Below are 46,759 nucleotides of genomic sequence, written 5' to 3'. Positions count from 1 at the left end.
TTTGGCTTGAAATTCTACAATAACCAATAACTTTTTTAGGTTTAATAACTTTATTTATGCCAAGAATTTGATCGAGTTGCTCATCTGAATAGTATCTAAAACCTGATAGTGCTACATAAGCAGGTTTTAAAATATTCTATTTATCCCAATTCCTTAAAGTTTGTTCAGTTTTGCCTATTAATTTAGCAAATTCACCAATACTATAATATTTCATTTAAATCACCTCTCTATATACAATAATGCTATAAATTCTATAAATTGTATGTAGAGATTTATAAATTTTTATAAAATTTATTTAGCTGTTTCATCCCCCTTTTTTGTTAAGATTACCTATAATGTATGTTTACCAAAATTAATTAACATATACTTAAATTTATACTTTTTTAAGCCATATTTTACTTGAATTTATGTATTTTAAATGTTATAATAACCTGTGTTGAAGTTGAACTCATTCGCAGATTCCCCACAATCTGTAATTTTCATAATATAAACGAAAAGGAGAGAAAGTAATGGCAAACATTAAATCAGCTATAAAAAGAATCAAGACAACTGAAAGAAGAACTCTTAGAAATAAGATGGTAAAGTCAGCTGTTAAAACAGCAATAAAGAAGTTTGAAGCTGCTGTAAATAGTGGCAATTATGAAGAAGCAAAGGTTTTACTTGCTGAGACATCACATATCATTGATAAGGCTGCAGCAAAGGGTATTATACATAAAAATGCTGCATCAAGAAGAAAGTCAACAATTGCAAAGAAACTAAATAGCATAGCTGTTAAGTAGTAAAAAACACCCAATATGGGTGTTTTTATTTGCACAAATTCACTATCAGAAGTTCCAACGCTAAATCATTAGATATTCTGTTTGTCTTAATACTATAATCAACATCAAGGCACATTCTAAGTGCATTCTTAATATCTTGAATACTGTAAATGTTACATTGTCTGATTAAATTTTGAATCATAAAATCCTTCAGCTTTAATCCGCTTTTTATTTCGTTAATATTTAATTTTTCCACCAGTGCCAATTTCGTTTGTAATAATAGCCTATACTGTCTGATAATCATTGCTAGAATTTTTAAATGTTCTTCCTTTTGAAATAATAAATTGTTAAGTATTGTTAAGGCATTGTCAGCGTCTTTTTTTGCAATACAATCTACCATCTTAAAAACGTTGCTTTCCAAGGTTCTAGTCACTATAGAATCAATATGTTCTTTTGTAATAACATCTTCATCCATAGCATAACACACTAGCTTTTGGATTTCCATTTCCAGACTCTCCAATGAACTGCCAGTTTCTGAAAGTAAATAAATTAACTCAGATTTATTGATTAACTTTCCATATCTACCTAACATATCAATAACAAATTTATTTAATTCGTCCCCTCTTAGCTGATTGAATTCAATTATATAACCTATATTTTTTATAACGTTCAGATATTTATTCTTGATATCAACATCATCTTCAAGTGTAATCAATAATATTATTCCTTTAGGTATATTTTTACAGTATTCTATTAGATTTTCACCAATAGCCATTAAAGCATTGTTTGAAATATTTTGTATATATATAATTTTTTTATCAGACAAGAACGGTAGAGTCTCACATGAATTAATAATTTCATTAAAATTGACATTAGCTCCTTCAAAATATGATACGTTTAATTCCGGAAAATTTTTTATCTTATTCAAAATAATATCTACTGCTTTCTTTACTAGGTGCTTTTCCTGTCCACCAATAACACACACACCTTCAAATTCTTCTTCCTTTACAATTTTAACAAACTCTTTAAAATTTCTAATCTCCATTTTATCACCTGTAAGTTTTTATTTTTGAAAAATCAACTTCTTATTTATACCATCTGTTATTACCATTATATTACCATTAATATCAGTCCTGAAAACGTCAATATTATTCATTTTTAGTGTATTAATAACCTTATCTGATGGATGTCCAAAATTATTTTTACCTACGCTTATTATAGCAGTTTCTATATGTGACTGTTCAATCATTTTTTCATTTAGTGAACCAACTGAGCCATGATGAGGCACTTTGTATAAATCATAATTACCTTCTAAACCTTCCAGATCATCCTTTTCTGCATCTCCTGTCAGCAACATGTTAAAATCTTTATAAATTAATTCAATAATCAAACATGTTTCATTTTTATCATTATCTATTTTTTCATTCTTATTTGGATACAATATTTTTAAAACTATATCTCCAATTTTAATCCTATCACCTTTAGATACTTCAGTAAATAAATAATCACCTGGGTAATCGTTATTAAATGAAATACTATTTTTTACATTCATTTGTGTAAATACATCCTTCAATCCCCCACAATGATCCTTGTGGAAATGCGTTATAATAAGTAAGTCTATTGTTTTATATCCTCTTCTTTTTATATATGGTATAACCTTTTCTCTGGCAGCACTATATTCCTTATATTCCGGTCCAGTATCTATTAAAATACTTTTATGATCAGGAGTTTCAATAAAAATACTATCTCCCTGACCTACGTTGATAAAATGAATTAACAATTTATTCTGGATAGGAATAACTGAAGCAATTATAAAAAAAACAAAAATAAAATTCAAATATAACTTTTTTATCTTCATTCTACTAAAGTTTATATAATTAAAATTAATAAATAGAAATAAATAATACAAAATGATAAATATCTTATTAGTCTGCCCTATGTAAACATTGAAATCAAATTTAGCTATAAACTTAATGAAATTCATAAAAATAAATCCCAAAAAACATGTAGGGAAAAATACATAGTTTAGTCCCAGTAATAAATATATAATTGATGAAATAAATCCAGCAACAGTTAATAATGCCACTAAAGGTCCAATTAGTATATTTATTAATATTGAAAGAGGGTTAAAAAAACCTTTATTCCATATTATTATAGGTAGAGTCATTAAAAAAGCCCCTAGACTTACACTGATTTCGCTGCTGAAATACTTTATTTTTTTTGACACAACATCGTTAATATCATCCTTCAATAGTATTATTCCATATGTCGCCGTAAAGGACAATAAAAATCCTAGATTGTATAAATAGAATGAATTTAATATTAGCATTATTAAACCTGCTAAAGTAATGCCATTCACAACATCATATGGTCTCCTTATCATTTTAGCAAAGGTCACAATACTAATAATTAGAAATGCTCTAAATATTGATGCTTCAAACCCTCCAATGACTGTATAAAAAAAGCATGTAATTATAACTACAAAATATCTTAATCTTGCACTAAGTTTTCTAGTAATAATATTTACAAACATATATACTATGCCAATATTAAATCCTGAAATCGCAAGTATATGTGATATTCCAAGATTTTGAAAGTTATTTAAATCCTCTAAGGATATATCTTTTATATAACCGGTTAATAATCCACAAAGGAATGAGCCTCCAATTTTATCAATAGATAGTAATGAATTAATTATTTTGTATTTAATCCTTATTGGTATTACAATTATGTTGAATCTTTCTAACTTTTCAATCTCAGATGAAGAAATTGTAATATATGCATCAATATTTTTTGAATTCATCATTTTTTTATTATAATTATTTTTTTCATTTACATTTCCCTTGAATTTTACATAATCACCTGGGGTAACATCAAGTTCTTTATAATAAGATGCTATTATACGATAGCCATTAGAAAAATTCTTTAAAATAAAGGTATTATCATATTTTTCTATAACATAACCTTGATACACATTGCTAGACAACAAAACCCTGTATCGTTCTTCAAAACTCTTTGTATGAAAATTTGCAGTTAGAAATCCCAGTGAAAAAAATAAGCAACAGAATATTATAAATACCCACTGTTTTCTCAGGAACATAATCAAAAATAGTGCAGTTATAGCTGCACCTAATAAGTATATGTTTATTTTATTGAACAATAAAATTCCAAATATAAAAAATACGGTTATCTTAATCAGAATATTTTTCATATTCTTTTTTCATTTTCCCTTGTTATATTGAGATAATCAGGAGTCTTTCTAATATCACTGTGTGTATTGCCCATGTAATGCAAATTTGCTGTAATATTTACTACATGACCATTAGAATTATGTTTTATGTCTACGTCACTTACCCTGCCATCATCTTGACGGTAGGCTAAATAATTTCCCAGAATTTCGTAGGCTGCATCAGATGTTATACTTTCATATGCTGAAAAATAATCTGATTCCGGCATTTGAATTGTAACCTTGTACAATCCGTCTTGCTGAATTCTATTTTCTCTTATGTTGTTAAACATAAAATCACCTCATATATATTCTTGCCACATTTAATATATTTAATCATAAAAACACACCCTTATTAAGGTGTGTTTTTTATTTATTTTTTATTTATTTTTTTATTGACTTTACTATTTCAACTATTAACAAAGGTATTAATGAGCATAAAGCTACAATCAATATTTCATTTAAATTCAGTATTCTCACCTTAAAAATTTGTCTTGTAAAAGGTGTCGCAATAACTATAAATTGTATCAGCAAGGATATTAATACAGCCTTATTCAAATATTTGTTTGTAAATAACCCATTTTTAACAACCGATGCCTTTTCAAGTCTTACATTGTATGCATGGACTAATTGGGATAAACTCAGTGTAAAAAATGCCATGGACCTAGCATCTTCTATTCCCATCTTTAAACCATACCAATAAGCAACTAACGTAACTCCACCTACTAAAATACCTTGAAGTAATATTTTTAATCCTAACCCATCTGCAAAAAGACTCTCATCAGGTTTTCTTGGCTTTCTTTTCATTACACCCTTCTCAGCAGGTTCCATTCCTAAGGCCAAAGCTGGAAGACTATCTGTTACAAGATTAACCCAAAGTATGTGTATAGGCAATAGTGGTTGAGGTAAATTAAACACAATAGCAATAAACAATGCTACAATCTCACCAATATTACATGACAATAAATAGTGTATAGACTTCTTTATATTTGAAAATATCGTTCTTCCTTCTTCAACTGCTGATACTATTGTTGCAAAATTATCATCTGTCAATATTATATCAGCAGCACCTTTAGCAACATCAGTACCTGTTATTCCCATTGCACATCCTATATTTGAAGTTTTTAAAGCAGGTGCATCATTTACACCATCACCAGTCATAGCCACAATTTGATTATTTTCTTTCCATGCTTCAACAATTCTAACTTTATGTTCAGGCGAAACCCTTGCATAAACTGAGTAATTTTTAACATTTTGAACTAATTCTTCCTGTGTCATTTTTTCTACTTCATTCCCTGTGATAGCTTCTTCTTCACTATTTAAGATTCCTAGTTCTTTAGCTATTGCCACAGCTGTAGTTTTATGATCACCAGTAATCATAACAGGTTTAATTCCAGCCGTTTTACATATTTCTACAGCTTCCTTTGCTTCTTCCCTCGGTGGATCAATCATTCCCATAAGTCCAACAAAAATTAAATCCTTTTCAGCACTTTCCCTTTCAATCTTTTCTATATTCTTATATCCTAAAGCTAAAACTCTTAATGCACTTGAAGCCATTTCTTCGTTTACTTGTTTTATTTTTTCAACGTCTGAATCAGTGATTTCTCTTACCATATCTTTATCTTGTATATATTTACAACATGACAATAATATGTCAGGCGCTCCCTTGGTGTTAACTGAAAATCCATTTACTTGTTTATTGAATGTTGTCATCAGTTTTCTATCTGAGTCAAAAGGTATTTCATCAACTCTTATAAATTCTTTATCAAGTTTTCTTTTATCAACCCCATGTAATAATGCAACATCAACTAATGCAGTTTCAGTTGGATCTCCTATTGTTTTGTAACTATTGTTCTCTTCCACAATTTCTGTATCGTTACATAGATTAGATACATGAAGAACTTTGTCAATATCCTTTAAATCATCACTAAAACCGTTAATTGTGTAAATTTTTTTGACAGTCATTTTATTTTGTGTAAGTGTACCTGTTTTATCAGAGCAAATAACAGTTGCACAACCTAAAGTTTCTACAGCTGGCAATTTTCTTATGATTGCATTTCTTTTTATCATCTTTTGAACACCCACTGCTAAAACTATTGTAACAACAGCAGGCAGACCTTCAGGTATTGCAGCTACAGCAAGTGATACAGAAGTCATAAACATTTCAAATACAGGTCTTCCTTCAAAAATACCTATCCCAAACATCAATGCACAAATAGCCAGTGCTGCTATTCCTAGCCATTTTCCGACTTCCTCTAACTTTTTCTGTAGTGGTGTACTTTCTTCTTCAACCTTTGATATCATATCTGCAATTTTTCCAATTTCAGTGTTCATACCTGTTGCAACAACTACACCTTTGCCTCTTCCATATGTAACCATAGATGACATAAATGCTAAATTCACCCTATCCCCTAAAGGAATATTTGTATCTTCGATAATTACATCCTTTTTGTCAACTGGAACTGATTCTCCAGTCAAGGAAGATTCCTCTATTTTAAGATTAGATGTTTCAATTAATCTTAAATCCGCAGGAACATACTTCCCAGCTTCAAGAATAACGATATCTCCAGGAACGAGTTCTCTAGAAGGAATCTCTAAAACATTTCCATCTCTGATTACCTTTGCCAAAGGAGCAGCCATCTTTTTTAAAGCCTTTAAAGACTCTTCTGCTTTATTTTCCTGTACTACCCCAAGAACTGCATTTAATAATATTACCATTAAAATGATAGCCGAATCAGCAACTTCACCAAGTATTCCAGATATAACAGCTGCTGCGATTAAAATTATAACCAGTACATCTTTAAATTGTTCTATAAATTTTTGCAATGTACTTTTTCCTTTTTCTTCTTTAAATTCATTAAAACCAAATTCATTGATTCTTTTTTCTGCCTCCGATTTGCTAATTCCAGTTTCCTGTGTCTTAAGCTTATCAAAGATCTCTTTTTTTGATAGTGAATGGTAATTATTCATTTAAATCACTCCCCATATTATTATTTCACATAAAAAAGACCTTTATCCATGTACCACATAGATAAAGGTCTTACTCACAAGGTTTCCTTGCTAATCAACCGGGCAAAGGCCGTATTGACGATTGATTAATACATAAAGTAGAGCTACTCCCCTTCATTATTTATAATTTTATCATCTTTTTTTGACAAGTCAATATTTTCTTCTAACTCATTAACCTCAATTCCAAAATTCTTCGTTGATACATTAAACTTTTTTATAATAAAAGGTAAAATGGACAAAAGGATTAAAAACAATACTGATAGTATAAACTGTTTAGAATAGATATTGTCAAGGGAACTACCAAAGTAACTGTAAACAAAAGTACCCGGTATTATTCCTAAAAAAGTACCAACTATATATTCCCATATTTTTATATTTGATAAACCGCAGATATAACTTACAACATCACAGGGTAAAATCGGAATAACCCTCATTAAAAAAGTTACAATAAACCCTTTTTCTTCACACTTTTTATCAATTTTTTTAATTTTTCCATTTAGTAATCCTTCAATCCAATCCCTTCCCCAATATCTAGCCATGTAATATGCAATGATTGAACCAATTGTTCCACCTACAACTGTATAAACTGTACCTAAAATTGTACCAAATAAGATTCCCCCCAACACAGAGAATAAACCTATAGGTAACAACAGTATAGGCCTTATTGTACACAATATTAAAAAGATAAATGGTGCTGCTTTCCCATAAGAAGAAACTAACCTTTTAACATTTTTTAAATCGTAAAGTCTAAAATAAAATACAATAATAATTACAAATACTATAAAACCAATTATGGAAATAAATTTTTTAGTATTATATCCCTTATTTATCATTATTTTTCACCAGATTATATTTTTTTAATTTGATTCAGGAAAATTATTTTATTTTTTGTTATTTCGGTGAAAGTCTCCTTATCTATTTTCCCATTGGCTAACAATTCCTCAGCAATAGCTAAAAATTTTTCCACTAGACTTACAATTTCATCATTATAAATCATGGAATCCCCACCCATCTAATAGATTTATAAATTAATTTTAAAATAATCCATTATCTTAAAGTACCATCTCTTTAATAAAAAAACTGACTTATAATCTTTAATTGCATATAACTGGTTTTCTTTTACTACTTCATCTTTACTATTGGTTATTATAACCTTACCTATAATATCACCTTTTTTAATATTATAATTCAAATTTTCATTCATTACAGCATTTATTTTAAATATTTCATTTTTTTTAGCTAACACATACAAATCTTTTTTACAGATTCCTTGTATATTCTTTTCCTTATAATACTTATTTTCAAAATCAAACTTTTTGTCTTTCTTAACTATTATGTTATTAAAAAAGTTTTGTTCTCCAAAATTTAATAAATCTAAGCTATCTTTTACCCTGAAGTAATCAGAACTTGAGCCTAAAACAACTGATATAAGCCTGAAAGGATAACCATTTCCATTTTTACTTAACAAATCTTCTGTTGCAACAAGACAATAACCAGCTAATGATGTATGTCCTGTTTTTAAACCATCAACACCTGTCTTTTTTCCCAAAGCTCCATTTGTATTGTAGAGGACTTTATTTTTTATCACTACACTTTTTTTTGAAGTTGTATTCAATATTTCTGGATATTTTTTTATTATATTTTTTGCAAGTTCTGAAATATCCCTTGCTGAAGATGTGTTATAAATATTGTTTTCTTTACCCTCTGTCAAGCCGGTAACATTATAAAACTGAGTTTTTGTAAGTCCTAATTCTTTTGCCTTTAAATTCATGTTGTATATAAAATCAGTCCCATCCTTCTCAACAATGATTCTAATTTCCTCTGCACTATCATTTGCTGAGATAATCAATAACGAGTCAATTAATTCCTTAACTGTTATTGTGTCATTTTTCTTTAAACCTAATTTTGATGCAGATTCAGGTACTTTTATATTGTTGTCTTTAATAAAAATCGCATTGCTATCGCTTATATTTAGTTTTTCAAGATATTCTTTAAAAACTAAATAAGTCATTAACTTTGTAATAGATGCCAATGGCAGCTTTGCATCTGAATTTTTTTCATAGAGAACTCTACCAGTATTAGCCTCTATTAAAATTGCAGCTTTACAATTTAGATTTAAATCTTCTTTGTAATTTACAGTCTTCGAATCTGCATAAACTATATTTGTGTTGATAAAACTAAACACTAATAATACTAATATACATATTTTCTTTTTCATGCAACCACTCCCTATGATATTAACATATTTTTACATATTTTACAATATATTTAATTATGATAATTTACATTTTTTAATTTTAAACAAAAAACCTCTAAACATTACAATACATTTTAATGTAATTGTAAGTTTAAAGGTTATTTTAAACTTAGTGGCGGGAGTATGTGGGAATCGAACCCACCCGTCGTGTTATTAGCACGGCAGAGCAGTTTTGAAGACTGTCAGGCACACCAGCACCTATCTACCCCCATAACAAAGTTATAATAACATAAAAATAATAACTTTGCAATCTTTATCTAACCATTATATTCATTCAATATTCTTACGTCTCCAACTCTTTTCGTTATCCTTTTGGTATCAAAAAACTCTAAAAGCATTACAGCATATTTTCTGCTTATACTTAAATCATCTCTGAATTGAGCTACACTTATATTCCCATTTTTTTGTATATAATCTATCACTCTGGTTTCTGCTTCATTTAAATAACTTGTTTTAATATATATATCATCACTTATTTCTATAACTTCTCCAATATCAACCAAATAGTTCAATATCTGATTAGCTTCTTTTCCTTCTATTTTTAAATTCATTAAATAATCCCCCACTTTAGGAGGTTGAAATCTAAATTTATCTAATTCACATAATATCTTATTCTTTATCTCAGTTTGTTTTTCATTTAAAGATATATAAAAATCTTTTAAAAAAATATAATTACCTTTTACGTTAAGGATATTCTCATTTAACTTACAAATAATTTCATCCAAAATTTTTTGTTTAATGTTTTTATCAAAAACTTTAATTTTAAAATCTTCCTTTGGCATCCCTAAACTTAAGGGATTTTGCTTATGGAACTTATCTAAGGTTTCATAAGCTTTTTTACTTATACTATTAAAATAATCTCTATGTATAAATAATTCACTTTCTTTTGAGTTAATTTTAACTATTTTTTCTGAGTCTACCAATTTGTCAATTATTTCATCAAAACTATCAATACCATCTATATGTTTTTTAATATCTTCTCTGCTTAAAAACTCAGAACTGTTATTTAGAATTAATCTCTCTATGATGTCTTCACCACTACCTGTTTCTTTTAAATGTAATTCCTCTATTACCTTTCTGTCAAATGATTTATGTTTCAACGGATTTGCATCTAAAATCCTTCCTCCGCCAATGGTAACAATGGGCGAATAACTTCTAATTATAAATTTATCGCCATACTTTGCTGCAATAGGATATTCTAATCGTAGTTGTACTAATGCTGATTCACCTGCATCTACAAACTCCTTATCCAAAATTACTACTCTTGCTAAAACTTCACTTGTACCATGATATAACCTTACCCTATCTCTATTTTTTAAAGCTTTTGGTGCATCCTCTAAATACTTTAATCTACAATCAATCATAAGACTGTTACTAATATTATCAATGCTAGATAACACATCTCCTCTTTTTACATCTGAAACCTTAACATTTAACAAATTAATTGCAACTCTTTGCCCTGCTTCAGCCGATTTAACATTTTCACCATGAACTTGAATATTCCTGATTCTGGTTTTTATTCTGCTTGTAAATATCTCACATTGCTCTCCTAAATTCAGTCTTCCTTCTATTAGAGTTCCTGTAATTACAGTTCCAAATCCATTTACACCAAACACCCTATCAATTGGTACTCTAAATTTTGAACTTATATTTCTTTTTCTTACTTTTCTAGTTTGCTCATCAAGGATTGAAATCAATTCATTTATCCCATTTCCAGTTCTTGAGGAGACATTTACTATAGGCGCATCCTTTAAAAAGCTGTTCTTCAAAGCATTTTTTATTTCGTTATTTATAATTGTTAACCATTCTTCATCTACCAAATCAGTTTTTGTAACTACAACAATTCCCTTATCAATATCAAGTAATTCTAATATATTAAGATGCTCTCTGGTCTGAGGCATTATCCCTTCGTCTGCAGCTATAACCAAAAGTACTATATCTATACCACTTACACCTGCTAACATGTTTTTTATAAATTTCTCATGCCCTGGAACATCTACTATTCCAGCTCTCCTACCCGATGGCAAATCAAAGTATGTGAATCCAAGATTTATTGTTATTCCCCTTTCCTTCTCTTCCTTTAATGTGTCTGTTTCTCTTCCTGTTAAAGATTTTATTAATGTTGTTTTACCATGATCTATATGTCCAGCTGTTCCTATTATTATGTGCTGCATTATTTATCACTCCCAAATATTTTAACCAATGAATCCCTGATAATAGAAAGCTCATCATCAAATATTGTTCTTAAATCAAATACCAATTTATCTTTATTAATTCTAGTTATTATAGGTATTTCCATCATCCTGAGGGATTTTTCAACATCCTGAACCTTGTTCTCTAACGGTTTCAATTGTACTGTATATGTCTCTAAATTTTCAAGTGGCATTGCACCCCCACCAACCTGTGAAAAATCTTCTTTAACTTCAACCAAAACATAAGACTGTAGCGAATTTTTTAAAAGCCGTGCTAACTTATTTGCTCTTTTCTTTATTTCATCAGCTTTTGTATTCAACATGTTAAGCACAGGAATTTCTTTTAATGCTTTTTCTTCATCAATGTAAAGTTTAAAAGTTGCCTCAAGAGCAGCTAAGGTCATCTTATCAATTCTCAAAGCCCTATTCAATTGATTTTTTTTCATCATTTCAACATATTTCTTCTTACCTATGATTATTCCAGCTTGTGGTCCACCTAGTAATTTATCGCCACTAAATGTAACTACATCTATACCTCTTTTTATACTTTCCTGAACAGTAGGTTCATATGATAACCCATACTTTGACAAATCAATTAATACACCACTTCCTATATCCTCTACTACCGGTAATGAGTACTTTTTTCCTAATTCCACAAGTTTATCAATAGCAACTTCTTCTGTAAAACCAAGGATTTTATAGTTGCTTTGATGAACCTTTAAAATTACCCCAGTATTTTCGTTTATAGCACTTTCATAATCACTAAAATTTGTTCTGTTAGTCGTTCCAACTTCTCTTAATTTTGCACCACTTTGTTCCATTACAGCTGGTACCCTGAATGAGCCACCAATTTCAACAAGCTGACCTCTTGAAACAATTGCTTCTCTATCTTTACTTAGGGTTGATAAAACAAGTAGAACTGCAGCCGCATTGTTATTTACAACCAATGCTGCTTCTGCCCCGGTAATTTTGCATATTAAATCCTCTACATGACTATATCTTGAACCTCTATTACCACTTTCCAAATCAAATTCTAAATTACTGTATCTAGTAGAAGTTTTTATTACTTCATCCATCACTTTTTTAGATAAAACAGCTCTTCCTAAATTAGTATGAAGAACTGTCCCTGTTGCATTAATAACCCTTTTTAAGTTCATTGAGTTTTTATATTTTATTTTACTTATAATTCTATATACGATTTCATCATAATCAATGTAATCAATTGTTCCCTCTAATATGCCTTTTCTAAAAGAATCTAATACCTCTCTGATTGAATCAACTACAGATTTTCTACTAATATCTTTAATTTCTAATATTCTACTATCATTCAATACTACATCTACTTTAGGAAGATATAATAACAATTCCTTTTTATCATTCATATCCTTCATCTCATTTCCCATTTTTTATTTAATATAAAGATATTTTTCTCCTTTTTCTTGAACATAGCCAATAATATTAGCTTCAATACCATTTTCTTTTAACTTATATATAAATTTATTCCCTTCCTTTTCACTGATAGAATATAAAAGTCCCCCTGATGTCTGTGGATCCATCAAAATATCCAACATATAATCCTCTAAGTTATTAAAATCATACTTCCCTTCAAGATATTCTTTATTCTTATAAGTTCCAGCTGGAATAATACCCATTTTAGCTAAATCGTCCACACCATCAAAATACTTTATTTTATCCCTTTCAATTACAATTGAAACTTTACTTCCTTCTGCCATTTCTAATGCATGGCCCATTAATCCAAAACCTGTTATGTCTGTACATGCGTTTATATTAAAATCTAACGCTACTTCATATGCATACTTATTCAGTGTAGTCATACTCCTAACAGCCATTTCAATTTGACTTTTCTCTGCAATTTCACCTTTGATTGCCGTATTTATAATTCCAGTCCCAAGGGGTTTAGTTAGTATTAATATATCCCCTGGTTTAGCATTTGAATTTTTTAATACTTTATCAGGATGTACAAGTCCCGTTACAGATAATCCATATTTAGGCTCTTTATCATCTATAGTGTGCCCCCCAACAATTGTTGCTCCTGCTTCCCTGACCTTATCAGCTCCACCTTTCAAAATATCACCAAGAATTTTAAAATCTAAACAAGTTGGAAAGCATACAATATTCAATGCTAATATTGGACTACCCCCCATTGCATAGATATCACTTAATGAATTAGTTGCTGCAATTTGCCCAAACAAATAAGGATCGTCAACTATCGGAGTAAAAAAATCCAATGTTTGTATGATTGCTAGGTCGTTGTTTATTTTATATACAGCTGCATCATCAGAGGTATCTATTCCCACTATTAAATTTTTATCATGAAATTTTGGTAATTGACACAAAACTTGTGCCAGTGCCTTTGGGCTAACTTTAGCTGCTCAACCAGCTGCATTAGTCAAATTTGTAAGTTTAATCTCCATTACTATTGCCCCCTTCCTAAATAACATTGTATATTATACTATAGCTTTTATTCAATGCTAATTCACTGTAATTTTATCCTTAATATTTTCAAACATCTTATCCCCAATACCACTGACTTTCTTAATATCTTCAATTTTACTAAATAAACCATTTTTCTCCCTAAAGTCTATTATCCTTTGTGCTAAGGCCTCTCCTATTCTTGGGAGAGATTTTAGCTGTTCTTTGTTTGCCGTATTAATATTTATTTTTTCTTCTGACAAAGGCTTTATCTGTATGCCCTGTGATATATTACTTACGTTTGTATTATTTTTTGAAGGTATTCTAATAAAATCTTCGTCTTTGAGTCTTGCAGCTAAATTAATTAATGTTGTATCTGCATTTTGAGTAAACCCATCTGATAATTGAACTAATTTTGCCAAACGTTCTCCTTTTTTCAATGTATAAACACCTGGTTTTTTAATTTCTCCACAAATATAAACTGTTATTGTTTCACTTTCATCGATAGAATTAACGTCTTTTCTGTTAACCTCATTTTTTTCAATTACTACAGCTTCTAATGAATTTCTTTTGTTTTTATAAAAATTAAAAGAAATTATAAAAACTATTATCACTGAAAAAACACATAATCCAATTTTCTCTCTTTTTGACAAATCCATCAAATCACCTCTGAAAAATTATTTACATTTTGTACCATTTTTAAACTTCCTCAATTGAAAAGATTTTTATGATTTGCTATAATTAAAAAAGCATAAAACAAGGAGGCATTTATGAAAAAATATTTAATTATATTCATGATAATAATATTTATTTCTTTATATCCACATAAATCCTATGCAGATGAAATACCAGTCATATCCGGTGAAGGTGCGATAGTAATGGATTTGAACTCATCAGAAATTTTATATCAGAAAAATATGAATACTCCTTATGCACCAGCAAGTACAACAAAAATAATGACTGCATTGTTAACCCTGGAAAAATGTAATCTTAATGATAAAGTTATTGTTGGTAAAAAGCCTCCCTTTGAGGATGGCAGTAAAATTTACTTGTTTGAAGGTGAAGAGATTACCGTAAAGGATTTATTATATGCATTACTTTTGAATTCTGCTAATGATGCAGCTTTGGCCCTTGCTGAGCATATCAGTGGTTCAAAGGAGGCTTTTGCATTATTGATGAATCAGCGTGCTAAAGATTTAGGGTGCAAAAATACCAATTTTGTAAATCCTAATGGCTTATATGAAGAAAACCATTATACAACAGCATATGATTTATCATTGATTACTAAAGAAGCTTTAAAAAACAAAATTTTTAATGAAATAATTAAAACACAGTCCTATGTTATACAACCAACTAATAAACAATCTGAAAAAAGATATCTTCACAACCAAAACAGATTAATTTTTAATCCTCGTTATAAATATTCTGGTGCAGATGGTGTGAAAACTGGTTATACTACTAAATCTAAACATACCTTTGTTGGATCTGCAACCCAAGGAGATAGAAGAATTGTTGTTGTAATATTATATAGTAAAGAGAAAGTCTGGTCAGATGTAAAAAAACTTATGGATTATGGCTTTAAAAATTATGAAAATATTAAACTAATTTCTAAAGATGAGGTTCTAACAAATTTATCAATTTCTAATGAAAATGTCCCTGTAATTTCATCTGAAGATCTGTTTGTAACATTTCCAACAGGAAAAAAGCCAGTTATAAATAAACAATTAACACTTAACAATAATCTTAATAGTATAAAAAAAGGTTCAATTGTAGGATATGTTCACATTACAGTAAACAACGAAAAAGATTTTAAAGTACCATTAATAGCTTCAACGGATGCAAATTATCCTGAAAGCTTATTTACTAAATCCTCATCGGTAACAAAGAATATGCTTATTCGCTATAAATGGAAATTTATTGTTTTCGTTATTCTTTTCCTTTTTTTAATACGTGGCCTACTCATAAAATTTAAACGTTATTATAAAATCTTAGATAGATAGGTTACACAATTTTGCTAAAAATAAAAAGCAGGCAATCCTGCTTTTTATTTTTAGCAAATACTTTTCTTTTTATCTTTACTCTTATTTTGCATCTGGAATGATAGCTATTGCTTCGATTTCAACATAAGCATCTCTTGGAAGTTTACCAGCTTGGAAGCATGATCTTGCTGGCATTTTTTCTTTAAAATATTCTCCATAAACTTCATTAACATCAGCAAAATCGTTTATATCTTTTAATAATACTATAGTTTTTACTACATTATCCATGCTTGTTCCAGCTTCTTCAAGTATTGCCTTTAAATTTTCCAATGACTGTCTTGCAGCTGCTTTTGCATTGTCATTTACTAATTCACCTGTTGCTGGATTTAAAGGAATTTGACCTGAAGTATATACCATGTTACCTACCTTTATTGCTTGTGAGTATGGTCCTATTGCAGCAGGTGCATTTTTTGTACTTACAACGATTTTTTCCATATGTATGTATGCCTCCTTATGTTTATGTAATTGTGCAATATAAATCGCACATCTTTATTATATCCATTATTTATTATTATTGCAATTAATCTATTAAATTTACTCATCCATAATTAAATAGTAATAATCTCTGCGTCTGCCCATAGTCTTTCTATTTCATAAAATTCCCTATCTTCATTTAGAAATACATGGACAACCACTGTTCCAAAATCTATTAATATCCATCTACCTGTACTATAGCCTTCCTTATGTAAAAGGCTATAACCCTCATCCTTCATTTTATCTTCAATTTCATCAGCTATAGCCTTTACCTGCGTAGTTGAATTACCACTACAAACAACAAAATAATCAGCTATAGGTGATAATTCTTTAATATTTAATATTTTTATATCACTGGCTTTTTTGCTAGAGGCAGCTGATGATATGCAATAAGCCATTTTTGAAGAGTTTTTCAAATAAATACCTCCTAACTTACAATGAAATCTTTGTTATACAGTAATAAGATTTATTTTACACTATCTTTTCCAAGGATTACAACTACATTGGCATTATTATCATTATTTTTTTCTTCTTTTACTACATTGCCAAAGTTATATCCTCATAAATATGTTTACCTATACCATTATGTGAATAATCGTTAATAGTTGTAGTTTCAAGAGTTTTTTTATAGTTGCCAATTTTTATAACATTATAACCTTTCTTGGTTAATAAATCTTTATACCTTTTAGCAAGTCCATTAACATTCGTTGAATTTAATATTATCACTCTTACATCATTTCTATTAAAATTTTGTGATACTTGTACGGTTTCATCTTCAATGAACTTATTAACATATTCACTGTTTTTTTCCTTATCCCATATGTAATATGAAACTCCGTTAATATACCTAGGCTCTCCATCTAATATCCTTTTTTCAATATTAGAAGCACCAATATTTTTTAATTTTAGTGCCAATTTAAACATAGTTTTTGAGTCCATATCAGTTTTTACATAATTAGATACTGTGCTTATTAACTTTGGCAGTCTTAATATACCAGCAGGTGATTTTGCTTTTTCAAAAACCTTTAAAAGAAATTCTTGTTGTGTGGCTATTCTCCCTAAATCCCCCATGGCATAGCCGCCGCCGTTATTATTCTTTCTCCATCTCACATATTCCTCAGCTTTTTTACCATCTAAATGTACTATTTGTCCCTTTTTAAAATGAATACTGATATCCCTTGCATCATAATTCATATCACGTTGAATAGTTACATCTACACCTCCTACCGCGTCTATACATTTTCTAAAAGCTGCGTAATCAATTTTTGCGTAATAGTCAATGTTAACACCTAACATTTTTTCAATAGTTTCTATAGCAAGCTGAGTTCCTCCTCTAAGATTTGCAGCATTAATTTTCTCCATTTTTCCCAATATACTGACTCTGGTATCTCGTGGAATTGATAGCATGTATATTTTTTCTTTACTTGGATTGTATCGAATTAACATAATAGTGTCAGATCTTTTAGGACTTTTGCCAGTTGTATCTTCATAGTTGCCTGCATCAACACCTAATAATAAAACATTTATAGGTTTACTTATATCAACTTGTTTTGATTTATCTACTCCTTCATTTACCCTTTTTAATATTGTAAATGCATAACCAAAAGTACATGCTGAAACTAAAAGTATGATAACCATTATAATTTTAAAGACTTTCCAACCTTTTTTTTTCATTTATATTTCACCTTCCATTAAAAGACTGTTCCTGAACTCAATAGTCAATGGATGTAATAAAAAATCCTTTTTTAAAATATATTCAATTGTTGTATTACACGCTAAAATCAGTGCTTTATTTAAGTTTATTTTTGATAATTCACGAATTTTTTCAATCCCTGGAAAATCCCTGCCTTTTTCTATAACATCTGCAAGATAAACAATTTTTTCTAATGTTGTCATGTTTCTTCTTCCAGTAGTATGGAAGCAAATTGCATTTAATATTTCCTCATCTTTTATTTTGAAAACTTGTTCACAATATTTTGCACCAACACTTCCATGCAGAAGTTGCGGAAAATTCAATTGTATTTCGTCAACTTCAAGTCCATATTCCATAGCCATATCAATTAGTTCTGGGTCCGTCAAATTCTTAACGCAGTCATGTGCTATAGCCGCAATTCTACATTTGCTTACATCAGCTCCATATATCTTTGCTAATTCAACAGCAGCTTCCTCAACATTCAATGAATGTTGAAATCTTGATGGTTTTAATAATTTTTTTATACTTTCTCTTATATATTCATATTCCTTCACTAAATTCACCTCTGTACAATCCATGATCATAAATATAATCAATTACATTATCAGGAACTAAATATTTTATACTCTTTTTCTCTGCAATCCTTCGCCTTATCATTGTTGATGATATTTCAATGCTAGGAATTTTTATCATTTCAAAATTTCCCAAAGATAAAATACTGTTTTCTTGTATTATCTCTTCAAAATGATTTTCGAGTCCGCCTCTATTTACAACTACAAAATCAGCTAACTTAAAAACTTCCTTAATGTTCTTCCATGTTACCATATCTTTTAGAGCATCAAAGCCCACAATAAATTTAATATTTTTAAAGTCATATATATTTTTTAATTGTATTAGAGTATCATATGTATAACTTTTTCCGAATCTATTGACTTCAATGTCACTGATTTCAAAATATTTATTTCCATCGATAGCTAATTTAACCATATTAAATCTATGTTCTGATGTTACCATATCATTAAAATCTTTGTGTGGTGGATTTCCTGATGGCATAAAAATTATTTTCCTTAAATTTAAAGATTGTTGAACTTCCTGGGCAAGAATTAAGTGTCCTAAATGAATAGGATTAAAAGTCCCTCCAAAAATTGCTATATTATCCATCAAATCATCCTTTACTTTTATTTTCTTTAATATTATAGCAAAATATATAGATAAAAATAAGCCCTATTATTTATTAAATAATAGGACCAAATTTTTATCTTGGCAATTGAATTCTTGGATTCTTCTTTGATTTTTTATATATTACGAATTTATTACCTATAACTTGAATTGGCTCAGCATCAATCCTGCTACAAATTTCATCACAGGCTTCCCTTGCATCGTATTCAGAATTTCTTAATACATTAACCTTAATTATTTCTTTTGCTTCTAATGCTTCTTCTATCTGATTCAAAAAACCTTCCTCTATCCCATTCTTTCCTAATTGAAAAATTGCATCCAAATTAGTTCCTATACTCCTTAAATATGCTCTTTGCTTACCTGATAACATAGTACACCTCTATTCTACGAATTCAAATTCAAAGTCATTCATTCTTACAATATCCCCATCTTTAATTCCATGTTTCTTTAATTCATCAATAATACCTTTATTAGTAAGTACTTTATGGAAATACTTTAGGGATTCGCTATTATAAATATCCACCTTAAGCAGTAATCGATCTACGAATGAACCACTAACTACATAAACACCACTGTCTTCCCTGTAAATTTCATATTCAAATTTTCTTTCTTCTGGAATAAACATTTCATATTCCTCTTCTTCAACTGGTATCGTATCTAAAATACCGCCTGCATATAGCATTAATTCTCTTAAACCTTGATTTGTTGCAGCAGAAATTCTAAATACTTTAATTCCTTTTTTATCCAAATATTCTTTCAGTAACAAGAAGTTTTCCTCTGCTCCTGGAATATCTAGTTTGTTTGCTGCAACAATTTGTGGTTTATCAGCTAATTTCTTACTGTACTTTACCAATTCATTATTAATCATTTCAAAGTCATCTATTGGGTTTCTTCCCTCTATACCTGATACATCAATCACATGAATTAATAGTCTTGTTCTTTCAACATGCCTTAAAAAATCAATGCCTAATCCAACTCCCTCATGCGCTCCTTCAATTAAACCAGGAATATCCGCTAAAACAAAACTTCTTCCGCCTTTATTTTCCACCACACCTAAATTAGGTGTTAAAGTTGTAAAATGATAATTTGCTATTTTAGGCTTAGCTCCAGTTACCATAGATAAAATGGTTGATTTTCCTACATTGGGAAATCCTATTAAACCCACATCTGCAATCAATTTCAGTTCTAAGGTAACCCACCTTTCTTCTCCTGGTATACCTGGTTGTGCAAAATCTGGAACTTGTCTTGTGGGTGTTGCAAACCTAGCATTACCCTTTCCACCTTTTCCTCCTTTTGCAACAACTACCCTTTGTCCTGGATGAGTTAAATCAGCGATAACTTTATCTGTTTCGGCATCTTTAACTAAAGTTCCAGCTGGAACCTTTATTATCAGATCCTGACCATCTTTACCATACATATTTTGAGAACCACCATTTTGTCCATTCTCTGCAATATGCTTCTTCTTATATTTAAAATCTAACAACGTACTCATGTTTGAATCTACAACAAATATTACATCCCCACCTTTTCCTGCATCTCCACCATCAGGCCCTCCAGTAGGTACATATTTCTCTCTCCTGAAGGACACAGCACCATGTCCTCCGTCTCCCGCTTTAATATAAATCTTAGCCACATCAATAAACATTATATCACCCACTTTTACAAGTTTAATTTATTTGCCAAATAATAAGCATATCATCTCCATTGTTATACAAATTGACACTGTTTCCATAAATATTATCTTCAAGAATATTTTCTACAGTTCCTTTAAATTTATTTAAGGAAATTAAATTTAATAATGAATCTGTACTTGCAAATTTTATAATTAATTTTTCATTTTCCTCATAAATTTCTATGTTTAATTCTTTATTTTTCAACTTTCCAATCTCTTTATCTGTGTACTTTTCAATTACATTGATAATTTCTTTCAATTTATCCATACCTGTGGATATATATTTTTTAGGTATTTCTTCTAATTCACTGTAGAAATTGACATTGATATTTTTTTTCTCATTTCTTATTATAAAATCTTGCAACGCTAAAGCTAAAGCTGGATACTCTAAATTATGTAACGCACTTAACACCATAAGTTTCTTATTGATTTCCCTTAAATACTCCATTGCTTCTTGAGGTTTGTTTAATTGCAAATAACCATATATAACTTGGAGAAAATTCATAAAATCATGTCTCTGCATTCTTAACTGCTCAACAACATAACTCAAATACTCCTCTTTAAATTCCAAACATTCACACCTCTCCCTCTTAAGTATAAATATAGATAAAAGACAATTTTATCAATAAAAAACACCCATAAGGGCGTTTTTTCATTATTGTGCTATATCTTGTGGATAAACACTAACCTTCTTTTTATCTCTTCCTAATCTTTCAAATCTAACTATACCATCTATAGTAGCAAATAAAGTATCATCTTTACCTATTCCAACATTTTCACCTGGGTGAATCTTTGTACCTCTTTGTCTTACAAGTATATTTCCTGCAAGAACAAATTGCCCATCAGCTCTCTTGGCACCAAGTCTTTTGGATTCACTATCTCTACCGTTCTTGGAACTACCGACACCTTTCTTATGAGCCATTAATTACACCTCCTCTTAAAGGGTATTTATCAATTAAGCTTCGATCTTTTCGATCTTTATTTGAGTATATGGTTGACGGTGGCCTTGTTTTCTTCTATAGTCTTTCTTTTTCTTAAACTTGAAAACTATAATCTTCTTTGCCTTTCCGTGTTTCACAACTCTTGCAACAACTTTAGCTCCCTCAACTACTGGTGAACCAATCGTTAATTTGCCATCCTTTGAAACAGCAAGCACATCGTTAAGTTCAACTTCTGAATCAACTTCTGCTGCTAACTTTTCAACAAATAGGATGTCACCTTCTTGAACTTTGTATTGTTTTCCTCCTGTTGCTATGATTGCGTACATGCAAACACCTCCTCATACCAGTCTCGCCGTAGGACCAGGCACACCAAAAGTGTTTTCAGCCCGCCCCGAGCGGTCTACAAAAGACATAATATCATAAATCCAAAGTTTTTGTCAACTTATTATTACTCTTAATTTTAAAAATAATTTCATCAGCATCAGAATTAAAAGAAAAATCTATAATTTCTCCAAAAATCCTTTTATCTTCAAATTCAACTTTAACAAAATCTTTCTTAGTATCTAAACTTGCAATGCGATAATTACGTACAACGTTTGATTTTTTAACTATGACATTAATATCATAGTTATCTTTCATACCTTGTATAAAAAATTGATATTTGCTTAGAAATTCTTCATAGGTCTCAGGAGAAATTTCTATATTAAATTCCCTTATATTATAAAATTTACTTCTTTTAACACATTCATTCTCAATTAATTTTAAAATATATGCCGTAGTTAATCTCTGTCTATCAGTTTTTTTATATATGAAACCAGCAAGACTTTGTCCTTTTTTAGCTCTGGACATTTCTAAAAGTCCAAGACTTGTGAAGCCATAGATATCATTTTTAATTTTATCCTCTTTAAATCTCATTTTAATTTCTTCTAAAACTTTTTCTTTGTGTTTTTCATCCATCATATTGATAAAATCGATAATTATAATCCCTGAATAATTTCTAAGTGTTACAGCATTATATATTTCATCTATTGCCTCAATATTTGTTTTTAAAATAGTTTCATCGATATTAGAGCCACAAATATAATTCCCACTGTTAACATCTATTACAACACAAGCCTCTGTTTCATCAATAACTAAAAATCCACCAGACGTAAGTGTTATTTTATCATTTAATGAATTCATAATGGTTTTTTCAATTTTATCAAAAATATTGATGTCATAAATAACAGATTTTGTCTTGTCAACCTTTTCTGTTTTTTTTCCTGAAATTTCTTGTTTAATGTATTCACATACATCATGCCTGTTAACATATATTCGCTCCACATCAGATTTTATTATTTCCCTTAAAACGTAACTATAAAAATCCTTAGAGTTAAATATCATCAAAGGAGGTTTAATAAATTGTATATTGTTTTTTATCTTATTCCAAAAATTTCTTAATTCTTCAATTTCATTTTCAATCATTTCTGTACTTTCATGGAAGGCTTCTGTTCTTAATATCACACCGAATTCATTTCGTAACATTATTTTGACTTCTTTTTTTAATTCTTCTGTTTTTGAAGTCTTTTCAATTTTATTTGATATAAATATTCCCTTTTCAAAAGGAAGTAATACAACAGTCTTTCCAGGTATGCTGATATTGGTTGTGACTTTTGGCCCCTTCTCTTTAACTCCCTCTCTTACAACCTGAACCAAAATCCCCTGTCCTCTTTTTATGTTTTTGTTATCAAGGCATTCATTTAAATCTAATATTGCATTCTTAGAAGTGCCAATATTTATAAAAGCTGCATTTAAAGCTGGAACAATATTTTCTACCCTTCCAAAATAAATATTTCCTGTTATATTATAGTTGTCATTGTTTTCTATAATCAAGTCAGTTACTCTACCATCATTAATTACCAATGCTCTGTTTTGGGTAATTCCTGCATCTATGTATACTTCTTTCATCATATCACTTCCTTGAAAATAAGGAAATTAAATCAATATAATTATTATTTTTTATTCCATAAAGCTCTTCACGTACTATATCAGCATAGCCAAAAATCTTCCCCTCTGATAACTCCTTTACCAAATCTGATATCACTTCAGCTCCAACATTAGCTCTGCTACCTGTTTTTAGTAAAAATTTGAATTCCACGTAATCCTTTGATATATTAACAACCTTGATATCATCGATTAACGGTCTTATATTCACTAATTTTTCCCCTGATTTTGTTTTTTTAGTTCTCTCTATAACCTCCATTGATAAGATTTTATTTATTAATGCTAAAACTTCATTTGGCTTTGCACAATGATTTAATATGACGTTATATGATGCTGCTTCAACAACTGCCATTGAAGCTGGCATTCTTTCATTTATAATAACAACATCTGTTATTTCAATTCCCTCAGGAAGAGAAGAATTTAAACCTTCCTTTATGTTTTTTGTGTTTTGATAATCATTGATTTCTATATCTGCATATTCAGCTTTGCTACCTACTCCTAATGACAATGGAGCAGCTATAGAAATGCTTGCATGAGGGTTAAAACCTTTTGAATAAGAAATTGGAATATCTGCCCTTCTAAATGCTCTGTGTAAGGTTCTCATTGTATCAAGGTGTGATATAAATCTTGCTGCTTTAAGTTTAGTGAACTTTATCAATATTCGCTCCATTGAAACATTCCCCTCCTTGTAAGTATGATGTTATTCCACAACCCGTACATCCTAATCTACAATCTCTCGTTAAAGCTTCCATTTTTGCCTTTTCATATTCCCTGATTAAGTACTCTTTTGAAACACCAATATCAATAAAGTCCCATGGAAGTATTTCATCTAGTTCTCGTTTTCTGTAAACATAAAATTCAGGATTTATGTTACATTCTTTAAATGCCTCCATCCATTCCTGAAACTTAAACATCTCCTGCCATCCATCAAACCTGCAACCTTTTTCCCATGCCCTTATCAAAACTTTTCCCAGTTTTCTGTCTCCTCGAGAAAATACACCTTCTAAAAAACTCACAGGTGACTCATGCCAGCTATATGAAATGTTTCTGTTTTTTATCAATGACTTTAGATGTTTTTGTTTTTCTACTAATAAGTCAATCCTATTTTGTTCTTCCCATTGAAATGGAGTAAAAGGCTTTGGTACAAAGGAGGATGTACTTACTGTTATATTTAGTCCTTTTTTTCTCTTTTCTTTTGGCACTGAATAATATGCATCAACTACTTTCTCAGACAACTCTGCTATTCCTTCCACATCTTCCATTGTCTCAAATGGTAATCCAATCATAAAATATAGTTTTATTTTGCTCCAACCTGACATAAATGCACTTGTTACAGAATTAATCAAATCCTCTTCAGTAACACCTTTATTTATAACATCCCTCATCCTTTGGGATCCTGCCTCAGGTGCAAATGTTAAACCAGTTTTTCTAACCTTCTGTATCTCATTGATTAAATCAACAGAAAAAGAATCTATTCTCAAAGATGGAAGTGATACTCCTACCTTTTTGTCCTCATATTTCTCCATTAATTTCCTTACTAGATTGTTAATATCTGAGTAATCACAAATACTTAAAGAGGTAAGGGATATCTCATCATAACCAGTGTTTTTGAGTAAATTTTCAGCAAGTTTTAACAAGGTCTCTGTTTTTCTTTCTCTTACTGGTCTATATATCATTCCTGCCTGACAGAATCGACATCCCCTAGTACATCCTCTGAAGGTTTCTAATACTACTCTGTCATGTACTATTTCTGTAAGGGGTACTATTAATTTATCTGGATACACACTTTCGTCTAAATTCTTTACAATGCGTTTCGTTATTTTTTTTGGATAATGATTTTTTTGGGGTATTCTTTCTTTTATTGTACCATCATTGTTATATGTGACTTCATAAAAAGCAGGTACGTAAACTCCTTCAATTTGTGATACTTTTTCTAAAAACTCATTTCTCTTGCCATTATTATCTTTCCATTCTTTGTATGTATCTAAAATTTCCTGAATAACTTCTTCAGCTTCTCCTAAAACAAAAAAGTCTGCAATTTCTGCCAAAGGTTCAGGATTATATGCACATGGCCCCCCGAACATAACAAAAGGATACCCTTCTCTTTCACATGATAATAAAGGTATACCTGCTAGATTTAACATATTCAAAATATTTGTATAGCTCATCTCATATTGCAAAGTAAACCCAACCAAATCAAATTTTTTCACTTCACTCTTTGTTTCAAGGGTAAATAAAGGAATATTGTTTTTTCTCATAAGGTCTTCCATATCAATCCATGGTGCAAAAACTCTCTCACAATAGGAATCTTCCCTTTGGTTTATAATATGATACAATATTTTAATTCCAAGATGTGACATACCTACTTCGTAGACATCTGGAAAGCACATGGCAAATCTTATTGAAACATCATTTGGATTCTTTTTCACCTCATTAAACTCTCCTCCAGTATATCTTGCAGGTTTTGTAACTTTACTTAACAGTTCATTTGTAACTCGAACCATCTCTATTCCTCCCGTATCTCAATCTTTTGAAGACATTCTGATAAAGTCAGGTTTCCATATTTAAAATATATTGAAATTAACTGCTTTTCACTGATTTTATTTATTATTCTATCCTCATCCCTAAAATAAATTACATGATATTTATTAAAACAAAAAAACCTTATTATATCAAGAATTTTTGAATTTTTTTCATAGAATTTGTTTTTTTCTTTAAAAATATCTTTTTTCTTTAAAAGTACAGACTTGAAAAGCAAGTCATCTATTATATACAACTTAATGTCCCTCTGATTACAATATCCTTTATAAATGAAATAGAAACCTAATAAAACAAATAGCATTGATTTATAATGCTGCTGAATATGAAATGCTTCAAAAAGTATTATACATCCAAAAATAAATCCAATCAAATTTGTTATAGTATATCCCCAAAAATAATTGAAATAAAACTTTAAAATAATTTTAAGTATACGACCTCCATCCAAAAAATTGGCTGGCAACATGTTGAAAATAAATAAAACTAAATTAGCCCTCCATATAAACTTAAAATAAGGAACATTTTTTGAAATACATAAAAATATGCAATAAATTAATAAATTAATTAATGGGCCAGACAAAGTAATTATAAAATCATCTAAAGGTTTAATATATTTTTGTTTGAATCTTACAGATAACCCAAAAGGGTATATCTTAATACTTCTGATAGAATATCCTAAGCAAACTCCTACCAAACAATGTGAGATTTCATGTAAAGAAATTGATATCATATATATCAATAATTCATAGTTATGAAAAAATAAATAAGTTAAGATAATCATCAAAAAATATAGAAGTATTTTTAACTTTTCTAACATTATTTCCTCTGCTAAATATTACTATATTTATAATCAAGAGGATTGACTATTTTTTCACCCTCTAGAAGCTTAAATTTCAGGACATACACTTTTTTATTATTAATATCAACAGAACCTAATTCACCTATTATCAAACCCTCATCTAAAGAATCACCAATATTTACATTAGTCTTAGTTAAATTTGCGTAAACTGACTTGTAAGTGTCATTATGCTTCACAACAACAACCCAGTTTAAATCTTTATCCTGATACTTATACTCAACAGTTCCACTTGAGATACACTTTACCTTCGAATCTATATTACTTTGAATTTCAAGCCAATCAACATAATTTTCATTGACTTGTGTATCTGAAATACCTGTTTTTTGATTATCTTGAATTGTACCTTCTATGGGCATAAAATTGAAATGAAATTCTACAGAATCTTCATCCTTATTAATTTCGTTATTTACAACATCCTTTATTTTAGGTATCAAATTATTGAATACATCCTTGGTTTCTTCAGTATAATCTGAATAAAAAACTTTTTGTACATATCCACTAATTTTCTCACCTACACTATTTTTTGTGTATTTTATTAACAACAATAATAAGAGTATCAATAAAACGCTGAGTAATCTTATAGATGTTTTTTCTAGGAATTTATTCCTATGTATGTTATTTTTATTTTTTGCCTGATAATACATTTACCCACCCCCATATTAAATTTATATACTATTATATTAAATAAAATTATTCATAATTCGTTATAAAATAAAAAAAGCAGCCGAAGCTGCTTTTTAATCTAATACCTCCATTAATAAATCTGCTGTTCCTATATTTGTTGCTAAAGGTACATCATGAACATCACATAATCTCAATAATGCAGTTATATCTGGTTCATGAGGCTGCGCAGTTAATGGATCCCTTAAAAAAATAACCATATCCATTTTTCCGCATGCTATCTTTGATCCAATTTGTTGGTCCCCACCTAAAGGACCTGATAAAAATCTAAATACTTCAAGGCCTGAGGCTTCCGATATTCTCATTCCTGTGGTACCTGTGGCAAATAACTCATGTTTGCTAAGCTTATCCCTGTGTTTTAATACAAATCGAACCATATCATCTTTTTTCTTATCGTGGGCTATTAATGCAATTCTCATAATTATGTCTCCTTAAAAATTAATTTTCTTTCTCCTTGCTCCTACATTCAATATTAATGAAATCGATACAACTGTTGTTAAAAGTGAACTTCCTCCATAACTTATAAATGGAAGTGGTATTCCTGTAATAGGCATCAGCCCAATGTCCATTCCAATATTTTGAAGAACCTGGAATGTTATCATTGTTATTATACCTATAGTTAAATATTTACCAAATTTATCCTTAGATGTGCTGGCAATATTTATACTTTTCAAAATGATATTCAGAAAAAGAACTAGTAATACCACGGCACCTAAAAAACCCCACTCTTCAGCAAAAACACAGAAAATAAAGTCAGTATGTGACTCTGGAATAAAATTTCCTGACGACTGTATGCCGTTAAATAAGCCCATACCAAAGAATTTTCCTGAACCAATAGCTGTTTTTGCTACATAGGCATTATATCCTGAACCTAATCTATCTAATTCCGGTCTAAAAAACACTAATATTCTATCCTTTTGATAGCTTTTTAAAATACCCAATTCCCATACAGCAATAACCGATGTAGCCAGGGAAACAATTCCACCATATATTATACGTTTGTCTAACCCTGCTGTGAACAACATACCAAATATAGTAACTGCAAATATTAGATTTGTTCCTAAATCAGGTTGGAGTTGTATTAAAGCCATAGGTAAAATGGCAACAAAGGCTAACTTTCCAAGATTTTTTAAATTATTTATATTCTCCATATCTTCAAGCAGTTTTGAAATTGTTATAATAGTTGCTATTTTTGCCAGTTCTGATGGCTGACCTCCAAATGGACCAATACCTAACCAGGCTTTGGCACCATTTCTTTCTGAACCAATTAATAAAACTAAAATCAATAGTATTATAGAACTTATATAAAGGATTTTATAATATCCACCGATGGAGTTGTAATCTATATTCAGAATAACAACTCCAACACAAATAGATACTAAAAACCATACAGCTTGTGAAATAACATACCTGGGTGTTCCTCCTAAATATACTCTTGTTGCACTACTTATAGTCAAAAGTCCTATAAAAACTAATAGAAAAATACTAATTATTATGCTATAATCTAGATTCTTAAAAATTTTCTTATCCAAAATCATTATGCTTACACCTCATAATTTTTAATCATGTTGATTATAGCATAAATTAGTCTGTTTTAAAATAACGAAAGATAAGAATTAAATCCTTATCTTCCAATCTCCTTCATTTTTTTAATTGGAATATTTGCAACCAAAGCAGGAACATCCTCTCCCTGTTTCCCTGAACGGGTTAATTTTATTTCAAGTCCTTTTTCATCAATTTCAGCATAATCGGATATTATTTTAATGATATCTCCCTTGACCATCTCAAGAAACTGAGGTGATACATTTGCCCTGTCGTGTATTAAAATCAATTTAAGTCGTTCCTTTGCTAAATCCTTTGAGGGAGGTTCCTTTGAAAATATCTTGAACAAATCCATTATAATCTACCTCCTATTTTTTGAAAAAAATTTTCTTCAACGATGCAAAAAAACCTTGTTCTTCATCATCTAAGTTTATAAATGGAACTTCTTCTCCTAAAATTCGCTTAGCAATATTTCTATATGCTTGTCCTGCCTTTGATGAATCATAAGTAACTGCTGGTTCACCTCTGTTAGTCGATATAACTATTTTCTCATCATCTGGAACAATCCCTAACAATTTTATAGCTAATATATCTGTCATATCATCTATGTTTAGCATTTCTCCTTTTTTTGTCATGTCATATTTAATTCTATTTATAATTAATTGATGATCCTCAAGGCCTTTAGCTTCTAGTTTTCCTATTATTCTATCTGCATCCCTTACAGCTGAAACCTCAGGTGTCGTAACAACTATAGCTTTATCTGCACCAGCAACAGCATTCTCAAAACCATGTTCTATACCAGCTGGGCAATCTATTATTATAAAATCAAAATCCTTCTTTAAATTTTCGATTAACTCTAACATTTGCTCTGGAGTTACAGCAGTCTTATCCTTAGTCTGAGCTGTTGGCAGTAAAAATAAATTATCAAAACGTTTGTCTTTTATCAATGCTTGTTTTAATCTGCAGGTTCCCTCAACAACATCAACTAGGTTATAAACAATTCTATTTTCAAGACCTAAATGAAGATCTAAATTTCTCAAACCTGTATCAGCATCAACAACCACTACTTTTTTATTTTGCATGGCTAGAGCAGTACCTATATTGGCTGTTGTTGTTGTTTTTCCTACTCCACCTTTACCTGACGTTATAACAATTGAAATACCCATACAATTTTACCTCCAATTTAAAAATATTTATTTGGCAGATAAGGCTCAATTACTATTAAATTATCCTTTATTTTTGCAATTTCCGGTGTCTTTGGTTTACCTTTATAATCATCTGGTGATCTAGAAATAATATCTGCTATCCTAAGTTGTGATGGTTGAAGCATATAGGAACAAACGATAGCTCTTTTATTTCCATTGCTTCCTGCATGTGCCACACCTCTTAAAACTCCCATTACGATAATATTTCCTGTTGCTATTACCTCAGCACCTGAATTGACATCTCCAATTATCACTACATTGCCATTGAAGCAAATCTTTTGACCAGATCTTACAGTATTTTTTATGAACTTTGTTCTTCCTTCATAAATTCCTGTAAATATTTTTTCATTTTTTTCAACTTTTATTTCGTGATTACCATATAGCAAATCTATATTGTATTCTTTTCTTAGTGTCATTTGCAGATCAGCATAATTCTCATTAGTTAACCTGCTTTGATTATCAACAATAGTCAACTTGCTACCAGAGAAAAAATCCCTTGCCCTATCGATTCTTGACGAAAGCTCACGCTTTATCTCTTCATATGTTCCAGAATTTACAAAAACCGTTAATCCATCTTTATTACCCTTAATTGTAATTGTATTCATCGTGAACCTCCAGATGTACCTTATAATCTATTTATTCTTCAAATATTCATTTTTTCCTTCTGTATTTTTAATAATTTTTTAAGTTCATTTATATTTTAACATACAATAAATATTATAGAACAGACATAATTCTCATTTACTTTTAAAAAAATGGCTGTCCCATTAGCAACTAAAACGCTAATTTGACAGCCATTTTTCATCGGTTATTATTCTGAATTTTGTTAACTTGATTCTGTTGGTTTAAACTATCATCTTGGACTTTTTGCTCTTTATAAGCGCCAACTTTAAAATATGCATCATAAATTGCTTTTGCTACTGGTGCTACAGAGTTACCATGGCCAGCATTATATCCTACAACAGCTACGGCTATTTGTGGTTTATCTAATGGAGCAAAACCAACATACCATCCATAGGCACTTCTTCCATAGGATTCTTGAAACTTACTTACTTCAGCACTTCCTGTTTTGCCACCTGTTAAAATTTCATAATTCCTAAATACCCATGCAGCTGTTCCTCCCTCAGATGTAACCTTAGCCATCCCTTCTATAACAGCTTTTACATTTTGTTCTTTTAGTGCTAACTTATCCAAAATTTCTGGTTGTATATCCTTCTTTACTGTTCCATCAGGATTTAATACTTGCTTAATTAAATGCACCTTATACCTGTTACCACCATTTACTAATGTGGCAATATAATTTGCTAATTGTAAAGGTGTAAGCTCAGTTGCTCCCTGTCCTATTGATGCATTCAATACTTCTCCTATGCTCTTTGCCTCACTGTTAAACCTGTTAATTTCTAATTCAATCTTTTTCTGAGTTCTCTCGTTGGTTATATTAAGTTCATTTAATTTTTGTTTATCAAAACGACCTTCCAACATCATATTTTTTATGGCAATATATTCTTCTGATCCTTCTGTAAAGGTATATCCGCCATATTTTACATTTCCAATTATAACGTTTAAAATTCTTTCTCTCATTACGCTGTTAATTCTTGTTCGTTTATATTTTGTAGCAGTACTTGCAGAGCCTGCCCTCTCCTCAATTTCTATACCAGATTTAGGAGATTCACCTGTAATTGGATCTCTTGCTAAACCAAATTTAACTGCCCATTTTTGAAATTTTTCACTACCTAGTCTTTTCCCAACTTCAAAGAAAAAATAATTACAAGATACCTGTAAGGCCTTTGCTACATCTGTTGGTCCATGGGTTTGATGTCTTTCATTCCATACCCAACATGCACCATTGAACCCATTAACACCTCTATAAACACCATAATCATAAATTATTGTTGAAGGTGTTATTACGCCTTCTTCCAATCCTGCTATAGCTGTTAATGGTTTAAAGGTTGAACCTGGAGGTCCTTGCCCCATTGTTGCGTAATTCAAAGTAGGTAAAGGTATTAAGTTGGCTTTATCCTGGCTTACATCTGGATAGATAATATTTGACATTTCAGGGGTTATTGAACCTGTTTCAGCAAATATGTTTGGATCAAAACCTGGGTAACTTACCATGGCTATGACTTCACCTGTGTTTACGTCAATAGCTATTGCAGCACCAGCATTAGCATTTTTTAAAGGTTTTCCTCCTATCTCTCCACTTCTGATTTTAGCTAAAGTTTCAGCCATTGCCTTTTCAGCTGCCAATTGAACATCCATATTGATTGTAGTAATTACAGTGTCTCCAGGAATAGGATCAAGTGTTGCATTTTCACCGATAACTTTGCCAAATTTATTAACCCTTACATACCTGACTCCTGGTTCACCTCTCAGACTTATATTTAACTCTTTATTGTTTTCAAGAACTTTCTCCAAACCAAGTTTCCCAATTAACTCTCTATTAATATCATACCCCAAACTGTTATATGTTTGTGATTCTTCATCTGATATTCTTCCTAAATGACCAATAAAAGCTGAACCTACATTGCCATAGGGATAAACCCTCATTGGCGCAACCTCACATTGAATACCTGGTAATTCAAGAATTTTTGACTGTACTGCAAAAGCAGTTTTTCGATTTACATTCTTAGCAATATAAATAGTTTTATATTGTGAATATGCCTGTTCCTTGATAGATAACCTTAAAGCTATAACTTTTAAAGCCTCATCAATATTCATATTATACCTTAAAGTCTTTTTTCCAGAACTGTCTTTGGATAAAAGTTCATATTTTTCAGCTAAATAGTAGAAAGAATCCTTTGCAGTAAATGATTCTTCAATTTTATTTCTTTCTTTAAAACTTTTTTCCCATATCTTTTTAATTCTTTCACTCTTTATTTTAAAATAAAAAATGAACTGGTTATTTTCCACAGCGATTGGCAATGATTGAGTATTAATTTTTTTCCCATCATTGTTCTTGTTAATTATTCTTATTGTCTCCAGCAAAACAGGGTTAATTTCATCATTTTTTATTTTAGAATCAAGGTTCGATATGACAATATTAAAAGTCTGTGTACTAGTTGCGATTTTTTTGCCATTTCTATCTAATATGTCTCCCCTTGGAGCAAGTTCAACAATCGGTTTTTCACCCTTATCTTCGGCAATGCTCCTCATTTCATCTCCATTAACTATCTGGATATAAAAAAGTCGAGAAACAAGAAGCACAAATATGAAAATAACTGCCGATGTAAAGGCTACAATCCTAACGTCTCTTTTTTTCATTTATTTGTACTCTCTCCTTTTTTTAAAATTCCAATCTTGCTGCATAACATTTAATGTACTGATTTTTTTTATAAATTTATACACAAATATACTTATGACAGAATTATATAAGGCTTCTATTGGTTGAATCCCATACATTTGAACTTTAAAAGAAAAATTGTATGCAGCTATATAGAAAAATGAATAATACAATAGTCCTTTAAAGATTGTTGCTATAAATGTAAAGAGCATAGGAATTACAATAGCATCTTTATATATTTTTTTCTCTATTTTACCAACTAAAAAAGCAGTTATTATATAAATTATTGTATTTACTCCAAATAAATAAGGAAAAAAGCAATCCTTTATCAAACCACAAAAAAGTGCAACAAATAAACTTTCAATATCATCCCTTATTAAAGAATTGCAAATAATATAAACATAGATAACATCAGCACTTACACTTAAAAAAGTTAAGCTTGAAAAAAAAGCCTGCTGTATAATAATTACTAAAAACGAAATGATAAAAATTAAACTTAATTTTTTCAAAAGAATTTCTCCTTTATTTTAAAATTACCATAACCTTTTGAACTTTTGATAAATCTACATATGGTTTAATAATCGCTACTTTTTCTAAATTTGATTTCCCTTCTTCAATTTTCTGCACCTTACCAATCAAAATATTGGGGACTGTAAAATCACTCTCATCTACTATAATATCTGAAGTGACAACCACATCATCTAATTTTGCCTTAGTATCCTCAGGTAGAAAATTCATTTTGCACAGTTTTTCTGTTCCATTACTACTACTGAAGCCATTAATTAGTCCATCTTCTCCAGTTGATGAAATCCTTGCTGGCAAATTAATTTTATCATCAAAGATTGTTAAAACCTTTGATGATGTCTTATTAACCTCAAGAATTCTACCAACTAATCCTTGTCCTGTCACAACATATTGACCTTTTTTTACTCCATCAACACTTCCTACGTCTATAAGAATTATTTGGAACCAATTTTCACCAACACGCCCAATTACGTTGGCACCAATACTTTTCAAGTTTATGTTGCTGTTTTTGAACCTTATTAATTCGGACAGCTCTGAATTTTCTCTTTTTAGTTTATCATAATCAACTATTTTTTCATTGAGCATTTCAATTTCTTTTTTTAGCTCTATATTCTCTTTCCTTGTATTTGTTATGGATGCAATGAAATAATATATATTACTTATTCTTTGTCCGGCGATATAAGCATATTTTTGTGCAGGAGTTACTATGGTTGTAATCATATTTTGAAAAAGACCGGTATTCCCATTTCTATTAGCAGTAACACCAACAAATATCGTAAATGCAAGACAAAGAACAAGTACTATTGTTAGTAACTTGTTCTTTAAGAAATCCATCTAGCTCCCTCTTTCTATCTAGACTTTGGTGATAAACCTAATCCTCTTCCTGAGCTTAATCTATCAATATTGTCTAAAGATTTTCCTGCTCCTATAGCAACACAATCAAGTGGATTTTCAGCAATATGAACAGGCATATGTGTCTCCTTATTTATCAATTTATCTAAACCATGAAGCATTGCTCCACCACCAGTTAGCATTATTCCCTTATCCATAATATCTGCAGCCAATTCTGGTGGAGTTTTTTCTAAAGTAGATTTAATTGCATCTATAATAGCTGTTATAGGTTCTTTAAGAGCTTCCCTTATTTCAGAAGAAGATATAGTTATAACCTTTGGTAAACCTGATATTAAATCTCTTCCCTTTATGTCCATAGTTCTTTCTTCTTCTTCTGGAAAAGCTGAGCCTATTTCCATTTTTATTTGTTCTGCTGTTCTTTCACCTATCATAAGACTATATTCTTTCTTAATGTAAGTAACTATTGAATGATCTAATTCATCCCCTGCAATTCTTAATGACTTACTTGTTACTATACCACCTAGAGATATAATTGCAACTTCGGTAGTACCTCCACCAATATCTACAACCATACTTCCTGTTGGTTCATTTACCGGCAACCCTGCTCCAACTGCTGCTGCCATTGGCTCTTCCATAAGATAAACCTCTCTCGCTCCAGCTTGTTTTGTTGCCTCTTCAATAGCTCTTCTCTCAACTTCTGTTACACCTGAAGGAAAACAAACAACTATTCTTGGTCTAACAAAAGCACTATTGTTTGTTACTTTCTTAATGAACATTTTTAGCATGTTTTGTGTTACATCGAAATCTGCTATTACCCCATCCTTTAATGGTCTAATCGCCATAATATTTCCTGGAGTTCTACCTATCATTTCTTTAGCTTCATCCCCAACTGCAAGAGTCTGCTTTGTGTTATCATTCTTAATTGCAACAACTGAAGGCTCCCTTAATACTATACCCTTTCCTTTAACATATATTAACGTATTAGCTGTACCTAAATCTATTCCCATATCCTTTGAAAATCCAAATATTGACATGTACATTACTCCTTTCATGATATTAATATTTACAATATATTTTTTATATTATCCCTTTTTCTTTAAGGCTAATATAACATCCATCTCCAATAATCAAATGATCCAATATTTCAATTCCAATAATTTTCCCAGCCTCGCAAAGTCTTTTTGTAATATTAATATCTTCCTGACTGGGTGTTGGGTCTCCAGAAGGATGATTATGCGTTATAATTATTGATGAAGTACTTTTCTTTATAGCTTCACAAAAGACCTCCCTAGGATGAACTATTGATGAACTTAAACTTCCAATTGATAGGTCCTTGACATCAATAACAATATTTTTTGTATTAAGAAAGATCACCCTTAAATATTCTTTTTTTAAATATCTTAAATCCTCTAAAACTAGTTCTGCTGCATCTGCAGGACTGGTTATCTTGAATTTTTTATCAGAACGATAATTGCGCATTCTTTTTCCTATTTCAATAGCTGCTTTTATTTGTGCTGCCTTTGCATCACCAATGCCTTTTATGCTACTTAGTTCCTGGACTGAGGAATTTACTAAAAATTCTAATCCATCTTTACTTGATAAAATCCTGTTAGCTATATTTATTGCACTTTCTGATTTTGTTCCAGTTCTTAAAATTATAGCAAGTAATTCTGCATTAGATAATACCTCAGCTCCATATTTTATCAATCTTTCTCTAGGCCTATCTTCAACTGGTATATCTTTAATAGTAAGGTTATTATCCCTCATTTTACACTTCCTTTACTATTAGATTTACCCCCATCCTTTTCATGATATTGTATAATTTATGTATTGGTAACCCAACAACATTAAAGTAGCAACCATCAATTTTTTTTACAAAGAAACTGCCCTTTCCCTGTATACCGTATCCACCCGCCTTATCCATTGGTTCACCTGTATATACATAGTCCCATATTTCTTCGTCAGTCAATTCTTTGAAAAACACATTAGTTGTTTCTACCTCCTGATAGAAGGATGAGTCTTTAGTATCAATTACAAAAAGCCCTGTAACCACCTTGTGCATATCACCGCTTAATAGCTTAAGCATTTGAAAGGCCTCATTTTCTGTTTTAGGTTTACCTAAAATAAAATCCTTGTATACAAGGGTGTCAGCAGCAATTATAATGGCATCCTTTTTTATGCGTTTTGCTACTTCAATTGCCTTATTTTTGGCTAGTTCACAAACAATTTCTTCTGCTGTCCCCTTTAACATTTCCTCGCAGTAATTTGATGGGACAACTTCAAAATTTATTCCAAGATTATCTAATATTTCTTTCCTTCTTGGGGATGAAGAAGCCAATATAATATTTTTCATCATACCACCTACATTTTTTTATATAATATAAAAGCGAAAATCATGCCGACTAATGAAAGTACATTAACATTAAATCCAATAGCAAATGTAACTGAAATCATTTTTAAGTTTAAAATCAAAGGTTTCTGCATTCCAATGAAAATATAATTTTTAAATATGGTTAAAGAATTAAAATTATCCCCTAGCCAATCCCCTATTATAGTACCCAATAAACCACATACAAGTAGAAGTAAAATCAAATAACCAATTTTTTTGTTAGGATGATTTCCCATAGGGTATCCCCCTTTTATAATTATTGATTATTAATTAAAATTTTAAACATAATCTTTAAAATTCCACTTATATAAGTTTAACATTTTAGACCATTGTAGACAAGTCATTTAAATAATGTTATTTTTCATTTATTATAATTCTTTACAAACAACTACTTTTTACTTAAAAAACTGATTTATCATTGCAATTTTTTATTATACAAAATATCATTTCATAAAAAAAGAGCCATTTGGCTCTCTAAACTTTCCAATATTATGTCTCTAACGCATTTATATTTTGGGATATATACTCTTTTATCCACTGCAATATTTCAGGGGAGTTTATATCTTCACCAACTATTTTTTTTATCTCCTTTGTTTCAAATATAAATTCCTTTTCATTTATAATATGTCTATATATTAAATCTATCCTATCGTACAATAATAAAGACAAAATAGTTTCTTCCACTTTACCTAACGGGGCTCTATCTATATGATTATATTTCATAAAAGCAGTAATTTTAGTACCGTAATGCTTTTTAGATTCAACCTTTAGATATCCATCACATCTTACACAAGCAGCTTCAAATAAAGATAATCCCAATCCAACCCTTCTCGTCTTCCTTGTTGTAACAAAAGGATCGGTAATATCCTTTAACATTTCTTCATCTATACCGCTGCCATTATCTTTAACAAGAATCAATAAATAATCTTCATTTCTATTTTCTTCTATTGTTATTTCAATTAAATCCGCTCCTGCTGTTACTGAATTCTCAGCAATATCCATTATATGTAACGATAATTCCCTCATAACTAATCTCCCTTTGTTTAAACTATTACCATAAGGCTTTAAATATATTATATCATTATATTATTATTTAAAACTATTTTCCCTTATATAATCCTCAATATTTTTCAAATCATATATCTCTTTAATTATAATATCAATATTTTTGTCAGAATTGTTGTCTATAAACACCTGCAAATCTTTACTTAAAGTTTGCAATAATCTTTTTATTTTCTCATCGATTTTATTGCTATTTTTTATATATTCAACTTCGCTGTTTAAAATACTAATGTTTCTCTTGTATTGAGACTCATATTTGTTTTTATCTATATTTTCATTATTAATTAAATCTATCTGCAATAAAATATTTTGTAATATTATATTCATGTAATTACTTACTTTTTCATCTTCGTCGTAACCTACAAGGTTATCAAATTTAAACTGAGTTATTATACAACTATAACCCAAAGTTTGCATTTTTTCATTTAATTTATCTATCTCCATTTTTGAATCAGAAATTTTTGCTATTACCCTGTAAAATTCCTTATCCTTAAAAATAATAGCGTTTATATCTTTGGTTTTTAAAAATTTCTGAAATGACTCTGCATTATCCTTTTTTAAAAAAACTCCTGCTTGAACCAAATAAATATCATGACTACTTTTGAAACTTATTACATCTTTTCCTTTATCCGACTGAGATGTATACATTTTTATGAAGTTCGGAATAATAACATGCTTGGCCACTAATTTTCCTGTGGGCATAGCAACTAATGGTATTATAAAGAAAAAGTATATAATGTTTTTCATCCATAAATCATATGGTTTCCCTTTGATTTCCAATCTGGTGTATCTCATTTTATCACTCCCTGGTTATTCTTATTTCTCATCCTCCCTTTATAGATATGTAACTGTTACTAGAAATATTAATAAAAAATAAAAAGCCCACAAGGCTTTTAAAATCATATTCTATTCACACCAACTTATAAACTCCTTAAATATCTTTAACATTACTGGATGTTTCTTTATCATAATATCAGGTCTCCATTGAACAGCCATAATTGGTTTACTCTGGTGCTCAATTGCCTCAATTATTCCATCCGATGAGGTTGCTGAAATTATAAAATTCGCTGGAACTGTTTTAGCTGCCTGATGGTGAAAACTATTAACCAACATCCTATCCGTATCAAATATTTTATGTAACTTTGTTCCAGGTACTATGTCAATATAATGTCCTATATCATTTATATTGGCCCTTTGAATATGATTAATATATGCATTTTTATTTTCACTAATATCTTGATATAGTTTTCCACCAAAGGCAACAGTCATTATTTGTTGTCCTCTTGCCGTTCCTAAAATTGGCATATCCCTCTCAATAGCAGCCTTAACGATAAATAACTCAAAAATGTCCCTTGGACTATAAGTAAATCCAACATGAACAGAGGGTTCCTCACCATAATAAATTGGGTTAACGTCGTACCCACTGGACAGTATTATTCCATCAAGCTTATCCATTATTTGCAGAATATCTTCCTCTGAATTTATTATTGGAATTAATATTGGTACTCCTCCAGATTTTAAAACAGCATCAATAAATGCTTGGGATATATAGTTTCCTTCTTGACCTAATAGGTTCTCTTTTTCAGATAAAAGATAATTACATGTGATTCCTATTAATGGTTTTGCCATAGTTATCCCTCCTTACAAATATTTTATATCATTTTTCTGAATTTTTCAAATTTTATATGAAAACTTATATTTTTAAATATATGTATTTAATAATTCAATTTTAATCCAAAAAGTAATATTATGTTTATATAGTTTATTTTCAACATTATCTGAACTGGAGGTATTAATTATGAAAAACATATACTTAGATAACAGCGCTACTTCCTTTCCCAAAGCTCCAGGTGTTTCATCTGCAATAAATAATTATATAAACAATATCGGTGTAAATGTTGGTCGTGGAACATATAAAACGTCTTTTTCTGCAGGCCAAATTGTCTATGAAACCCGTTCAAAACTCTGTGAGTTATTTAATTTTGATAACCCTTTAAACGTTGTTTTTACTGCTAATATAACCCAAAGTATCAATACAATACTTAAAGGCTTCCTAAAGCCAAACGATCATGTAATAATTTCATCAATGGAGCATAACTCTGTTGTAAGGCCCTTAAACAACTTATCAAAATCAGGTGTAGAATATGATATTGTTTTATGTAACACAGATGGAACTTTAGAACCAACACATTTTGAAACTTATATTAAACCTAATACTAAGATGGTTATTATGACACATGCTTCTAATGTTTGTGGTACTATATTACCAGTCAAACAAATTGGCGAAATATGCAAACATCATAATATATACTTTGTTCTTGATTCTGCCCAAAGTGCAGGTAGTATTGATATAGATTTTAAAAGCTTTAATTTGAGCGCATTAACCTTCACAGGCCATAAGGGACTGCTAGGTCCCCAGGGAATAGGAGGTTTTATTATCAGAGATGATTTTTCCCAACAACTTAATCCCCTTATAGAAGGTGTACTGGAAGTATATCAGAGTCTGAATTTCAACCTGATTTTCTACCAGATAAGTTCGAATCTGGAACATTAAATATTCCTGGAATTTTTGGTCTAAATGCTTCAGTGGAATTCATACAAAAAATAGGTATTAAAGCAATAAAAGATAAGGAGATGTACTTAACCAGCAGATTCATTGGTGAGCTGCAGAATATCAGTGAGCTTAACATAATAGGTTTAAAAAGTATAGAAGGACGGACATCGGTTGTTTCTTTAGACTTTAAAAATCTTGACAATTCAGAAGTAGCATTTATTCTTGAGAGAGATTTTGGGATTATGACAAGAGTTGGGTTACACTGTGCACCATTAGCTCACAAAACACTAAACACCTATCCTAAAGGTACCGTACGATTCAGTATTGGATATTTTAATACATTGGATGAAATTATTTACACAGTTGATTCAATTCACAAGACGATTAATTTATTAAAATAAGCATATGGTTACATTACTTAAATAAATAAAAAATGAAATAACCCTCAATCTTGAGGATTATTTCATTTTAATTTTTATACCTTTGCTTATGATGTTATCATAAGCAATAAAATCATAAATATCCATTTCGAACAAATCACTAAACATTTTAAACTCAGTAATATTTAAATCTTCTATTAATTTATTATTTTTCTCACAATAAACAACTATCTGACCTGAAATCTTATGAGCATTTCTAAATTCCAGCCCCTTGTTAACCAAATAATCCGCTATTTCAGTAGCATTTAAAAATCCTTTTTTTATAGATTCTAACATATTTCCTTTATTTATTTTTAGTGTTGCTATAACTTCTTTCATCATTATTATGCTTTTTTGAACTGTTACTATTGCATCAAAAAACTGCTCTTTATCTTCCTGCATATCCTTATTATATGCTAAAGGAAGCCCCTTCATCAAAGTTAAAATTGATATCAAAGCTCCATATACTCTTCCAGTCTTACCCCTGATTAGTTCAGCTGCATCTGGATTCTTTTTTTGAGGCATTATACTGCTACCAGTTGTATAAGCATCATCCATCTCAACAAATTTAAATTCTTGACTACTCCATATGATTAATTCTTCGCTTAATCGGCTCAGATGCATCATGATTATTGAAAAAGCTGATATCAATTCTATAATATAATCCCTGTCGCTGACACCATCTAAAAAATTCTCTACAGGCTTTTTAAACCCTAGCTCCAATGCTGTATATTCTCTATCGATTTCAAATGTAGTACCTGCAAGTGCACAACAACCCAGTGGACTTTCGTTCATAATTTCAATGGCATTTAAAATACGCTTTATATCCCTCTCAAGCATATAATAATATGCCATAATATGATGCTTAAATGTAATTACCTGAGCAGCCTGAAGGTGAGTATATCCTGGCATTAATGCTTCATTTGCATCTGCAACAGTTTTTATTGTATCCATTAAATCCTTTATATCATTTATTATCTCAAAAGCTTTTTCTTTTGCATATAATTTTGTATCAACGGCAACCTGATCATTTCTACTTCTGGCAGTATGCAGTTTTTTTCCTACTTCTCCAACCCTGTCAACCAGATTAATTTCTATAAAACTATGGATATCTTCATAAATTCCCTCAATTTTTAACTTTCCCTCTTCAATATCCTTTAATAAAGAAACTAACCCATTTATTAACCTTTCTCCCTCTTCATTTGTTAATAAATTCTGTCTTACCAACATCTTTAGATGAGCTATACTTCCACGAATATCTTGTTTGTATAGAACCTTATCAACATGCAAAGAACTATTAAATTCCTCCATTAACCTACTTTCTTTTCCTAAAAATCTTCCACCCCAAAGTTTCATATTATCTGTCCTTCCTCTATTTATTATTCATTAAGGATTTTATTTTCACAGGGAGACCAAATAAGTTTATAAATCCTTCTGCATCCTTATGATTATATAGATCACTTTCTCCAAAGGATGAAATACTTTGATTATATAATGCAAATGGAGAATTTATTCCTGCAACCATTATATTTCCTTTGTATAGCTTTAATTTTACATTTCCTGTAACCGTTTCCTGAGTTTTATCAATAAAAGCATCCAAGGCATCCTTTAGGGTTGTGTACCATAAACCATCATAAACTAATTCTGAATATTTTAATGAAATTAATTTCTTATAATGCATAGTTGCTCTATCTAATGTCAGATGTTCTAATTCACTGTGAGCAGCATATAAAATTGTTCCACCTGGTGTTTCATAGATTCCTCTTGATTTCATGCCAACAAGTCTGTTTTCTATTAAATCAACAATCCCAATACCATTTTCTCCACCTAATTTATTTAGATAATTTATCATTTCAACTGATTCCATTTCCATTCCATTAACTTTTTTAGGTATACCCTTGTCAAAATAAATATCTACATAACATACCTCATCCTTTGCTTTTTCTGGAGGTATAGTCATTAAATACATATCAGAATTATGCTCGTTTTGTGGATCCTCTAATTCACCACCTTCATGACTTATGTGCCATATGTTTCGGTCTCTTGAATATATCTTTTCTTTTGTAACTGGTATATCTACTCCCTTTAATTGTGCATAATCTATTGCTTCCTCCCTTGATTTGATGCTCCAAATTCTCCATGGTGCAATAACTTTAATATCAGGGTCAAGGGCCGCTATGGAAACTTCAAATCGTACCTGATCATTTCCTTTTCCTGTACATCCATGACAAATATGCTTAGCTCCTTCTTTATGAGCAACTTCAACCAATTTTTTAGCAATTAACGGTCTAGCAAAAGAAGTTCCTAACAAGTATTTATTTTCATATATTGCTCCACTTTTTACCGCCTTAAATAAATACTCTTCAACAAATTCTTTTTTAACATCTTCAATATATACTTTTGACGCACCTGTCTTAATAGCCTTTTCTTTTATTTCTGCCATATCTTCCCCTTGTCCAACATCAACACATACGGCAATTACTTCAAAATCATAATTTTCCTTCAGCCATGGTATAATTATCGAAGTGTCTAATCCACCTGAATATGCTAAAACTACTTTATCTTTATTATTCATAATATTACTCCTCTCCTTATATCACCTTTTGTAAAAATTGCTTTATTCTTAGGTGTTTTGGTCTTGAAAAAATAATTTCTGGTATATCTTCCTCTAAAATTTTTCCATCTTCCATAAAAATGACTCTATCTGCAATCTCACGTGCAAACCCCATTTCATGAGTTACAACAATCATTGTCATCCCTTCTTTTGCAAGTTCCTTTATTACATTTAAAACTTCTCCAACTAGCTCTGGATCAAGAGCTGATGTCGGCTCATCAAAAAGTATAATATCTGGATTCATAGCTAAAGCTCTTGCTATGGCTACTCTTTGCTTTTGTCCACCAGATAATTTTGAAGGATAGCAATTAATTTTATCTTTCAATCCAACTTTCTCTAAAAGATTAATTGCTCTTTCTTTAACTTCTTCTTTCTTTTCCTTTTTAACAATTACAGGTGCAGCCATAACATTTTGTAAAGCAGTCATATGGGGAAACAGGTTAAAATTTTGAAATACCATCCCTACATTTGTTACAGATTTACTATTATTGTTTTTAAAATTAACCTTTTCACCATTTATATAGACATCGCCACAATCTAAACTCTCCAGGTTGTTTATGCATCGGAGAAAAGTACTTTTTCCCGAACCAGATGGTCCAATTATTACTAACACTTCACCCTTCTTAACATCAATATTGATGTCATTTAATACAACCGAATTATTATATTTCTTATTTGCATTTTTAACTTCTATAAGATTCATGCTGTCCTCCTATTCATATATTGATAATCTTTTCTCTAGTACTGAAAAAAAGGCAGTAAATACTGTTGTCATAAGTAAATAAATACAACCAGTTACAAAAAAGATTTCGATTGGTTTAAAGGTTGTTGCATACATTTGTTGAGCAGAGCGCATTAATTCAACCATTGCAATTGATGAAACCAATGAAGTATCCTTAAGCATGGAAATAAATTGATTTCCAATTGGCGGAATTAATCTTCTATAGGTTTGTGGCAAGATAATTTTCAGCATAGTTTGAATATAGTTGAATCCTAAAGCCTTTGCTGCCTCAAATTGCCCTTTATCTATGGATAAAATTCCTCCCCTTACAATTTCCGCCATATATGCTCCACAATTTAAACTAAGTCCTAAAATCGCTGCATTCATGGGGCTTAAATTTAATCCTAAATTAGGTAATCCATAATAGAAAAAAAACAGCTGTAATAATAAAGGTGTGCCTCTAAACATCCATGTATATAAAGATGAAATAAAGTAAATAACCTTATTCTTTGATAATTTCAAAAGCCCAACACTTATTCCTAAAATACTGCCTAAAACAATTGTAAAAACCGTAAGTTCAATAGTCATAAGACTTCCTTTTAACAATATAGGCAAAGTTCTGTTAATTATTGAAAAATCCAATTTATTCCCTCCTGTATAAAGCCCCTTAATTTATTGTATATTCATTGCATATATATACATTTTGTTATTTATATATATCTACTCCAAACCATTTAATTGATAACTTAGATAGGGTCCCATCTTTTTTAAGTTCTTCAATTGCCTTTTGAACTGCTTCCTTTAATTCAACATCTTCTTTTTTAAAACCAATTCCCACTGGCTCATCATTTAATTTATCTTTAAGTACTTCATATTCTCCGCTTTTCTTTGACATATAATATCTGCCTACAAGCTCATCAACAACAACTGCATCAATTCTTCCAATAGATAAATCATGAAAAGCTTCAGTTATTTTGTCATATTTTTTTAATTCTTTTATACCCGAGATTTTTTGACCTGCACTTTCACTAGTTGACCCCATCTGGCAAGCAATTATTTTTCCCTTTAGATCTTCAAGATTATTAATAGTTGAATTACCTCCCTTTATTGCTACAATAATACCTTCCATAATATACGGTTCAGAAAAATCAATGGTTTGTTTTCTTTCATCTGTAATGCTTAATGTCGACAAAACCATATCAAACTTACCTGTTGTAAGTGCTAATATTATCCCATTAAAATCTGTTGTAATAAATTCAGCTTTTACACCTAATTTTTTAGCAATTTCATTACCAAGATCAATATCAAAACCTTGTAAATTATTGTTATCATCTCTAAACTCCATAGGTGGAAAAGAATCATCCAATCCCATTGTTAAAATTCCAGATTTTTTAATTTTCTCTAGTGAATTTAATTGATTTGATTCCTTTGGGCTGCTACACCCTATAAAACCTAAAACTATTACTGTTACTAAAAAAGTTACAAATATTTTTTTCATTATCATCTCTCCCCTTTTTATTTGATGTGTATATTATACAAATATATTTATATTTATGCAACTATTTTTATAAAAAATTGTATAAATATTATTTGTTTAGCATAATTAATTAGTTGGACAAATTTCATCTTTTTTATTAAAATCTATTTAGATAGTAAATAAGG

The 46,759-nt window shown here is 30.1% G+C and carries 48 protein-coding genes, 1 tRNA gene and 3 pseudogenes; 3 read left to right on the top strand and 49 right to left on the bottom strand.

Annotated elements, in window-relative coordinates; translation table 11 throughout:
* Window positions 1-214: pseudogene (locus Q428_RS15975) on the bottom strand (MerR family transcriptional regulator); the annotation flags it as partial.
* Between the two features lie 295 nt (window positions 215-509).
* Between Q428_RS15975 and rpsT the strand changes: the two are divergent.
* The gene (rpsT, locus tag Q428_RS07565) at window positions 510-779 is read left to right on the top strand and encodes a 30S ribosomal protein S20 (RefSeq protein ID WP_035379697.1); all 270 of its coding nucleotides are present in this window, start codon (window positions 510-512) and stop codon (window positions 777-779) included.
* Window positions 780-804: 25 nt separating this feature from the next.
* Here the strand turns inward: rpsT and holA are convergent, their stop codons facing one another.
* The 12 genes from holA to Q428_RS07515 form a co-directional block, all read right to left on the bottom strand.
* Window positions 805-1,803, bottom strand: coding sequence for a DNA polymerase III subunit delta (gene holA, locus Q428_RS07560; protein WP_035379695.1), 999 nt, complete (start codon window positions 1,801-1,803; stop codon window positions 805-807).
* An 18-nt stretch (window positions 1,804-1,821) separates the two neighbouring features.
* The gene (locus Q428_RS07555) at window positions 1,822-3,858 is read right to left on the bottom strand and encodes a DNA internalization-related competence protein ComEC/Rec2 (RefSeq protein ID WP_161633605.1); all 2,037 of its coding nucleotides are present in this window, start codon (window positions 3,856-3,858) and stop codon (window positions 1,822-1,824) included.
* A 107-nt stretch (window positions 3,859-3,965) separates the two neighbouring features.
* Window positions 3,966-4,277 carry a hypothetical protein gene (locus tag Q428_RS07550; protein ID WP_035379691.1) on the bottom strand — a complete coding sequence of 104 codons (312 nt, stop codon included), beginning with the start codon at window positions 4,275-4,277 and terminating at the stop codon, window positions 3,966-3,968.
* A gap of 91 nt (window positions 4,278-4,368) precedes the next feature.
* A complete protein-coding gene (locus Q428_RS07545) occupies window positions 4,369-6,954 on the bottom strand; it encodes a calcium-translocating P-type ATPase, PMCA-type (protein WP_035379689.1) in 2,586 nt (861 codons plus the stop codon).
* 143 nt (window positions 6,955-7,097) lie between these two features.
* Complete coding sequence (locus Q428_RS07540) at window positions 7,098-7,826, bottom strand: TVP38/TMEM64 family protein (protein ID WP_035379688.1); 729 nt, start codon at window positions 7,824-7,826, stop codon at window positions 7,098-7,100.
* 14 nt (window positions 7,827-7,840) lie between these two features.
* Complete coding sequence (locus tag Q428_RS15385; protein ID WP_161633604.1) at window positions 7,841-7,990, bottom strand: hypothetical protein; 150 nt, start codon at window positions 7,988-7,990, stop codon at window positions 7,841-7,843.
* 24 nt (window positions 7,991-8,014) lie between these two features.
* Window positions 8,015-9,211 (bottom strand): D-alanyl-D-alanine carboxypeptidase family protein, encoded by a 1,197-nt coding sequence (locus Q428_RS07535; protein WP_035379686.1) that lies wholly within the window; start codon window positions 9,209-9,211, stop codon window positions 8,015-8,017.
* Window positions 9,212-9,363: 152 nt separating this feature from the next.
* Window positions 9,364-9,460: transfer RNA gene (locus Q428_RS15145), tRNA-Sec, on the bottom strand.
* 47 nt (window positions 9,461-9,507) lie between these two features.
* Window positions 9,508-11,424: a selenocysteine-specific translation elongation factor gene (selB, locus tag Q428_RS07530; RefSeq protein WP_035379684.1), complete on the bottom strand. Its 1,917-nt coding sequence runs from the start codon at window positions 11,422-11,424 to the stop codon at window positions 9,508-9,510.
* Window positions 11,424-12,845, bottom strand: a complete 1,422-nt coding sequence (gene selA / locus Q428_RS07525; RefSeq protein ID WP_242847797.1) for an L-seryl-tRNA(Sec) selenium transferase — start codon at window positions 12,843-12,845, stop codon at window positions 11,424-11,426. Before selA ends, selB begins: the two co-directional genes overlap by 1 nt.
* Before the next feature lie 3 nt (window positions 12,846-12,848).
* Complete coding sequence (gene selD / locus Q428_RS07520; protein WP_084478202.1) at window positions 12,849-13,877, bottom strand: selenide, water dikinase SelD; 1,029 nt, start codon at window positions 13,875-13,877, stop codon at window positions 12,849-12,851.
* A gap of 57 nt (window positions 13,878-13,934) precedes the next feature.
* Complete coding sequence (locus tag Q428_RS07515; protein ID WP_035379681.1) at window positions 13,935-14,534, bottom strand: ComEA family DNA-binding protein; 600 nt, start codon at window positions 14,532-14,534, stop codon at window positions 13,935-13,937.
* A 111-nt stretch (window positions 14,535-14,645) separates the two neighbouring features.
* Here Q428_RS07515 and Q428_RS07510 point away from each other — a divergent pair, with 111 nt between their 5' ends.
* Window positions 14,646-15,875, top strand: coding sequence for a D-alanyl-D-alanine carboxypeptidase family protein (locus tag Q428_RS07510; RefSeq protein ID WP_035379679.1), 1,230 nt, complete (start codon window positions 14,646-14,648; stop codon window positions 15,873-15,875).
* A gap of 81 nt (window positions 15,876-15,956) precedes the next feature.
* Here Q428_RS07510 and Q428_RS07505 read toward each other — a convergent pair whose 3' ends face one another.
* The 31 genes and pseudogenes from Q428_RS07505 to Q428_RS07360 all read right to left on the bottom strand — a co-directional run bounded on the left by Q428_RS07505 (window position 15,957) and on the right by Q428_RS07360 (window position 40,418).
* A complete protein-coding gene (locus Q428_RS07505; protein ID WP_035379676.1) occupies window positions 15,957-16,349 on the bottom strand; it encodes a RidA family protein in 393 nt (130 codons plus the stop codon).
* 113 nt (window positions 16,350-16,462) lie between these two features.
* Complete coding sequence (gene rsfS, locus Q428_RS07500; protein ID WP_479723635.1) at window positions 16,463-16,804, bottom strand: ribosome silencing factor; 342 nt, start codon at window positions 16,802-16,804, stop codon at window positions 16,463-16,465.
* A gap of 121 nt (window positions 16,805-16,925) precedes the next feature.
* Entirely contained in the window at window positions 16,926-18,062 is a 1,137-nt protein-coding gene (locus Q428_RS07495) for an LCP family protein (RefSeq protein WP_051515039.1), read from the bottom strand.
* Window positions 18,063-18,635, bottom strand: a complete 573-nt coding sequence (yqeK, locus tag Q428_RS07490; protein ID WP_035379674.1) for a bis(5'-nucleosyl)-tetraphosphatase (symmetrical) YqeK — start codon at window positions 18,633-18,635, stop codon at window positions 18,063-18,065. It abuts the gene before it with no gap.
* Window positions 18,622-19,242 carry a nicotinate-nucleotide adenylyltransferase gene (nadD, locus tag Q428_RS07485; protein ID WP_035379672.1) on the bottom strand — a complete coding sequence of 207 codons (621 nt, stop codon included), beginning with the start codon at window positions 19,240-19,242 and terminating at the stop codon, window positions 18,622-18,624. The genes yqeK and nadD overlap by 14 nt, the downstream gene beginning before the upstream one ends.
* Window positions 19,243-19,336: 94 nt before the next feature.
* Window positions 19,337-19,630 (bottom strand): ribosome assembly RNA-binding protein YhbY, encoded by a 294-nt coding sequence (gene yhbY, locus Q428_RS07480; protein WP_035379670.1) that lies wholly within the window; start codon window positions 19,628-19,630, stop codon window positions 19,337-19,339.
* A gap of 9 nt (window positions 19,631-19,639) precedes the next feature.
* The gene (obgE, locus tag Q428_RS07475) at window positions 19,640-20,905 is read right to left on the bottom strand and encodes a GTPase ObgE (protein ID WP_035379668.1); all 1,266 of its coding nucleotides are present in this window, start codon (window positions 20,903-20,905) and stop codon (window positions 19,640-19,642) included.
* 22 nt (window positions 20,906-20,927) lie between these two features.
* Window positions 20,928-21,503 carry a Spo0B domain-containing protein gene (locus Q428_RS07470; protein ID WP_035379666.1) on the bottom strand — a complete coding sequence of 192 codons (576 nt, stop codon included), beginning with the start codon at window positions 21,501-21,503 and terminating at the stop codon, window positions 20,928-20,930.
* Window positions 21,504-21,587: 84 nt separating this feature from the next.
* Window positions 21,588-21,854: a 50S ribosomal protein L27 gene (gene rpmA / locus Q428_RS07465; RefSeq protein WP_035379664.1), complete on the bottom strand. Its 267-nt coding sequence runs from the start codon at window positions 21,852-21,854 to the stop codon at window positions 21,588-21,590.
* A 33-nt stretch (window positions 21,855-21,887) separates the two neighbouring features.
* A complete protein-coding gene (gene rplU, locus Q428_RS07460; RefSeq protein WP_035379663.1) occupies window positions 21,888-22,199 on the bottom strand; it encodes a 50S ribosomal protein L21 in 312 nt (103 codons plus the stop codon).
* A gap of 91 nt (window positions 22,200-22,290) precedes the next feature.
* The gene (locus Q428_RS07455; protein WP_161633603.1) at window positions 22,291-23,820 is read right to left on the bottom strand and encodes an Rne/Rng family ribonuclease; all 1,530 of its coding nucleotides are present in this window, start codon (window positions 23,818-23,820) and stop codon (window positions 22,291-22,293) included.
* Between the two features lie 4 nt (window positions 23,821-23,824).
* The gene (locus tag Q428_RS07450; protein WP_035379660.1) at window positions 23,825-24,526 is read right to left on the bottom strand and encodes a TIGR03936 family radical SAM-associated protein; all 702 of its coding nucleotides are present in this window, start codon (window positions 24,524-24,526) and stop codon (window positions 23,825-23,827) included.
* Window positions 24,498-26,360: a TIGR03960 family B12-binding radical SAM protein gene (locus Q428_RS07445; protein ID WP_035379659.1), complete on the bottom strand. Its 1,863-nt coding sequence runs from the start codon at window positions 26,358-26,360 to the stop codon at window positions 24,498-24,500. Before Q428_RS07445 ends, Q428_RS07450 begins: the two co-directional genes overlap by 29 nt.
* Window positions 26,361-26,362: 2 nt before the next feature.
* Complete coding sequence (locus Q428_RS15140) at window positions 26,363-26,632, bottom strand: hypothetical protein (protein ID WP_152539086.1); 270 nt, start codon at window positions 26,630-26,632, stop codon at window positions 26,363-26,365.
* A gap of 300 nt (window positions 26,633-26,932) precedes the next feature.
* Window positions 26,933-27,124 (bottom strand): annotated as a pseudogene (locus Q428_RS16650) (site-2 protease family protein); the annotation flags it as partial.
* A 98-nt stretch (window positions 27,125-27,222) separates the two neighbouring features.
* Window positions 27,223-27,897: a M23 family metallopeptidase gene (locus Q428_RS07435; RefSeq protein ID WP_035379656.1), complete on the bottom strand. Its 675-nt coding sequence runs from the start codon at window positions 27,895-27,897 to the stop codon at window positions 27,223-27,225.
* A gap of 93 nt (window positions 27,898-27,990) precedes the next feature.
* The gene (gene mgsA / locus Q428_RS07430) at window positions 27,991-28,353 is read right to left on the bottom strand and encodes a methylglyoxal synthase (RefSeq protein WP_035379654.1); all 363 of its coding nucleotides are present in this window, start codon (window positions 28,351-28,353) and stop codon (window positions 27,991-27,993) included.
* Between the two features lie 12 nt (window positions 28,354-28,365).
* A complete protein-coding gene (gene rodA, locus Q428_RS07425) occupies window positions 28,366-29,472 on the bottom strand; it encodes a rod shape-determining protein RodA (protein ID WP_035379653.1) in 1,107 nt (368 codons plus the stop codon).
* Between the two features lie 86 nt (window positions 29,473-29,558).
* Window positions 29,559-29,831, bottom strand: a complete 273-nt coding sequence (gene minE, locus Q428_RS07420) for a cell division topological specificity factor MinE (RefSeq protein ID WP_201769266.1) — start codon at window positions 29,829-29,831, stop codon at window positions 29,559-29,561.
* 13 nt (window positions 29,832-29,844) lie between these two features.
* Window positions 29,845-30,642: a septum site-determining protein MinD gene (gene minD, locus Q428_RS07415; protein WP_035379650.1), complete on the bottom strand. Its 798-nt coding sequence runs from the start codon at window positions 30,640-30,642 to the stop codon at window positions 29,845-29,847.
* Window positions 30,643-30,659: 17 nt separating this feature from the next.
* Window positions 30,660-31,286: a septum site-determining protein MinC gene (gene minC / locus Q428_RS07410; RefSeq protein ID WP_035379648.1), complete on the bottom strand. Its 627-nt coding sequence runs from the start codon at window positions 31,284-31,286 to the stop codon at window positions 30,660-30,662.
* Window positions 31,287-31,482: 196 nt separating this feature from the next.
* Window positions 31,483-33,942, bottom strand: coding sequence for a penicillin-binding transpeptidase domain-containing protein (locus Q428_RS07405; protein WP_035379646.1), 2,460 nt, complete (start codon window positions 33,940-33,942; stop codon window positions 31,483-31,485).
* Window positions 33,943-34,470 (bottom strand): rod shape-determining protein MreD, encoded by a 528-nt coding sequence (gene mreD, locus Q428_RS07400; RefSeq protein WP_035379644.1) that lies wholly within the window; start codon window positions 34,468-34,470, stop codon window positions 33,943-33,945. It abuts the gene before it with no gap.
* Between the two features lie 13 nt (window positions 34,471-34,483).
* The gene (gene mreC, locus Q428_RS07395; RefSeq protein ID WP_035379642.1) at window positions 34,484-35,320 is read right to left on the bottom strand and encodes a rod shape-determining protein MreC; all 837 of its coding nucleotides are present in this window, start codon (window positions 35,318-35,320) and stop codon (window positions 34,484-34,486) included.
* Between the two features lie 14 nt (window positions 35,321-35,334).
* Entirely contained in the window at window positions 35,335-36,372 is a 1,038-nt protein-coding gene (locus Q428_RS07390; RefSeq protein WP_035379640.1) for a rod shape-determining protein, read from the bottom strand.
* A 43-nt stretch (window positions 36,373-36,415) separates the two neighbouring features.
* A complete protein-coding gene (radC, locus tag Q428_RS07385) occupies window positions 36,416-37,105 on the bottom strand; it encodes a RadC family protein (protein WP_035379638.1) in 690 nt (229 codons plus the stop codon).
* Window position 37,106: 1 nt separating this feature from the next.
* The gene (locus Q428_RS07380; RefSeq protein WP_035379636.1) at window positions 37,107-37,691 is read right to left on the bottom strand and encodes a Maf family protein; all 585 of its coding nucleotides are present in this window, start codon (window positions 37,689-37,691) and stop codon (window positions 37,107-37,109) included.
* A gap of 8 nt (window positions 37,692-37,699) precedes the next feature.
* Window positions 37,700-37,963 (bottom strand): DUF4321 domain-containing protein, encoded by a 264-nt coding sequence (locus Q428_RS07375; RefSeq protein ID WP_035379634.1) that lies wholly within the window; start codon window positions 37,961-37,963, stop codon window positions 37,700-37,702.
* 253 nt (window positions 37,964-38,216) lie between these two features.
* Window positions 38,217-38,753, bottom strand: coding sequence for an ATP-binding protein (locus Q428_RS07370; RefSeq protein WP_035379632.1), 537 nt, complete (start codon window positions 38,751-38,753; stop codon window positions 38,217-38,219).
* 63 nt (window positions 38,754-38,816) lie between these two features.
* The gene (locus Q428_RS07365; RefSeq protein ID WP_035379630.1) at window positions 38,817-39,584 is read right to left on the bottom strand and encodes an SPOR domain-containing protein; all 768 of its coding nucleotides are present in this window, start codon (window positions 39,582-39,584) and stop codon (window positions 38,817-38,819) included.
* 111 nt (window positions 39,585-39,695) lie between these two features.
* Complete coding sequence (locus Q428_RS07360) at window positions 39,696-40,418, bottom strand: gamma-glutamyl-gamma-aminobutyrate hydrolase family protein (RefSeq protein ID WP_035379628.1); 723 nt, start codon at window positions 40,416-40,418, stop codon at window positions 39,696-39,698.
* Between the two features lie 169 nt (window positions 40,419-40,587).
* Between Q428_RS07360 and Q428_RS07355 the strand changes: the two are divergent.
* Window positions 40,588-41,744: pseudogene (locus tag Q428_RS07355) on the top strand (aminotransferase class V-fold PLP-dependent enzyme).
* Between the two features lie 57 nt (window positions 41,745-41,801).
* Here Q428_RS07355 and argH read toward each other — a convergent pair.
* The 5 genes from argH to Q428_RS07330 form a co-directional block, all read right to left on the bottom strand.
* Window positions 41,802-43,118, bottom strand: a complete 1,317-nt coding sequence (gene argH, locus Q428_RS07350) for an argininosuccinate lyase (RefSeq protein ID WP_035379626.1) — start codon at window positions 43,116-43,118, stop codon at window positions 41,802-41,804.
* Between the two features lie 16 nt (window positions 43,119-43,134).
* Window positions 43,135-44,337, bottom strand: coding sequence for an argininosuccinate synthase (locus Q428_RS07345; protein WP_035379625.1), 1,203 nt, complete (start codon window positions 44,335-44,337; stop codon window positions 43,135-43,137).
* 16 nt (window positions 44,338-44,353) lie between these two features.
* The gene (locus Q428_RS07340; protein WP_035379623.1) at window positions 44,354-45,079 is read right to left on the bottom strand and encodes an amino acid ABC transporter ATP-binding protein; all 726 of its coding nucleotides are present in this window, start codon (window positions 45,077-45,079) and stop codon (window positions 44,354-44,356) included.
* A 9-nt stretch (window positions 45,080-45,088) separates the two neighbouring features.
* Window positions 45,089-45,739 carry an amino acid ABC transporter permease gene (locus Q428_RS07335; protein ID WP_035379622.1) on the bottom strand — a complete coding sequence of 217 codons (651 nt, stop codon included), beginning with the start codon at window positions 45,737-45,739 and terminating at the stop codon, window positions 45,089-45,091.
* A gap of 64 nt (window positions 45,740-45,803) precedes the next feature.
* A complete protein-coding gene (locus Q428_RS07330) occupies window positions 45,804-46,595 on the bottom strand; it encodes an ABC transporter substrate-binding protein (protein ID WP_035379621.1) in 792 nt (263 codons plus the stop codon).
* Window positions 46,596-46,759: the final 164 nt, after the last annotated feature.

This window comes from Fervidicella metallireducens AeB, from assembly GCF_000601455.1.
Lineage (GTDB): Bacteria > Bacillota > Clostridia > Clostridiales > Caloramatoraceae > Fervidicella > Fervidicella metallireducens.
This window is presented reverse-complemented; position numbering and strand designations above follow the sequence as displayed.

Excerpts from the sequence above, each read along its gene's own strand:
- rpsT (WP_035379697.1), top strand. The coding sequence starts at position 510 with ATGGCAAACATTAAATCAGCTATAAAAAGAATCAAGACAACTGAAAGA.
- holA (WP_035379695.1), bottom strand. The coding sequence starts at position 1,803 with ATGGAGATTAGAAATTTTAAAGAGTTTGTTAAAATTGTAAAGGAAGAA.
- Q428_RS07555 (WP_161633605.1), bottom strand. The coding sequence starts at position 3,858 with ATGTTCCTGAGAAAACAGTGGGTATTTATAATATTCTGTTGCTTATTT.
- Q428_RS07550 (WP_035379691.1), bottom strand. The coding sequence starts at position 4,277 with ATGTTTAACAACATAAGAGAAAATAGAATTCAGCAAGACGGATTGTAC.
- Q428_RS07545 (WP_035379689.1), bottom strand. The coding sequence starts at position 6,954 with ATGAATAATTACCATTCACTATCAAAAAAAGAGATCTTTGATAAGCTT.
- Q428_RS07540 (WP_035379688.1), bottom strand. The coding sequence starts at position 7,826 with ATGATAAATAAGGGATATAATACTAAAAAATTTATTTCCATAATTGGT.
- Q428_RS15385 (WP_161633604.1), bottom strand. The coding sequence starts at position 7,990 with ATGATTTATAATGATGAAATTGTAAGTCTAGTGGAAAAATTTTTAGCT.
- Q428_RS07535 (WP_035379686.1), bottom strand. The coding sequence starts at position 9,211 with ATGAAAAAGAAAATATGTATATTAGTATTATTAGTGTTTAGTTTTATC.
- selB (WP_035379684.1), bottom strand. The coding sequence starts at position 11,424 with ATGCAGCACATAATAATAGGAACAGCTGGACATATAGATCATGGTAAA.
- selA (WP_242847797.1), bottom strand. The coding sequence starts at position 12,845 with ATGGGAAATGAGATGAAGGATATGAATGATAAAAAGGAATTGTTATTA.
- Q428_RS07515 (WP_035379681.1), bottom strand. The coding sequence starts at position 14,534 with ATGGATTTGTCAAAAAGAGAGAAAATTGGATTATGTGTTTTTTCAGTG.
- Q428_RS07510 (WP_035379679.1), top strand. The coding sequence starts at position 14,646 with ATGAAAAAATATTTAATTATATTCATGATAATAATATTTATTTCTTTA.
- Q428_RS07505 (WP_035379676.1), bottom strand. The coding sequence starts at position 16,349 with ATGGAAAAAATCGTTGTAAGTACAAAAAATGCACCTGCTGCAATAGGA.
- Q428_RS07495 (WP_051515039.1), bottom strand. The coding sequence starts at position 18,062 with ATGAAAAAAAAAGGTTGGAAAGTCTTTAAAATTATAATGGTTATCATA.
- nadD (WP_035379672.1), bottom strand. The coding sequence starts at position 19,242 with ATGGATAATATAGCAATTTTTGGAGGGACTTTTAATCCTATTCATTTA.
- yhbY (WP_035379670.1), bottom strand. The coding sequence starts at position 19,630 with ATGTTATCAGGTAAGCAAAGAGCATATTTAAGGAGTATAGGAACTAAT.
- obgE (WP_035379668.1), bottom strand. The coding sequence starts at position 20,905 with ATGTTTATTGATGTGGCTAAGATTTATATTAAAGCGGGAGACGGAGGA.
- rpmA (WP_035379664.1), bottom strand. The coding sequence starts at position 21,854 with ATGGCTCATAAGAAAGGTGTCGGTAGTTCCAAGAACGGTAGAGATAGT.
- rplU (WP_035379663.1), bottom strand. The coding sequence starts at position 22,199 with ATGTACGCAATCATAGCAACAGGAGGAAAACAATACAAAGTTCAAGAA.
- Q428_RS07455 (WP_161633603.1), bottom strand. The coding sequence starts at position 23,820 with ATGAAAGAAGTATACATAGATGCAGGAATTACCCAAAACAGAGCATTG.
- Q428_RS07450 (WP_035379660.1), bottom strand. The coding sequence starts at position 24,526 with ATGGAGCGAATATTGATAAAGTTCACTAAACTTAAAGCAGCAAGATTT.
- Q428_RS07445 (WP_035379659.1), bottom strand. The coding sequence starts at position 26,360 with ATGGTTCGAGTTACAAATGAACTGTTAAGTAAAGTTACAAAACCTGCA.
- Q428_RS07435 (WP_035379656.1), bottom strand. The coding sequence starts at position 27,897 with ATGTATTATCAGGCAAAAAATAAAAATAACATACATAGGAATAAATTC.
- mgsA (WP_035379654.1), bottom strand. The coding sequence starts at position 28,353 with ATGAGAATTGCATTAATAGCCCACGATAAGAAAAAAGATGATATGGTT.
- rodA (WP_035379653.1), bottom strand. The coding sequence starts at position 29,472 with ATGATTTTGGATAAGAAAATTTTTAAGAATCTAGATTATAGCATAATA.
- minE (WP_201769266.1), bottom strand. The coding sequence starts at position 29,831 with ATGGATTTGTTCAAGATATTTTCAAAGGAACCTCCCTCAAAGGATTTA.
- minD (WP_035379650.1), bottom strand. The coding sequence starts at position 30,642 with ATGGGTATTTCAATTGTTATAACGTCAGGTAAAGGTGGAGTAGGAAAA.
- minC (WP_035379648.1), bottom strand. The coding sequence starts at position 31,286 with ATGAATACAATTACAATTAAGGGTAATAAAGATGGATTAACGGTTTTT.
- Q428_RS07405 (WP_035379646.1), bottom strand. The coding sequence starts at position 33,942 with ATGAAAAAAAGAGACGTTAGGATTGTAGCCTTTACATCGGCAGTTATT.
- mreC (WP_035379642.1), bottom strand. The coding sequence starts at position 35,320 with ATGGATTTCTTAAAGAACAAGTTACTAACAATAGTACTTGTTCTTTGT.
- Q428_RS07390 (WP_035379640.1), bottom strand. The coding sequence starts at position 36,372 with ATGTCAATATTTGGATTTTCAAAGGATATGGGAATAGATTTAGGTACA.
- radC (WP_035379638.1), bottom strand. The coding sequence starts at position 37,105 with ATGAGGGATAATAACCTTACTATTAAAGATATACCAGTTGAAGATAGG.
- Q428_RS07380 (WP_035379636.1), bottom strand. The coding sequence starts at position 37,691 with ATGAAAAATATTATATTGGCTTCTTCATCCCCAAGAAGGAAAGAAATA.
- Q428_RS07375 (WP_035379634.1), bottom strand. The coding sequence starts at position 37,963 with ATGGGAAATCATCCTAACAAAAAAATTGGTTATTTGATTTTACTTCTA.
- Q428_RS07370 (WP_035379632.1), bottom strand. The coding sequence starts at position 38,753 with ATGAGGGAATTATCGTTACATATAATGGATATTGCTGAGAATTCAGTA.
- Q428_RS07365 (WP_035379630.1), bottom strand. The coding sequence starts at position 39,584 with ATGAGATACACCAGATTGGAAATCAAAGGGAAACCATATGATTTATGG.
- Q428_RS07360 (WP_035379628.1), bottom strand. The coding sequence starts at position 40,418 with ATGGCAAAACCATTAATAGGAATCACATGTAATTATCTTTTATCTGAA.
- argH (WP_035379626.1), bottom strand. The coding sequence starts at position 43,118 with ATGAAACTTTGGGGTGGAAGATTTTTAGGAAAAGAAAGTAGGTTAATG.
- Q428_RS07345 (WP_035379625.1), bottom strand. The coding sequence starts at position 44,337 with ATGAATAATAAAGATAAAGTAGTTTTAGCATATTCAGGTGGATTAGAC.
- Q428_RS07340 (WP_035379623.1), bottom strand. The coding sequence starts at position 45,079 with ATGAATCTTATAGAAGTTAAAAATGCAAATAAGAAATATAATAATTCG.
- Q428_RS07330 (WP_035379621.1), bottom strand. The coding sequence starts at position 46,595 with ATGAAAAAAATATTTGTAACTTTTTTAGTAACAGTAATAGTTTTAGGT.